At 58.0% G+C, this 57671-nt stretch carries 53 protein-coding genes and 2 pseudogenes (2 of these 55 running past the window's edge); 19 read left to right on the top strand and 36 right to left on the bottom strand.

What is annotated here, in order from left to right; all coding sequences use genetic code 11:
- The 22 genes and pseudogenes from atpG to GH656_RS01170 all read right to left on the bottom strand — a co-directional run.
- Positions 1-353, bottom strand: partial view of a F0F1 ATP synthase subunit gamma gene (gene atpG / locus GH656_RS01275; RefSeq protein ID WP_153074227.1) — the 5' portion only. The gene continues 532 nt to the left of window position 1, outside the view; the window shows 353 of its 885 coding nt (coding positions 1-353); the start codon lies at positions 351-353; the stop codon falls past the left edge of the window.
- Between the two features lie 133 nt (positions 354-486).
- Positions 487-2028 carry a F0F1 ATP synthase subunit alpha gene (gene atpA, locus GH656_RS01270; RefSeq protein ID WP_153074226.1) on the bottom strand — a complete coding sequence of 514 codons (1542 nt, stop codon included), beginning with the start codon at positions 2026-2028 and terminating at the stop codon, positions 487-489.
- A gap of 49 nt (positions 2029-2077) precedes the next feature.
- Entirely contained in the window at positions 2078-2617 is a 540-nt protein-coding gene (locus GH656_RS01265) for a F0F1 ATP synthase subunit delta (protein ID WP_153074225.1), read from the bottom strand.
- A 2-nt stretch (positions 2618-2619) separates the two neighbouring features.
- Positions 2620-3090, bottom strand: a complete 471-nt coding sequence (locus tag GH656_RS01260; RefSeq protein WP_153074224.1) for a F0F1 ATP synthase subunit B — start codon at positions 3088-3090, stop codon at positions 2620-2622.
- 139 nt (positions 3091-3229) lie between these two features.
- Positions 3230-3499 carry a F0F1 ATP synthase subunit C gene (atpE, locus tag GH656_RS01255; RefSeq protein WP_153074223.1) on the bottom strand — a complete coding sequence of 90 codons (270 nt, stop codon included), beginning with the start codon at positions 3497-3499 and terminating at the stop codon, positions 3230-3232.
- 79 nt (positions 3500-3578) lie between these two features.
- Positions 3579-4430, bottom strand: a complete 852-nt coding sequence (atpB, locus tag GH656_RS01250; RefSeq protein WP_153074222.1) for a F0F1 ATP synthase subunit A — start codon at positions 4428-4430, stop codon at positions 3579-3581.
- Between the two features lie 154 nt (positions 4431-4584).
- The gene (locus GH656_RS01245; RefSeq protein WP_425495869.1) at positions 4585-5067 is read right to left on the bottom strand and encodes an ATP synthase subunit I; all 483 of its coding nucleotides are present in this window, start codon (positions 5065-5067) and stop codon (positions 4585-4587) included.
- A gap of 352 nt (positions 5068-5419) precedes the next feature.
- Positions 5420-6550, bottom strand: a complete 1131-nt coding sequence (locus GH656_RS01240; RefSeq protein ID WP_174769668.1) for an SLC13 family permease — start codon at positions 6548-6550, stop codon at positions 5420-5422.
- A 33-nt stretch (positions 6551-6583) separates the two neighbouring features.
- Entirely contained in the window at positions 6584-7471 is an 888-nt protein-coding gene (locus GH656_RS01235; protein WP_153074219.1) for a ParB/RepB/Spo0J family partition protein, read from the bottom strand.
- Positions 7472-7505: 34 nt separating this feature from the next.
- Positions 7506-8276, bottom strand: coding sequence for a ParA family protein (locus GH656_RS01230; protein ID WP_153074218.1), 771 nt, complete (start codon positions 8274-8276; stop codon positions 7506-7508).
- Between the two features lie 56 nt (positions 8277-8332).
- Entirely contained in the window at positions 8333-9037 is a 705-nt protein-coding gene (rsmG, locus tag GH656_RS01225) for a 16S rRNA (guanine(527)-N(7))-methyltransferase RsmG (RefSeq protein WP_153074217.1), read from the bottom strand.
- Positions 9034-10980: a tRNA uridine-5-carboxymethylaminomethyl(34) synthesis enzyme MnmG gene (gene mnmG / locus GH656_RS01220; RefSeq protein ID WP_153074216.1), complete on the bottom strand. Its 1947-nt coding sequence runs from the start codon at positions 10978-10980 to the stop codon at positions 9034-9036. The genes rsmG and mnmG overlap by 4 nt, the downstream gene beginning before the upstream one ends.
- Before the next feature lie 172 nt (positions 10981-11152).
- Entirely contained in the window at positions 11153-11908 is a 756-nt protein-coding gene (locus GH656_RS01215; RefSeq protein WP_153074215.1) for an ABC transporter ATP-binding protein, read from the bottom strand.
- Between the two features lie 5 nt (positions 11909-11913).
- Positions 11914-13701, bottom strand: coding sequence for a branched-chain amino acid ABC transporter ATP-binding protein/permease (locus tag GH656_RS01210; protein ID WP_153074214.1), 1788 nt, complete (start codon positions 13699-13701; stop codon positions 11914-11916).
- Between the two features lie 4 nt (positions 13702-13705).
- Positions 13706-14761 (bottom strand): branched-chain amino acid ABC transporter permease, encoded by a 1056-nt coding sequence (locus GH656_RS01205; protein WP_153074213.1) that lies wholly within the window; start codon positions 14759-14761, stop codon positions 13706-13708.
- Positions 14762-14887: 126 nt separating this feature from the next.
- Entirely contained in the window at positions 14888-16045 is a 1158-nt protein-coding gene (locus GH656_RS01200) for an ABC transporter substrate-binding protein (protein WP_153074212.1), read from the bottom strand.
- A gap of 776 nt (positions 16046-16821) precedes the next feature.
- Positions 16822-17800 (bottom strand): annotated as a pseudogene (locus GH656_RS01195) (branched-chain amino acid ABC transporter permease).
- The gene (locus tag GH656_RS01190) at positions 17800-18684 is read right to left on the bottom strand and encodes a branched-chain amino acid ABC transporter permease (protein WP_153074211.1); all 885 of its coding nucleotides are present in this window, start codon (positions 18682-18684) and stop codon (positions 17800-17802) included. The pseudogene GH656_RS01195 and the gene GH656_RS01190 overlap by 1 nt, the downstream one beginning before the upstream one ends.
- 110 nt (positions 18685-18794) lie before the next feature.
- Positions 18795-20009: an ABC transporter substrate-binding protein gene (locus GH656_RS01185; protein WP_153074210.1), complete on the bottom strand. Its 1215-nt coding sequence runs from the start codon at positions 20007-20009 to the stop codon at positions 18795-18797.
- A gap of 63 nt (positions 20010-20072) precedes the next feature.
- The gene (locus tag GH656_RS01180) at positions 20073-20834 is read right to left on the bottom strand and encodes an ABC transporter ATP-binding protein (RefSeq protein WP_153074209.1); all 762 of its coding nucleotides are present in this window, start codon (positions 20832-20834) and stop codon (positions 20073-20075) included.
- Entirely contained in the window at positions 20831-21610 is a 780-nt protein-coding gene (locus GH656_RS01175; RefSeq protein ID WP_153074208.1) for an ABC transporter ATP-binding protein, read from the bottom strand. Before GH656_RS01175 ends, GH656_RS01180 begins: the two co-directional genes overlap by 4 nt.
- 621 nt (positions 21611-22231) lie before the next feature.
- Positions 22232-22438 (bottom strand): hypothetical protein, encoded by a 207-nt coding sequence (locus tag GH656_RS01170; protein WP_153074207.1) that lies wholly within the window; start codon positions 22436-22438, stop codon positions 22232-22234.
- A gap of 34 nt (positions 22439-22472) precedes the next feature.
- Here GH656_RS01170 and GH656_RS01165 point away from each other — a divergent pair, with 34 nt between their 5' ends.
- From GH656_RS01165 to GH656_RS01155, 3 genes are read left to right on the top strand one after another with little or no spacing between them, the layout of a single operon-like run.
- Entirely contained in the window at positions 22473-23750 is a 1278-nt protein-coding gene (locus GH656_RS01165) for a hypothetical protein (RefSeq protein WP_153074206.1), read from the top strand.
- On the top strand, positions 23743-24306 hold the full coding sequence (locus tag GH656_RS01160) for a glycine-rich domain-containing protein (RefSeq protein WP_217352209.1): 564 nt from the start codon (positions 23743-23745) through the stop codon (positions 24304-24306). The genes GH656_RS01165 and GH656_RS01160 overlap by 8 nt, the downstream gene beginning before the upstream one ends.
- An 8-nt stretch (positions 24307-24314) precedes the next feature.
- The gene (locus tag GH656_RS01155; protein WP_153074205.1) at positions 24315-25769 is read left to right on the top strand and encodes an MFS transporter; all 1455 of its coding nucleotides are present in this window, start codon (positions 24315-24317) and stop codon (positions 25767-25769) included.
- Positions 25770-25778: 9 nt separating this feature from the next.
- Here the strand turns inward: GH656_RS01155 and GH656_RS01150 are convergent, their stop codons facing one another.
- Both GH656_RS01150 and GH656_RS01145 read right to left on the bottom strand, forming a co-directional pair.
- Entirely contained in the window at positions 25779-27413 is a 1635-nt protein-coding gene (locus GH656_RS01150; RefSeq protein ID WP_153074204.1) for a GMC family oxidoreductase, read from the bottom strand.
- A 3-nt stretch (positions 27414-27416) separates the two neighbouring features.
- Positions 27417-28940, bottom strand: coding sequence for a CoA-acylating methylmalonate-semialdehyde dehydrogenase (locus GH656_RS01145; protein WP_153074203.1), 1524 nt, complete (start codon positions 28938-28940; stop codon positions 27417-27419).
- Positions 28941-29127: 187 nt separating this feature from the next.
- Here GH656_RS01145 and GH656_RS01140 point away from each other — a divergent pair, with 187 nt between their 5' ends.
- Both GH656_RS01140 and GH656_RS01135 read left to right on the top strand, forming a co-directional pair.
- Positions 29128-30027: a LysR family transcriptional regulator gene (locus GH656_RS01140; RefSeq protein ID WP_153074202.1), complete on the top strand. Its 900-nt coding sequence runs from the start codon at positions 29128-29130 to the stop codon at positions 30025-30027.
- Positions 30028-30149: 122 nt separating this feature from the next.
- Positions 30150-30680 (top strand): class IV adenylate cyclase, encoded by a 531-nt coding sequence (locus GH656_RS01135; RefSeq protein WP_153074201.1) that lies wholly within the window; start codon positions 30150-30152, stop codon positions 30678-30680.
- 43 nt (positions 30681-30723) lie between these two features.
- Here the strand turns inward: GH656_RS01135 and GH656_RS01130 are convergent, their stop codons facing one another.
- The gene (locus GH656_RS01130; protein ID WP_153074200.1) at positions 30724-31221 is read right to left on the bottom strand and encodes an Lrp/AsnC family transcriptional regulator; all 498 of its coding nucleotides are present in this window, start codon (positions 31219-31221) and stop codon (positions 30724-30726) included.
- Positions 31222-31359: 138 nt separating this feature from the next.
- Between GH656_RS01130 and phhA the strand changes: the two genes are divergently transcribed.
- Positions 31360-32256, top strand: coding sequence for a phenylalanine 4-monooxygenase (gene phhA / locus GH656_RS01125; RefSeq protein WP_153076505.1), 897 nt, complete (start codon positions 31360-31362; stop codon positions 32254-32256).
- A 61-nt stretch (positions 32257-32317) separates the two neighbouring features.
- Complete coding sequence (locus tag GH656_RS01120) at positions 32318-32623, top strand: 4a-hydroxytetrahydrobiopterin dehydratase (RefSeq protein ID WP_153074199.1); 306 nt, start codon at positions 32318-32320, stop codon at positions 32621-32623.
- Positions 32624-32767: 144 nt separating this feature from the next.
- Here GH656_RS01120 and GH656_RS01115 read toward each other — a convergent pair.
- Positions 32768-32909 (bottom strand): annotated as a pseudogene (locus GH656_RS01115) (DUF3717 domain-containing protein).
- 154 nt (positions 32910-33063) lie between these two features.
- On the opposite strand from GH656_RS01115, the gene GH656_RS01110 reads away from it, so the two are divergent.
- Together GH656_RS01110 and GH656_RS01105 are read left to right on the top strand one after the other, a co-directional pair.
- A complete protein-coding gene (locus GH656_RS01110) occupies positions 33064-33750 on the top strand; it encodes a response regulator (protein WP_153074198.1) in 687 nt (228 codons plus the stop codon).
- 199 nt (positions 33751-33949) lie between these two features.
- The gene (locus GH656_RS01105; protein ID WP_153074197.1) at positions 33950-35446 is read left to right on the top strand and encodes a sensor histidine kinase; all 1497 of its coding nucleotides are present in this window, start codon (positions 33950-33952) and stop codon (positions 35444-35446) included.
- Between the two features lie 101 nt (positions 35447-35547).
- Here GH656_RS01105 and GH656_RS01100 read toward each other — a convergent pair whose 3' ends face one another.
- From GH656_RS01100 to mnmC, 7 genes are all read right to left on the bottom strand, one after another.
- Positions 35548-36030 (bottom strand): SET domain-containing protein, encoded by a 483-nt coding sequence (locus GH656_RS01100; RefSeq protein ID WP_153074196.1) that lies wholly within the window; start codon positions 36028-36030, stop codon positions 35548-35550.
- 127 nt (positions 36031-36157) lie between these two features.
- A complete protein-coding gene (locus GH656_RS01095; protein WP_153074195.1) occupies positions 36158-36871 on the bottom strand; it encodes an MOSC domain-containing protein in 714 nt (237 codons plus the stop codon).
- Positions 36868-37584, bottom strand: a complete 717-nt coding sequence (locus GH656_RS01090) for a glutamine amidotransferase (RefSeq protein ID WP_153074194.1) — start codon at positions 37582-37584, stop codon at positions 36868-36870. The genes GH656_RS01095 and GH656_RS01090 overlap by 4 nt, the downstream gene beginning before the upstream one ends.
- 121 nt (positions 37585-37705) lie before the next feature.
- Entirely contained in the window at positions 37706-38350 is a 645-nt protein-coding gene (locus GH656_RS01085) for a MarR family winged helix-turn-helix transcriptional regulator (RefSeq protein ID WP_153074193.1), read from the bottom strand.
- A 599-nt stretch (positions 38351-38949) separates the two neighbouring features.
- Entirely contained in the window at positions 38950-40071 is a 1122-nt protein-coding gene (locus GH656_RS01080; protein ID WP_153074192.1) for a YbdK family carboxylate-amine ligase, read from the bottom strand.
- An 80-nt stretch (positions 40072-40151) separates the two neighbouring features.
- On the bottom strand, positions 40152-41354 hold the full coding sequence (locus GH656_RS01075) for a cation:proton antiporter (RefSeq protein ID WP_153074191.1): 1203 nt from the start codon (positions 41352-41354) through the stop codon (positions 40152-40154).
- Positions 41355-42132: 778 nt separating this feature from the next.
- Entirely contained in the window at positions 42133-44175 is a 2043-nt protein-coding gene (gene mnmC, locus GH656_RS01070; protein ID WP_153074190.1) for a bifunctional tRNA (5-methylaminomethyl-2-thiouridine)(34)-methyltransferase MnmC2/FAD-dependent 5-carboxymethylaminomethyl-2-thiouridine(34) oxidoreductase MnmC1, read from the bottom strand.
- 411 nt (positions 44176-44586) lie between these two features.
- On the opposite strand from mnmC, the gene GH656_RS01065 reads away from it, so the two are divergent.
- Positions 44587-44865 (top strand): HU family DNA-binding protein, encoded by a 279-nt coding sequence (locus GH656_RS01065; RefSeq protein WP_153074189.1) that lies wholly within the window; start codon positions 44587-44589, stop codon positions 44863-44865.
- Positions 44866-44967: 102 nt separating this feature from the next.
- Here GH656_RS01065 and GH656_RS01060 read toward each other — a convergent pair whose 3' ends face one another.
- Together GH656_RS01060 and GH656_RS01055 are read right to left on the bottom strand one after the other, a co-directional pair.
- The gene (locus GH656_RS01060) at positions 44968-46221 is read right to left on the bottom strand and encodes a GTP-binding protein (protein WP_153074188.1); all 1254 of its coding nucleotides are present in this window, start codon (positions 46219-46221) and stop codon (positions 44968-44970) included.
- Between the two features lie 268 nt (positions 46222-46489).
- Positions 46490-46936: a lytic transglycosylase domain-containing protein gene (locus GH656_RS01055; RefSeq protein WP_153074187.1), complete on the bottom strand. Its 447-nt coding sequence runs from the start codon at positions 46934-46936 to the stop codon at positions 46490-46492.
- A 499-nt stretch (positions 46937-47435) separates the two neighbouring features.
- Between GH656_RS01055 and gspD the strand changes: the two genes are divergently transcribed.
- The 3 genes from gspD to gspF are packed head-to-tail and all read left to right on the top strand — an operon-like array spanning position 47436 to position 52484.
- Positions 47436-49712: a type II secretion system secretin GspD gene (gene gspD, locus GH656_RS01050; protein WP_153074186.1), complete on the top strand. Its 2277-nt coding sequence runs from the start codon at positions 47436-47438 to the stop codon at positions 49710-49712.
- A complete protein-coding gene (gene gspE, locus GH656_RS01045) occupies positions 49709-51262 on the top strand; it encodes a type II secretion system ATPase GspE (RefSeq protein ID WP_153074185.1) in 1554 nt (517 codons plus the stop codon). Before gspD ends, gspE begins: the two co-directional genes overlap by 4 nt.
- A gap of 4 nt (positions 51263-51266) precedes the next feature.
- Complete coding sequence (gspF, locus tag GH656_RS01040) at positions 51267-52484, top strand: type II secretion system inner membrane protein GspF (RefSeq protein WP_153074184.1); 1218 nt, start codon at positions 51267-51269, stop codon at positions 52482-52484.
- Between the two features lie 101 nt (positions 52485-52585).
- On the opposite strand, the gene GH656_RS01035 is transcribed toward gspF, so the two are convergent.
- Positions 52586-52999, bottom strand: a complete 414-nt coding sequence (locus GH656_RS01035) for a general secretion pathway protein GspC (protein ID WP_153074183.1) — start codon at positions 52997-52999, stop codon at positions 52586-52588.
- Between the two features lie 177 nt (positions 53000-53176).
- Between GH656_RS01035 and gspG the strand changes: the two genes are divergently transcribed.
- The 6 genes from gspG to gspL all read left to right on the top strand — a co-directional run.
- On the top strand, positions 53177-53641 hold the full coding sequence (gene gspG, locus GH656_RS01030; protein WP_153074182.1) for a type II secretion system major pseudopilin GspG: 465 nt from the start codon (positions 53177-53179) through the stop codon (positions 53639-53641).
- Positions 53642-53643: 2 nt separating this feature from the next.
- On the top strand, positions 53644-54138 hold the full coding sequence (locus GH656_RS01025; RefSeq protein WP_246184175.1) for a GspH/FimT family pseudopilin: 495 nt from the start codon (positions 53644-53646) through the stop codon (positions 54136-54138).
- A 49-nt stretch (positions 54139-54187) separates the two neighbouring features.
- Positions 54188-54565, top strand: a complete 378-nt coding sequence (gspI, locus tag GH656_RS01020; RefSeq protein WP_246184174.1) for a type II secretion system minor pseudopilin GspI — start codon at positions 54188-54190, stop codon at positions 54563-54565.
- The gene (locus tag GH656_RS01015; RefSeq protein WP_153074180.1) at positions 54543-55277 is read left to right on the top strand and encodes a PulJ/GspJ family protein; all 735 of its coding nucleotides are present in this window, start codon (positions 54543-54545) and stop codon (positions 55275-55277) included. The genes gspI and GH656_RS01015 overlap by 23 nt, the downstream gene beginning before the upstream one ends.
- A 143-nt stretch (positions 55278-55420) precedes the next feature.
- Positions 55421-56539, top strand: coding sequence for a type II secretion system minor pseudopilin GspK (gene gspK / locus GH656_RS01010; protein WP_153076503.1), 1119 nt, complete (start codon positions 55421-55423; stop codon positions 56537-56539).
- Between the two features lie 54 nt (positions 56540-56593).
- Positions 56594-57671 carry the 5' portion of a type II secretion system protein GspL gene (gene gspL, locus GH656_RS01005; protein ID WP_153074179.1) on the top strand. The gene runs 365 nt beyond the window's last position, so 1078 of the gene's 1443 nt are visible here — the first part of the coding sequence; the start codon lies at positions 56594-56596; its stop codon lies beyond the right edge, outside the window.

Genomic DNA, 57671 nt, shown 5'->3' with positions numbered 1-57671 from the left:
GCCGTCGCTTCGAACGTTTTGCCCTGCGCTTCAAACTCTTTGAACTTCTGCAATGACGCACGCAAAATGTTCGTGTTCATGCCGCCGCACAAGCCCTTGTCAGTCGTGACAAGAATGATGCCGGCCATCTTCGCGCCATCATTCGACACCATAAACGGGTGGCGATACTCAGGGTTCGCATGGCTCATGTGTGCAGCGATCTCACGAACCTTGTCAGCATATGGGCGAGCAGCACGCATACGCTCCTGAGCGCGGCGCATCTTCGATGCGGCCACCATCTCCATCGCTTTCGTGATCTTGCGCGTGTTTTGCACGCTCTTGATCTTGCCGCGAATTTCCTTCATTCCAGCCATTGCTTGGCTCCTTTGTCGACTCGAGTTAGCGCGTTAGCGGTAGCTCAAGCCCCATGCAAAGCGATCGAAGCAGTGCGGCAGCATTGAGATGTGCCCGCACTACTTCAAGGCCCGTATAGTTTCGCGGATCGGATCAATAGGCCCCGGATTTCTTGAAGTCTTTGAGCGCTGCGTGGAGCAGTGCTTCATCGTCCTTCGACAAATCCTTGTTATCTTCGATACGCTTAATCAGATCGGCGTGGCTCGATTTCAGGAATTCGCGCAAGCCTTTTTCAAACGGCAGCACGTCCTTCACTTCCAGATCATCGAGGTAACCGTTATTCGCGGCGAACAGCGCGATAGCCAGTTCCCACACTTGCAGCGGCTGATACTGCGGCTGCTTGAGCAGTTCTGTCACGCGACGGCCACGCTCCAGTTGCTTGCGGGTAGCTTCATCGAGGTCCGACGCAAACTGGGCAAATGCGGCCAGTTCACGGTATTGCGCGAGGTCGGTACGAATCCCGCCCGAAAGCTTCTTCACGACCTTGGTTTGCGCTGCACCGCCCACGCGCGAAACCGATACGCCAGCGTTAATTGCCGGACGGATACCTGCGTTAAACAAGTCGGTTTCAAGGAAGATCTGGCCATCGGTAATCGAAATCACGTTCGTCGGCACGAAGGCCGTCACGTCACCCGCCTGGGTCTCAATGACCGGCAGCGCCGTCAACGAACCGCTCTTACCCTTCACCGCGCCCTTGGTGAACTTCTCAACGTATTCTTCCGACACGCGAGCCGCACGCTCCAGCAGACGCGAGTGGAGATAAAACACGTCGCCCGGATAAGCTTCACGGCCTGGCGGACGGCGCAGCAGCAATGAAATCTGACGGTATGCCCAAGCTTGCTTGGTCAAATCGTCATAAATAATTAGTGCGTCCTGACCACGATCACGGAAGTATTCGCCCATCGTGCAGCCAGAGTACGGTGCCAGGTATTGCATCGCAGCCGATTCCGAAGCCGAAGCCGCGACCACGATGGTGTATTCCATCGCGCCCGTTTCTTCAAGCTTGCGCACCACGTTCATGATCGACGAGGCTTTCTGGCCAATCGCAACGTAGATACAGAAGAGGTTCTTGCCCTTCTGATTGATGATCGTGTCAACAGCAACCGCTGTCTTGCCGCATTGGCGGTCACCAATAATCAGTTCCCGCTGACCGCGTCCAACCGGCACCATCGCATCAATCGATTTCAGACCGGTTTGCACTGGCTCTGATACCGACTTACGCCAGATCACGCCCGGCGCGATCTTTTCGATAGCATCCGATTCTTTCGCGTTGACCGGACCTTTGCCGTCGATCGGATTACCCAGCGCATCGACCACACGGCCGATCAGCTCCGGGCCCACCGGCACTTCGAGAATGCGGCCAGTGGTCTTGACCACATCGCCTTCCGAAATGTGTTCGTATTCGCCGAGAATCACGGCGCCAACCGAATCGCGCTCAAGGTTCAGCGCGAGACCAAACGTATTGCCCGGGAATTCGAGCATTTCGCCCTGCATCACTTCCGACAGTCCGTGAATACGCACGATACCGTCGGTCACGGAGATCACCGTGCCCTGATTGCGAACGTCTGTGCTCGCTTCAAGGCCCTGGATCCGACTCTTGATCAGCTCACTGATCTCAGAGGGATTGAGTTGCATTATTCGCTCCTGATAGTCAATTCTGTTGCTAGCCTGCCGCGTATGCGACTCAGGCGGACAGTGCCGTCTGCATGCTGGCAAGCCGCGCGCGGACCGAGGTATCGAGCACTTCGTCGCCTACCGTGACGCGCACACCGCCAATTAGCGATGCATCAACGGCAACGACCGGCTTCAGCTTGCGCTGAAACTTGCGTTCGAGACTGACGACGAGTTCGTTCAGCTGTGTGTCTTGAAGCGGAAATGCACTGACGATCAGCGCATCGGCCGCTCCTTCGCGGGCGTTTTTCAATGCGTCGAACTGCACACCAATTTCTGGCAGCAGTTGCAAGCGATGGTTATCCACCAGCATTTGCACGAAATTTTTCGCTTGTGCATCAGCTTTCAGCGGTGACTTCACTGCGGATAGCAGCAAATCGCACACTTGGGCACGGCTCACTTTCGGGCTTGTGGCGACCGACAGCACTTCGGGCAGACCCGCAACCTGTGCCAGCTCTTGCACGAGCGTGGACCAGGCGGCTATGTCTCCCGCTTCGGCCACGCCGAACAGCGCTTCTGCATAAGGGCGGGCGATGGTTGCAAGTTCGGCCATATTCAGAGCTCGGCTTTCAGTTGATTCAGCAGTTCGGCATGAGCCGACTGATCGACTTCGCGCTTCAGGATCTGCTCTGCGCCTTGCACTGCAAGAGCAGCTACCTGGCCGCGCAGCGCTTCGCGTGCTTTGACGATTTGCTGATCGGCATCGGCCTTCGCCTGAGCGATGATGCGCGCGGCTTCCGCTTGCGCCTGGGCCTTGATTTCGTCTGCGACCGACACGGCGCGCTTTTCTGCTTCAGCGATACGTTGCTGGCCATCATTGCGAGCCTGCGCCAGTTCCTGGTCGACACGCTTGTGCGCAGCTTCGAGTTCCGTCTTGCCCCTTTCGGCGGCCGCGAGGCCGTCAGCGATCTTTTTCGAGCGCTCGTCGAGGGCATTGATCAGCGGCGGCCACACGAACTTCATCGTGAACCACGCGAGGATCAGGAACACGACCATTTGCGCAAACAGGGTTGCGTTGAGATTCACGGTGTTTCCTTAAACATTGCTAGTTCGGACAGTGAAACGGCAAGGCGCTCATCGATTCTGTATTCGATCAGCGCCCAGGCAGCCGTTTCGCCCTGCGCCCTGGAGCCAGTGGACCCGGGCACAAACCTTCCGAGAAACCTTACTCTGCCAGCTTCGACAGCAGCGGGTTCGCAAACGCAAACAGCATGGCCACGCCAACGCCAATCAGAAACGCTGCGTCGATCAGACCAGCCAGCAGGAACATCTTGGTTTGCAGCGGGTTCATCAATTCAGGCTGGCGCGCACATGCTTCGATGTACTTGCCGCCCATCAGACCAATACCGATACAGGCGCCGATTGCACCCAGGCCGATGATGATGCCGATACCGATGGCGGTCAGACCCTGGATGTTGGCGATGAAAGCTTGCATGATCACTCCTTTGTGAAAAGTCTTTTAAAACCGGGATTTAGAAAAATACAGTTAAAGCAATTCGTATCGACGGGCCAGATTAATGGCTGTCGTGTGCCTGGCCGATATACACCAGCGTCAGCATCATGAAAATGAACGCCTGCAGCAGAACAATCAGGATGTGGAAGATAGCCCACACGCTGCCGGCAATCACATGGCCGAGGAAGCCAAGCACCGTCGTGTCCGCGCCGAAATTCCAGAGACTGCCAAGCAGGGCAATCAGCAGGAACAACAGCTCACCCGCATACATGTTGCCGAACAACCGCATGCCAAGCGAAACCGTCTTTGCGACGAACTCGATGATGTTGAGTACCAGATTCGGGATCCACAGCAGCGGATGCGCGCCGAACGGTGCCGACAGCAGCTCATGCGCAAAGCCGCCAGCACCTTTGATCTTGAAGTTGTAGTAAATCATCAGCACGAACACGCCAAGCGCGATACCAAGCGTGCCGTTGAGGTCGGTAGTCGGCACGATGCGCATATGCGGCAAGGCTTCCGACAGGCCAAGCCAGCCAATCAGCCGTGTAGGCAGATCAACTGGAACGAGATCGAGGGAGTTCATCAGCGCGACCCAGATAAACACGGTCAGCGCGAGGGGGGCGATATAGGAACGGTTGCCGTGGATCATCGACTTCGATTGATCCTCAACCATTTCTACGAGCATTTCGACGGCGCACTGGAAGCGGCCAGGAACACCGGAAGTCGACTTGCGTGCAGCGCAGTACAAAATGATGATCGTGACCAGACCACAAAAAATCGACCAGAACAGCGTGTCCAGATTCCAGACATTGATATCAAAGATCGACGTCTGGTGGGAGGTCGAGAAATTCTGCAAGTGGTGCGCGATGTACCCGGACGGATCCAGAGCGCTCTTTCCTTCGCTAGCTGCCATATCGTAATGCCACCCAAATTGTCAAAAATCTTGCCCTGCCGCCCCTGCCGCGTTGTCGCGTCGAAGAAGCCTGCTATCGCGGGCCAGATGGCCCGCGCGCTTTTGTACCGGCGCACCGTGCGCGCCAGCGTGTGTTGTGTGCAGCAATTCAGATTTAGCGCCAGACCAGTGCGATCCAGTAGGTTTTCAGCGCAACCAGGTAGGTCACAAGTAGCGGCACCCAACTGACTTCATGAAATCCAAACGCAATGGCGACAAACATCGCAATCGTCACACCCATCTTGAGTGCTTCGCCAATCACCCAGCTCATCGCGGTAGTCGCACCGCTCAACCTGGTCAACCGCGCTGCAAATAACGCCCCTGGCAACCAGCAAATCGCACCGCCCAAAAAGGCCGACAACGCAGCAATGCCAGGCGGCTGATAAAACAGCCCCCATAACAACGTTGCACCCAGGGACAAAACTATTTGCGCCGCCACCACCCGAAAAGGCGTGACACGCGATGGACGGCTTACGCCGGGACCAAATAGCTTTTCTGCTTCCGCTCTCGTCAGCGGGATGATCTCGTTATCCTGGAGCCCAGCTTCCCATGTGTCATCGTCCTGAGCCGCTGATGCGCCCGAAACAGTGTGCGTCACATGGTGTTTGCCCTGGCCCTGATTCGGCGTCTGGTTTGACACGTTCCCGGTCGCCATCACAATTGTTCTCGCAAAATGCTGTTCGGCCCGCGAGCTTACGCACCGCTTACGAGATTGCCTAGCAATTAAACCCGGGCGATTGTAAGCGATAATTACAGGCAATTCAAGACTTTAGGCGCATTAGTCAGACCAACGAAACGATACCGCGCCCTACTGCTGCAGCACCCATCCCAATTGCCGCAACACATCGCCCTGCCCAGCACAAAAAGGCTGTCAAAACAGGCTCAAAAAGCCTTAAATACCAAGCTGAAATTTCCCCATTTCAGCCAGTTCGCACCAGAAGCCTCGACGCCTATCCGCCAAGCGATAGCAACCAAGCACCCACCACTGCCGCGACAAACCAGAATGGCACCGAAAAAAGGTGAAATAACAGCCAGATACCGCGAGTTCTTGCCAGCCGCACGGCGATCAAATTAGCCAACGAGCCCGTCGCTATGCCAAAGCCCCCAACACTGACACCGAATGCAAGTGAGCGCCAGTCATTAGTCCATTCGGCCAGCAAGATAGCGGCGGGAACATTGCTGATGCCTTGGGAAAAAAGCGCACCCGCCGCGTATACGTGCAGCGGCGTCGTCAGGGCCAGGTGCTCAACGTTGCGATGAATCCAGGGCAAGGCCACCACGCTGCGCAGCACGATAAACATCAACGCGAAAATCAATAACAGGAGCCAGTCGATCTTGAACACGATCTCACGGCGCCAAAGCAAAAAGATCAGCGAGATTCCTGTCAGCGCAATTTCTGGATGCCGTGCGTCAGCTAGCCCGATAAATCCCACGAACAACAAACCCGTCACCGCCACCAGCGGACGATCTATTTGGTCCGGTAGCGTATCGCGTGACAGATCGAGTGGCTTGCCGCCAAACGTGATCGCCGTTAACAGGGACAGCAGTGCCATCAGGGCTGCGCACAACGGCGCAAGCGCCCAGATAAAAGCTGCGAGCGATACCCCGCTCCGCTGCCAGAGAAACAGATTCTGTGGATTACCTAGCGGTGTCAGCACTGATCCAGCATTCACCGCGAGGGCGATGAACACCACCAGCCGTTTCAGTGGAAGCGGCGTCAGCTTGTGGAGCGAGAGAACCAGCGGGATCACCACGAAGAGCGCGACATCGTTGGTGAGCACCGTCGATAGTCCTGCGGCAAGACCAACCAGCAGACAAGCCAAGCCTCGTTCGGTACGAACCCGGTGCACCACTTGGTGCGCAATCCAGCTCAGGAAGGCGGAAAGCTCAATGGCTTTTGCCAAGATCAGCAAACCGGCAAGGCTCGATACCGTCTGCCAGTCAACAAGGGCGGCAAGCGATGTCCAGCGTTGTGGGTAATGCCATTGCAACGCTATCAGAATCACAACCAGCGTAGCGAGCACCGGCTCTCTCGCCACCTGCTCTAACACGCTGTAGAGCAGCTTTTTTACGCTCTGCACCGCGGGCCCGAGATTCGTCACAACCGCTGGCGCTCAGACCGTCGCGTTGCCGCGCAGCCGGACCAGAATGCCCTCAAGGGCTTCAAGATCGCCAAAATCAACCAGGACCTGGCCACGCCCTTTACGGCCCAGCTTGATCTTGACCGTCGCGGCCAGCAAATCCGACAGCTCCTCTTCCAGTCGCCGGGTATCCCGGCCACCGTCGTGTTTTTCACGTGTCTTAAGTGCGGGGGCAGCCTTGGCGGTCGAAGTCACCAGCTTTTCGGTTTCACGCACCGACAGCCGTTTGTTGACCACCTGATTGGCAAGCGAGATTTGCGTCGCGGCATCAACCGCGAGTAAAGCCCGGGCGTGCCCCATGTCCAGATCACCGGCAAGCAGCATGGTTTGCACGGGTGCCGCAAGGTTCAGCAAACGCAACAGGTTCGACACAGCGCTGCGGGAACGGCCTACCGATTCAGCCGCCTGTTCATGCGTGAAATTGAAGTCGTCGAGCAAGCGCTGGATACCTTGCGCCTCTTCAAGCGGATTCAGATCTTCGCGCTGAATGTTTTCGATCAACGCCATCGCGGCAGCAACCTGATCCGGCACATCCTTTACCAGCACCGGAACATCCGTCAGTCCAGCCAGATGTGCGGCGCGAAAACGTCGTTCGCCCGCGATAATTTCATATTTATCCGCTGAAACGGGCCGCACCAGAATGGGTTGCATCACGCCTTGTGTGCGGATACTGGCGGCAAGTTCCTGCAACGCCCCTTCATCCATACGTGAACGTGGCTGATATTTGCCCGCCTGCAGTTTTTCCAGCGGCAAAACGTTAAGCGCGCCAGCGATTTTCACCGCTTCCGTAATGTCCGTGCCGCCGCCCAGCAATATGTCCAACCCTCGGCCCAAGCCCTTTTTTCGTGCGACTGCATTCATCGTATTTCCTCGGTCTGCTTTGTGTAATCGCGCATTACTGTGCGCGCAAGCGTTCAATAACTTCCGCGCCAAACTGGAGATAGGCTTGCGCGCCACGAGAGGCTTTGTCGAACACCACACCTGGCAAGCCGTAACTCGGGGCCTCTGCAAGCCGCACGTTGCGCGGGATCACGACGTCAAACACCTTCTCACCGAAATGCTCTTTAAGTTGCTCGGACACCTGCTGCTGCAACGTAATGCGAGGATCAAACATCACGCGCAGCAAACCAATCACGGTTAAATCCCGGTTTAAATTCGCATGAACCTGCTTGATCGTGTTGACCAGATCAGACAGCCCTTCAAGGGCGAAATATTCACATTGCATTGGGATCACTACGCCGTGAGCAGCGCACAAACCATTCAGCGTCAGTAGCGATAACGCCGGTGGGCAGTCGATCAGGATGAAATCGTAGTCGTCAGCCACCAGTGCCAGCGCGCTCTTTAAGCGGCGCTCACGGTTCGGCAGGCTGACCAGTTCTACCTCTGCCCCCGCCAGCTCACGGTTAGCTGGGAGCACGTCGTAGCCCACCGCTTCGGGCCTGACTCGTGCATCGGCAACTGGCATGCCGTCCACCAGCACCTCATAAATCGTGTTCTCGCATGCGGCTTTGTCGACGCCGCTCCCCATCGTCGCGTTCCCTTGTGGGTCAAGGTCAACGAGAAGAACACGCTGCCCCTGCGCTGCGAGACTGGCGGCGAGATTGACGGTTGTCGTAGTCTTGCCAACCCCGCCCTTCTGGTTCGCAACACAGAAGATTTTTGCCATCGTGATATATCCCTTTTTACTGCCTGTGGATCAATAAAAATTCGACACGGCCCCGGTTAATCAACCTGGGCGGACTCATTGACGACGACTTCAACCAAATGACGCTCCGCCTCCAGCAGCGGCACCTTGAGACGAATAACCTGGGTGGCATGCGAGCCTGCTGGCAAGCGTGCGATCTCATCATCAGGACGCACGCCTTTCATGGCCCAAATCGCACCCTGCCCAGCCACCAGATGGCGGGCAAGCGTGACGAAATCGGCTAGCTCCGCAAATGCGCGGGAAACAATCACATCGAACTTCGCTGGCACCTCTGTTCCTGGCCGTAAGGTCTCTACCCGGCCGGTGACGACAGACAGATTGCTCAGCCCCAATTCGGCTTTCGCTTGTGCCTGAAAGGCTGTTTTCTTGTGCACGATGTCGTTCAAAGTCACATGCCAGTCAGGCAATGCAACTGCGAGAACGATGCCAGGTAAGCCCCCGCCCGAACCAACATCCAGCGCCACCGAGGGCCCCCGGCCAGCGAGATGCGGCACGATCGAGAGTGAATCGAGAATGTGCTGAATCAGCATTTGCTGTGGATCGCGGATGGCCGTCAGGTTGTAGACGGCATTCCATTTAGCGAGCAATGCAACGTAATCGAGAAGCTTGCCCCGTTGCGACTCATCCAGATCAAGATTTAGCTCACTGATGCCCTCGTCTAGCAGCAGTTTCTGTGCATCCCGGCTAGTCGAGGCGTCAACCCGTTTGCCTCCCATCGTCATGACACCACCGGCGATTCATCTGGACGGACATTGCGTCGTCCTAGTCCGCCTCGTTTCAGGTGAACCATCAGCAGTGAAATGGCGGCTGGCGTAATGCCTGAAATACGCGAGGCTTGACCAATCGTCTCGGGACGGAACTCCGTCAACTTCTGGCACGCCTCAAAAGACAAGCCACGCACATCGGCGTAGTTCAACTCGTGCGGAAGACGCGTGTTTTCGTGTGATTCGTTGCGTTCAATTTCCCCGGCCTGGCGCTCGATATAACCCTGGTACTTAATGCCAATTTCAATCTGCTCTTTAATCTGCGCCAGAAGCACCTCCTCATCAGCCAGTGAAACTTCGGGTCCACAGGTGCCACCAAGCAATCCGCACACACCTTCGTATGTCACGCCAGGGCGGCGTAGCAAGTCAGCAAGGTTGTACTCATGTTCAATCGGCTTACCAAGCAGGGCGATTGCCTCATCCGCCGATAGCGTCTTGGGATTCACCCATGTGGCACGCAAGCGTGCTGTTTCACGTGAAACAGCATCGCGTTTGCGGTTGAAGCTGTCCCAGCGTAGATCGTCTACGACGCCAAGCTCACGCCCCATCTCGGTTAGGCGCATATCGGCATTGTCTTCGCGCAGGCTGAGGCGGTACTCTGCCCGGCTTGTGAACATCCGATAGGGTTCGGATACGCCCTGGGTTACGAGATCGTCGACCAACACGCCTAAATAGGCTTGATCCCGGCGAGGACACCATGCTTCTTTGCCCTGCACCTGAAGCCCTGCGTTAATCCCGGCCAGCAGTCCTTGCGCGGCGGCTTCTTCGTAGCCGGTGGTTCCATTAATCTGACCCGCGAAAAACAATCCTTGTATTACCTTGGTTTCAAGCGAAGCCTTGAGCCCACGTGGATCGAAGTAGTCGTATTCAATTGCATAACCGGGGCGAAGAATATGCGCCGATTCGAGCCCGCGCATTGAGTGCACCAGCTCTAGCTGAACATCAAACGGCAGGCTGGTCGATATCCCATTTGGATAGAACTCGTTAGTCGTTAAGCCTTCTGGTTCCAGAAAAATCTGATGAGATTCTTTCGATGCAAAGCGATGAATTTTGTCTTCGATGGAGGGGCAATACCGGGGCCCCACTCCTTCAATCACGCCGGTGTACATCGGTGAGCGATCCAAACCGCTGCGGATAATGTCATGCGTCCGCGCATTGGTGTGAGTCACCCAGCAAGGCACTTGCTGCGGATGCTGCTCTGCCCAGCCCAGAAAGGAAAACACCGGCACTGGATCAAGATCGCCAGGCTGCGCTTCCAGTTTCGAAAAATCAATGGAGCGACCGTCAATACGCGGGGGCGTGCCCGTTTTCAAACGCCCTTGTGGCAAGTTCAGCTCTTTTAATCGTGCAGATAAGGACACTGCCGCTGGATCGCCAGCCCGCCCACCTGTGTAATGGTTCAGACCGACGTGGATCTTGCCATCAAGGAATGTTCCAGCGGTCAAGACGACAGCGCGTGAACGGAACTGCACGCCCACCTGAGTCACCGCACCCACCACGCGATCACCCTCGACCATCAGATCTTCAACCGCTTGCTGGAACAACCAAAGATTGGGTTGGTTTTCGAGGCGGTATCGAATGGCTTGCTTATAAAGCAAGCGATCCGCCTGAGCGCGTGTCGCCCTGACAGCTGGGCCTTTTGAGGAATTCAGAATACGAAACTGAATGCCGCTTTCGTCGGTAGCTGCAGCCATTGCACCGCCTAGCGCATCAACCTCTTTCACCAAATGACCTTTGCCAATTCCGCCAATCGACGGATTACAGCTCATTTGGCCAAGTGTTTCGATGTTATGAGTCAGTAGCAGCGTCTTATTACCCATTCGGGCAGCAGCGAGCGCCGCCTCTGTACCAGCATGGCCGCCGCCAACGACGATTACGTCAAATTCTGTGGGATAAAGCATCGCGGATCTCGCGTAGATCGCACGCGAGCCTTTCTGAGGAAAATGTATGGGGCGAATTATAGCGGGTTCGCTTCAGGCCCCGAATCTCATCCAATCGGCCAGGCAAGAAAAACGGCATGTTTCACGTGAAACATGCCGTTGATATTTGCGGTAAAGCCGAACGCTCGCTAAATTATGCGGTTTTTTTGGCTAGCCCTAGATAGCTCTCAACCACTCGTGGATTTTGCGCAAGCTCTGACGCGGGACCTTCCAATGCCAACTCACCTGTTTCCAGCACGTAGCCGTAATTGGAAATTTGCAGTGCAGCACGGGCATTTTGCTCAACCAGCAAGATAGCCACACCTGTATTACGCAATGCGCTGATGATATGGAAGATCTCTTTCACGATCAGTGGGGCTAGGCCGAGACTTGGCTCGTCCAGCATCAGCAAGTCTGGTTTGCCCATGAGTGCCCGCCCCACTGCGAGCATCTGACGCTCTCCGCCGGACAACGTCCCCGCGAGCTGATTGCGGCGCTCCTTCAGCCGGGGGAACAGCGTGAATACGGGGTCAAGCTGGTCAAGATAATTGCGCTCTCCGGCACGCTTGCGTCGGTAGGCTCCCAGCAAGAGGTTGTCTATTACGCTCATCGTTGAGAACAACTCGCGCTTTTCCGGCACGAGGCACATTCCGCGTGCCACTCGCTGCTCGACCGGCAGCGCACTCACCTCTTCGCCGCGATACAGCACCGATCCTTTGGCTTGGCCCGAGACAGGCAAGGCACCCATGATCGCGTTTAATAACGTCGATTTGCCCGCGCCATTTGGCCCAATCACCGAGACGATCTGCCCGGGCGTCACTTCTATCCGCGTGCCGTGTAGCGCCTCGACCTTGCCGTAACGCGCAGACAACGCGTCGAGCTGCAACATCGGTGTTGCAACATTTTTCATCGTCATCACTCCACCCCACCCAGATAGGCTTCGAGCACGGCAGGGTCTTGTTGCACCTCGTGCGGCAAACCTTCGGCAATACGTGTTCCAAACTCCATCACGACGACCTTGTCAGCCAGATTCATCACGAAATCCATATCGTGCTCAACCAGCAAGATGCTCATGCCCTCTTCCTTGAGTTGTCGCAGCAACTTCGCCAACTGCTGCTTTTCCTGATAACGCAAGCCAGCCGCTGGCTCATCCAGTAGCAGCAATGTGGGGTCGCAACACAGCGCCCGTGCAATCTCAAGAATGCGCTGCTGTCCTAGCGCCAAGCTCCCCGCTTCGTCATAGCAATGTGCCGCAAGGCCCACCCGCTCAATCTGCCGGGCGGCTTCGGCCATCAGCCGGGCCTCTTCCGCGCCATTCAAGCGGGCGATGCTGCGCAACACGCCAGCATGGCCGCGCAAATGAGCGCCGATTGCCACGTTTTCGAGCACGCTCATCCCCGGTAACAACTTCACGTGTTGAAACGTCCGGCCGATGCCGCGGCTGGCAATCTCACGCGCGCTCAGCCCGTCGATCCGTTCACCGCAGAAATGAATCTCCCCGCTAGTCAGCGTCAACGCGCCGCTAACCAGGTTAAACGTCGTGGATTTACCCGCTCCATTCGGGCCGATCAAGCCCGTGATCTGGCCCGCGTCGACGTTGAAACTCACGTCATTCACCGCCACCAGGCCGCCAAACTGTTTGCGCGCCAAGTTCACACTCAGCAAGGCTGCACCGGCCACTGGCTTATCACGTTGCGGCAAGGGCTCAGTCGCGGCAGAAGGCGCATGGGCTTTCGGCTCGCGTGGAAACAGGCGTGCGACGTAAGGCCAGACGCCCTGACGCGAATACTGCAGCAACAGCACCATCAACACGCCGAAGACAACCACTTCGAAATTACCGTTCGCGCCCAGCAATCTGGGCAGCAGCGTCTGTAAATAATCCTGCAGCAGGGTCAGGATCGCTGCGCCCAGCACCGCGCCCCAGACATGCGAAATCCCCCCAACCACCGCCATGAACAAAAACTCGATGCTGTGATTCAGCCCAAACGGTGTGGGGTTCACGGAGCGCTGCAAGTGCGCATAGAGAAAGCCGGAAACAGCGGCCAACACGGCTGCGTAGACGAAGATCAGCACGCGCATCCACGCCGTGTTGATGCCCATGGCCTCAGCCATTGAGCCCGCGCCACGCAACGCGCGAATGGCCCGTCCAGGACGGCTATTCAACAGGTTCTGCACCGATACAATCGCCGCCAGCACCGCCGCCCAGATCAGGTAGTAAATCTCCCGCCCAGACTCAAGCCGAAGGCCCAGCACGCTAAGCGCCGGAATGCCGTTGATGCCGTCGTACTTGCCCAGCATGTCGAGATTGCCGAACAGGAAAAACAGTGCCAACCCCCATGCGATCGTGCCAAGCGGCAAAAAATGGCCGGATAAGCGCATCGTCACAAGGCCCAGCACCAGCGCAATCAGCGCCGTCAGCACCACCCCAACCAGCAGCGCGGCCCATGGCGATACGGCGAAATGGGTCGTCAGATACGCCGTGGTGTAAGCGCCAATCCCGACGAACGCCGCCTGCCCAAAACTGGTCATTCCGCCTATGCCGGTCAGCAGCACCAGCCCAATCGCCACAATCGAATACAGCCCAATGTAGTTAAGCAGCGTCACCCAGTACTCCGGAATGCGCAGCGGTTGCGGCAGCACCGGCAGGACAAAAATCACCAGCAGAAACAACCAGAAAAAGCGGTTTTGCATCATGCGTTTCATCGTGTCACTCCTCATCTTCTTCGACGTGCGGAGTCACAAAGCTGCGCCACAGCAACACGGGGATGATGAGCGTGAACACGATGACTTCCTTATAGGCACTGGCCCAGAACGATGAATAGGATTCCAGCAGACCAACCAGCACAGCACCTGCTGCTGCCAGCGGATAGCTAACCAGCCCGCCAATGATCGCGCCCACAAAGCCCTTCAGCCCGATTAGAAAACCCGAGTCGTAATAGATCGTGGTGAGCGGTGCCACCAGAATCCCGCACAGCGCGCCCAAACCCGCCGCCAGCGTGAATGCCAGACGTCCCGCCTGGGTCGTGCCAATCCCGACCAGCTGCGCGCCCAGGCGGTTCACCGAAGTCGCGCGTAAGGCCTTGCCCGAAATCGTCCGGTCGAAATACAGATACAGCGCGACGATCAGCACCGCCGCCATGCCGATCACCCACAGGCTTTGTCCGGAGATCGACAGCCCGCCCAGATTGAACGTCGCGTCCGAAAAGGGCGTGGTGCGCGAGCCTTCCGCACCGAACATCACCAGCCCAAGACCAACCAGGACAAAATGCACGGCAACAGCAACGATCAGCAGCAGCAAGGTGCTGGCCTCTGCGATAGGTTCGTAGGCCAGCCGGTAGACGAAGGGGCCCATCGGCACCACGATCAGCAGCGTCAGCGCGATTTGCAGGATCATCGGCAGCGGCTGCGTGAATGTGCTGCGAGTCAACGCATAGACCGCGAGCGGCAGCAGCAGATATTTGCCCGCCAGCGTGAGCAACGTGCGCGCCACGCGGTGGCGCCGCCCGGGATAGCGCAACAGCGCGGCGCATTCAGCGCAGAAACACCCGGCCCCCAATGCCAGCAGCAGCCAGCAAGTCGCAGGGAATTTTTGCGTCTGTAGTGCGGCCAGCGTCAGCGCGCCATACGCTACAAACTCCCCTTGCGGAATGAAGATCACCCGCGTGACGGAAAACACCAGCACCAGCGCAAGCGCCAGCAATGCGTAAATCGCACCCGTGGTGATGCCGTCCTGAGCGAGGATCGCCGCGATTGACAAGTCCATGGTTCCTCATCTTCGAACGTTTAAATCAAAGCGGACTCACTGCCCGCCTCCATTTGTCGCAAAAAAAACGGTGCGGCCAGAACTTGCTAGCCACACCGTTTGCACTACGCGCCTGCTGTAACAACATCAGTCGTTTTGCAGCTTCCACTTGCCGTCGACAATCTGCACGATCACCCGCGCCCGTTTGTCGAGACCGTTATGGTCGGTTGGCGTCGTATTCATGATGCCGTGCGCTACCGGCACGTCTTTCAGATTCTCCAGCGCTGCACGCAACGCCTCACGGAATGCTGGCGTACCCGGTTTAGCCTGCTTCAGCGCGACGGGAATCGCCTGCTGCAGCATCTGCCCTGCATCCCATGCATGCCCGCCAAAGGTCGATACCGAACCTGCGCCATAGGCTTTTTCATAGGCGCTCTTGTACGCCTGCGATGACTGCTTCACCGGGTTTGATGCGGGCAACTGTTCAGTAACGAGGATCGGGCCCGCAGGCAGCAGCTCACCTTCACAATCCTTGCCGCACACGCGCAGGAAATCGTTATTGGCCACGCCATGCGTCTGATAAATCTTGCCCTTGTAGCCGCGCGCTTTAAGCGCCTTTGCGGGTAATGCCGCCGGTGTGCCCGAGCCGCCGATCAGCACGGCATCCGGGTTCGCCGACATGATTTTCAGCACCTGCCCAGTCACCGAGGTGTCCGGGCGGTTGTAGCGTTCATTCGCTACCAGCTTCAGGTTGTGCGCCTTGGCCGCTGCGCTGAAAACCGTGTACCAGTTCTCACCATAAGCATCCGAGAAGCCAATAAAACCCACCGTCTTCACGCCGTGCTGCGCCATATATCCGGCAATCGCATCCGCCATCAGGCTGTCGTTCTGTGGCGTCTTGAACGCCCATGCGCGTCTTGCATCCATCGGCTCGATGATCGCCGCTGAGGCGGCCATCGAGATCATCGGTGTCTTGCTGTCCGACGCTGGCCCAAGCATGGCCAACGAATTCGGCGTCACGGTAGAGCCGATGATTGCGTCCACGTGATCTTCATCAATCAGCTTGCGGGTGTTCTGCACCGCGCGGCTAGGGTCGGTCGCATCATCCAGCACGATGTACTGCACACTCTTGCCGCCAATCTCTTTGGGCAGCAACGCAATGGTGTTTTTCTCTGGAATACCAAGCGATGCGGCAGGCCCCGTCGCCGACACGATCACCCCGATCTTGACCTGTGCCATCACGCTGCCCGCCACGCCTGCCAGCGCCAATACGATGCCCGCCTGGGCCCAGTGTTTGATTTTCATTTGCTGAAGTCTCCACGCGCCCGCCTGGCGCGTAACGGATGGTCCGGCTTAAAGGCCGGGTGAGTAAAAATGGCTGCCCCATGCCAGGGCCGCGCACAACAAAAAGGCGCGTCAAACTGCACGCGCCCTGGTTAACTACGACTACGATCGAACACTGCTTCTGCTTGCATCGCAGACTAAAGCAAGCCGCTGTCTGCCACTATCGAAAATGAAATGGGCTATCTGTACCGGCCGGCCGCAGATTGCTGCGCCCCTGCCCTGCCTGTTGATATTCACCTGCCGTGATGCCCACCTCATAAAATCTCCGTGACCCCTGCTCGCACAAACGGCGCAGTGGGTTAAATCCCCTGAGCCAATGACTGGCTAGATAGACAGGGCCTGGCGAGTTTAGCGGAGGTCTGTTGAATGCGCCAAGCATAAAACGTAAGGAAGAACGAATCTGCCTGGGCTTGTGGATGACTGCCGCCAAAGCCATACAGGCAAAGGCGATTGCCCAAATAAAAAGCGCCACCAGACATTAATCTGGTAGCGCTTTTTCGGGCACTGAATGCCTCGTTGTCTCCTCGTTCTCCACCTGCGAAATCAGCTTTTTCTGCTCAGCTTTTACCTGCTTGCGTCAGAACTGCGTGAAGGTTAAACAAGCACCCTGAAGTGAACAACTAGCATTTACCCTAGGCATATGCCGCCTTGATCGCATGAGAAAAAAATCATTCCAGCGCGATGGCAGATCATGCGATATGAGTAATTTCACCACATACATCGGAGACCAAATCATTTCATCCAGGCGAGCGTGCAAGCCGAACCCGCGCCACGATCTCACCAACAATCCCTCGGCGAAAAGCCAGCACGCACACGATAAAAATCACCCCTGTGACAATCGTCACCGATTCGCCTAACGCACGGAACCATTCAACCCCAGTCAGTGATGCCAGCGCCGCCCCCATGTCTCCCAGACGGTCTTCCAGTGTGACGATCAGAGCGGCACCCAGTAGCGGTCCAAACAGCGTCCCCATGCCGCCCACGAGGGTCATCAGCACCACGAGCCCAGACATCGTCCAGTAGGCGTCTCCGAGCGTCTCGAAGCCCAGCACCAGGACCTTCATCGACCCCGCCAGCCCCGCTAGCCCCGCCGACAGCACGAATGCCAGCAAACTTGAAGCGGCTCGTGTCGTACCCCAGCGAAACCGCGCGCGCCTCGTTCTCCTTGAGCGCTACCAGCACTTGCCCAAACGGTGAATGCACGATGCGCACAATCAGCGCAAACGCCAGCACCATCACCACCAGCACCACGTAATACAGCGTGAGATCCGACGATAGATCGAGCAGCCCTAGCAATGCACCGCGCGGCACGCCCTGCAAGCCATCCTCGCCATGTGTGAACGGTGCCTGCAAATAAACGAAGTACACCATCTGGGCGAAAGCCAGCGTCACCATCGCAAAGTAAATGCCCTGACGCCGAATCGCAAAGAAGCCAACGATCAAGCCAAGCAGCGTCGCCGCCAGCGTTCCTGCGATCACGCCCAGCTCCGGGGTCAGGCCAAGTGTCTGGATCGTATAACCGGTGACATAACCTGCGGTAGCGAGAAACATCGCGTGACCAAACGACAGCAAGCCGGTATAGCCCAGCAATAAATTAAAGGCCGCGGCAAACAGTGCGAAGCACATCACCTTCATCATGAAAAGCGGGTACGCCCCCGCCAGCGGTGCCAGCACGAGACCGAACAGCAGCAGCGCGTAGAGCATTCTTTTCTGCATTATTTTTCCTTGCCGAAGATGCCCGCTGGCCGCACCAGCAACACCAGCGCCATGATGACGAAGACCACCGTTGCCGAGGCTTCGGGATAAAACACCCGGGTCAGTCCTTCAATCACGCCTAGCATCAACCCCGTCAGAATCGCGCCAAGGATCGACCCCATCCCACCGATCACCACCACCGCGAATACCGTGATGATCATCGACTGCCCCATCAGCGGCGACACCTGAATCACCGGTGCCGCAAGCACCCCGGCGAATGCGGCGAGCGCTACGCCAAAGCCATAGGTCAGCGTAATCATTCGCGGCACGTTAACGCCAAACGCTTCGACTAGCCGAGGGTTCTCCGTCCCTGCCCGGAGATATGCGCCAAGCCGGGTTTTCTCGATCACGAACCATGTCGCAAAGCACACCACGAGCGATACCAGCACCACCCACGCGCGATAGTTCGGTAACAGCATAAAGCCCAGATCAGTCGCACCAGACAGCGCAGCAGGCACGTCATAAGCCTGGCCAGACGAGCCATATAGCGAGCGAAATACCCCTTCGATCACCAGCGTGAGGCCGAACGTCAACAGCAAGCCATAGAGATGATCGAGGCGATACAGCCAGCGCAACATGCTTCGCTCGATCAGGATGCCAAACAATCCAGCGATTAAAGGTGCCAGCACCAGCATCGCCCAGTAAGGCAGCCCGAAATAAGCCAGCCCCATCCATGCCAGCATCGCGCCGAGCATGAAGAGCGCTCCATGAGCGAAATTGATGACGTTGAGCAAGCCGAAAATCACAGCGAGGCCAAGACTCAACATCGCGTAGAACGAGCCATTCACGAGACCGAGCAGCAACTGGCTCAGCATCGCGGGCAGTGGGATGCCAAAGATATCCATCGAACCTTCAACCGGTCATCGGTCAGCAGAGAAAAGCCGGTGCACCTGGCCACGAGGCCGCCAAACTACCAAGCCATCAAGCAGCGGCGTCCGGGTGCACCTGCCCAGCGTTATTTCCACAATGCGCAGCGCGTCTCCTGCCTGGTCGTAAAGGCCTGCTCGCCTGGGATGGTGGCGATGATTCGGTAGTAATCCCATGGCTCTTTAGATTCAGCCGGGGTCTTGACCTGCATCAGGTACATGTCGTGGATCATGCTGCCGTCCTGGCGCACATAGCCTTTGGCGAAGAAGTCATCAATTTTCTGTTTCTTCAGCTGCGCCATCACCTTGTCGGCGTCAGTCGACCCCACCGCCTGCACCGCTTTCAGATAGTTCATGGTGGCGGAGTAATCGGCCGCCTGCAGGCTCGAAGGCATCTTGCGCATTTTGTCGAAGTACCGTTGCGACCATTTGCGCGTGTTTGCATCCTTGTTCCAGTACCAGCTATCTGTCAGCACCAGCCCTTGCGTCGTTTCCAGACCAAGGCTGTGGATATCGTTGATAAACACCAGCATCGCGGCGATCTTCATTGATTTGGTAATGCCAAATTCTTTCGCTGCCTTGATTGAATTAATCGTGTCACCCCCCGCGTTCGCCAGCCCAAGCACTTGCGCCTTTGAGGCCTGCGCCTGAAGCAGGAACGAGGAAAAATCAGATGCCGAAAGCGGATGCCGCACAGAGCCCAGCACCTGGCCACCACTCGCTTTCACCACCTCAGCCGTGTTCTTTTCGAGCGCCTTGCCAAAGGCGTAATCAGCGGTCAGGAAAAACCATGTCTTGCCGCCTTGCTTCGTCACGGCCGAACCCGTGCCTTTGGCCAGCGCGGTGGTGTCGTAGGCGTAATGCACCGTGTACGGCGTGCATTGTTCGTTGGTCAGCGTATCGGCCCCTGCGCCAATGCTGAAATACACCTTGTGCTTCTCGCCCGCCACCTGGTTCATTGCCAGGCCTGCGCCGGAGTTCGTGCCGCCAATCAACATGTCCACGCCTTCGCGGTCGAACCATTCACGTGCGCGTGACGCTGCGATATCGGCCTTGTTCTGATGATCGGCATACACCACTTGAATCGGCTTGCCATTAACCTTGCCGCCGAAGTCCGCCACCGCCATACGAATCGCCTCTAACCCACCTTGCCCGTCGATATCGGCGTAAAGCCCCGACATATCGGTGATAAAGCCAATCTTCACCGTATCGTTCGCCGCTCGTACCCCGCCCATCGTGAGTGCTGTCCCTACGGCGAGCGCGAAAAAAAATGCCGCCAGGCGCGTGCATGCCTTCAGTTTCATGTCTGTCTCCGGTGTGTTTTGTTCAACCTGCGTGCTTGTTATCTGAAGCGGTGATTCAGGCACTCAAACGCCGAGCAGATCGTGCAGCACCGCCATCTTGCTGCGCAGTTCAGCGGCACCAAAATGCTCAACGATACGGCCGTGCTCCATCACGTAGAAACGATCCGCCAATGGCGCAGCGAAACGAAAGTTCTGCTCAACCATCACAATCGTGTAACCCCGTTCCTTGAGCATCACGATCATGCGTGCCAGCGCCTGCACGATCACCGGTGCCAGCCCTTCCGAAATTTCATCGAGCAGCAGCAGGCGTGCGCCCGTGCGCAAAATGCGCGCTACGGCCAGCATCTGCTGCTCACCGCCGGACAGCCGCGTTCCCTGGCTCAGCCGCCGTTCCTTGAGGTTGGGAAACATCATGTAAATCTCGTCGAGCGACATCGCATACCGGCCATCGCCAACCAGCGGCGGCAATAGCAGGTTTTCTTCGCATGACAGGCTCGAAAATATGCCGCGCTCTTCAGGACAATAACCAATGCCGCAATGCGCGATTCGATGTGTCGGCATCCTGATGGTTTCGCGTGTGCCGATCCTGATTGAACCGCTGCGCCGCCCGGTCAGGCCCATGATGGCGCGCAGTGTAGAAGTGCGGCCGGCACCATTGCGGCCCAGCAAGGTCACCGCCTCACCGCGCTTCACATGCAAATCGACGCCATGCAGGATGTGCGATTCGCCATACCAGGCATGTAAATCGGCAATCTCCAGCGCCATCTCGCCACGCTCAGCGTGAGCCGCTTCGCGCAGCGGGCTGACCTCAAGCGCGGCGTTCATGCATGGGCCCCGGCAAGCATCGCATCCGTGCTGCCCATATAGGCCTCAATGACGAGAGGATTCTTCGATACCTCCGCATAACGCCCTTCCGCCAGGACTTCGCCGCGCTGCAAAACCGTGATCGTGTCGGAGATACCCGCGACCACGTTCATGTTGTGCTCGACCATCAAAACCGTGCGTCCGCTGGAAACTTTTTTGATTAACGCCGTCACGCGTTCGACATCCTCATGCCCCATCCCCTGGGTCGGCTCATCGAGCAGCATCAGTTCGGGTTCCATCGCCAGCGTGGTGGCAATTTCCAACGCTCGTTTCCGGCCATAAGAAAGCTCGACAGCGGGCACCTCAGCGAAATCAGCGAGGCCCACCTGAGTCAGCAAATCCAGCGCCCGGTCGTCAAGCTGGCGCAGCGTGCGCTCGCTGCGCCAAAAGTGAAATGCCGAACCCAGCTCCCGCTGCAAGCCGATACGAACGTTCTGCCGCGTCGTCAAATGCGGAAACACAGCTGAAATCTGAAACGAGCGGATGATTCCACGCCGTGCGATCTGAGCGGGCCGCTCAGGCGTGATGTCGATGCCGTTGAACACAATCTGGCCAGCAGAAGGCTCAAGGAATTTGGTAAGCAAATTAAAACAGGTCGTTTTGCCCGCGCCGTTCGGTCCAATCAGCGCGTGGATCGAGCCACGGCGCACGCGCAGATTCACCTCATTGACAGCAGTGAACCCTTTGAACTCTTTGGTCAGACCGCGTGTTTCCAGAATCGCGTCGCCGAGAATCATGTTCCCTTCCATACGGAGTGAGGCGATACACACGGGGGGGTCGCGCTATGAATCATCAGACGGCCATCAGACGGCCGCGGCGAAAGCCCCGGACCGGTACTGATACTGGTGTGGCGCACAAGCCAGCGCTCCCCACGCCGCGCCACACAGCACGGGCGCATTGTGGCGCTATTGGCGTGGCGCACTTATTGGGATTTGCACTTATACCGGGCGATGCCGGGTGATGCCGGGTGATAAGGCAGCGGCATTTTTAGGCTCAGGTTTCACTCTCCCATAAAAGATAAATATGCCCCGAACTCTTATTTAAATTAATTTTGCCGGGAATATTCTCTCGCCCATCTCACCATAACCAGAGCACCCAGGAATCAATCGTTGAATCCCAAAAAAACAATAGCAATAATTCCAGCATTTTCTATCTCATATTAATATTTTTACAAAACACCTTGCAGAAACGAAATTCGCCGAATAGAGTGAAACTGCCTTTGCAGATTATTTTACGCTCAGGAAGATTTAAAACAGGCGAAGGCAAAACTCAGCATGCTTTTATTCTCCGGGTACGGGTAATAAAGCGCTTTTCCACCAGCATTTTATTTATGGGCAAATCACTATGAAAAATCTCGTTCAGGCCATCGCACAAAATAACCTTTGGGCTAAATGGATAGCCGCCAACTCGGCAACAAAAACCGGCTGCGTCTGCGTCACCAGCACGGGCAAAACCGGCTGTGTCTGCATCACCAACCCGGGCAGCAGCGCCAAATCTGGCTGCATTTCATAAGCAGCAGCTAACCTGACGTGCCTGGGGCAAGTTGCTCCAGGCGCAACTTCCATTTCTGGCCCTCTATTTTTCACGCGCAAAATTTCGATGAAGCTTGATAATCAGCCATCTTCAGAAATGATTGATCTGGTAAAGCACATTCCGCTATATCAGGATGCCATTCAGAAAAAATATTTCCCTATTCTGGAGAAAGCTGAAATTGCTCGTGATTTTCCAGAAAACTGGATGACGCCGCAACTTGAAAACGCTTTAAGCACGGGCAAGGCTGAATATATTCTCTCGACCGGAACCAACCATGCTCGCATGCACCTTATCCGGCCACCGTATTTTCTGCTGCATTCTTATTACCAGCTCTGGAGTGAACATCCAGATATTGCATTCACATGGCAACAAAACTGCCAACGCGTCTCTATTACCACGGTCATGGCCACCGAACACGTTATCCGGGTTAATGCGCGCCAATCCAGCACCCGGGTAAATCCTGATGCTCACCCCGCTCTGGAACCACGCCGGCTCGACGCGCGCACGCTCTATCTAAACCAGCAAGCTGACCCGGCGTTATGGAGCAAAAGCGAAGTTGAATGCATGCTCAGCGAAATTGCGCTGATCCGGCAAACTCATCCGCAGGGCTGGTATCACCTGGATTGCTCAAGCTACTACCTGGCTCACCTGCTACGAAAAATCAGCCGCTTTGGGCTGCAACACGAGTTCCATCCGCCTGCCAGCATCATTCACGCTTACGAATACACGCCGCGCAATGTGCGGCGTTTCCTGCTGCAGCGGTTTGACTGCCCGGTCGTTGATCTCGTTGGCAGCACTGAACTTGGCTATATCTACTACAGCGACTGCCAGGGAAATTACTCGCCCTATCTAGGCCAGATGCAGGCTGAACTGCTGCCAGTCAGCGGCAACCGCTCGATTTACAGCCTGATTGTGTCCAGCGTGCGCAATCCGTATATGCCACTGATCCGCTATCGCTCGGGCGACTGCGTGCAAACCACTGATGGCTCCGCCAATCCAGAAAAAATCGCGCGCTTTTGCGGCCGCGAGAAAGAACTGCTGAGTCTGGATAGTGGCCTTTTCGCGCATGGCAATTTCGATGACTGGATCAGCGAAGCATCGGCGGAAATTTTCCTGTACCAGTTGCATCTGCTGGATGCGCCGCAAGCACAACTGCGCTACACCACCTTCGATGAGCAGCCCATCCCGGCTGACGCTGCAGCGGCGTTACAGCACCGGATCGCACAAACCACCGGGCTCGACTGCACGCTCGAACACTGCAGCCATATTCCAATCGGAAGATCCGGCAAATACGTCTGGCTCACCCGAGCCGGGCAAAACCGTGAGAAGGAAGCGCATGTCTAGCATGTCTACGCAAACGTCACCCATCCAGGATGAACGCTATCCATGGCTCGATGCACCACTGTTCGACGAAACCGTGCAGCACGTGATCCAGCAAACCGGCGTCACGCCAGCCATTGCACAGCGCCAGGTGATTGAGTGCCTGCGTTACCTGTATCTGATCTCACGCCACCGCGAGCAGCTAGGCGGCCTCTTTTTGCCCGTCGAACAGGCTATCGACGAAATCTGGCACTACCTGATCCTGCAAACCCGTGAATACCGCGAGCTCTGCGAAGAGCGTCTGCCAGGCCGCTTCTTCATCCATCACCGCAGCCTGCCGTATGACACCTATCAGCAAACACCCGAGCGAGAACAGTTGATTGCCGAATCGTTACGCTGGCTGCCGTTGTATCGGGAAGCGTTCGGGCCGTTCGATAAAGAAGCGTTGCCGCACTGGACGATGGTCCGGTTTCTGCACGAAGAAATGGGCTTGTCGCTCCAGCAAATCGCCATGCTTGATGCCGAAGCTGATGCCGGCATCGAAGCCAATGCTGATGCAAACCCTGTCACGGCTGCGTGACTTGATTGATGGCATCGTCCGCCAGCCCCGTCCCGCTCTCACCTCGCGCCAGCACCCTGGGCGTTGCCTCTGCACTGGTACTCATCTGCCAGTTGATGATTACGCTGGACTCCACCGTTCTATACGCCGCACTACCGCAGATTCACGCGAGCTTTGCGTTTTCGCTCGCCAGCCTTTCCTGGGTGCAAAACGCCTATGCGTTAGCGTTCGGCGGCTGCATGCTGCTCGGTGCGCGCCTGGGCGATGTGCTTGGCCGCCGCCGAGTGCTGCTGCTGGCTATCGCCGCCTTTACGCTCGCCTCGCTGGGTGCTGGGCTGGCTCAATCTGCCGCATGGCTGCTCAGCGCGCGTGCCGTTCAAGGACTCGCCGCTGCCTGTGCCGCCCCTGCCGCACTGGCCTTTCTGATGGATTTTTCGCCCCATGGCCCTGAACGCATCCGCGCCATCAGCTTTTACACCGCCGTGTCGGGCGCAGGCAGCGCAATCGGACTTGTGCTTGGTGGCCTGATGACCGACGCGTGGTCATGGCGTTCTGTTCTGCTGATTAACCTGCCTGTCGGGGCGATGCTGCTCTTGCTCGCGCCGCGCTATCTGCCCCAGCAGCCAGCGCACAGCGCAGGCCGTACGTGCAGCACGTTTGGCACGTTCAGCCGCTTCGACCTCAGTGGTGCGATCACCGGAACCCTGGCGATGACGACGTTGGTCTACAGCTTCATCTATGCGGCCACACCAGGCTTTCGCGGCCTGCAACTAGCGCTGCTGTTCTGTACCGGCAGTGGCCTGCTGCTTGCGTTCATCCTGATTGAACAACGCGCGGCGCAAGCTCTACTGCCGTTGCGGCTGTTCGCCTGTGGCAGACGCTCTGCTGCATATCTGTGCCGGACACTGATGATTGGCGGCATGCTAGGCACCTTCTTCTTTCTGATGCAGTACGTCCAGGCTGTGCGCGGCTATAGCGCGTTTCAGGCCGGTCTCGCCTTCGTGCCGTTAGCACTGACCCAATGCCTCACAGTGATTTTGGTGGTACCGAAACTTACGCGGCGTATCGGTTCGACAGCGCTGCTGGCTCTCGGTCTTTGCGCTGTTCTGAGTGGCATGGCGTGGTTAAGCCAGATCACTTACCAGTCGTCGTTTTTCCCGCAGATCTTTCTGCCCACGATCCTGCTCGGCCTCGGCACCGGCGCGGCACTGGTTCCGCTCACCAGTGCGGGTATGAGCGGCATCGCAGCGCAGGACACCGGTGCCGCTTCGGGCCTGATTAACGTCACCCATCATGTCGGTGGTTCATTAGGCACCGCCATCATCGTCACAATTGCCGGTCTCACCGGCAGCCCCGCTGCGGACCTCACTGTCCAGGCTGCGCTGACCCATGCGGTTGCGACCTCGGCTATGGTCTCGGCGGGGCTGATGGGGCTTGCGCTGCTTGTCACGTGCGTTTTCCTGCGTGAGCCGAGCACCGTCTGAGCCCGGCCGCTAACGCTCCGCGCGCAGCAAGTCAGCAGCGCGTTCGGCAATCATCAGCGTTGGCGCATTCGTATTGCCAGAAGTAATCACCGGCATCACCGATGCATCCACCACACGCAGGCCCGTCACCCCACGCACGCGCAAATGTGAATCGACCACCGCCAGCGGATCATCCCGATGCCCCATGCGGCAAGTGCCAACAGGATGAAAAATCGTCGTGCCAAGCTCGCTCGCCGCCTGCTGAAGTTCGGCTTCAGTCTGATACTCGATGCCGGGCCTCAACTCTTGTGGCTGATAACGCGCCAGCGCGGGAGCCGCCACGATCCGCCGCGCCAGACGCAACGCGTTAGCCGCCACCTGACGATCTTCCGCCGTGGCCAGGTAATTGGGTGCAATCAACGGCGGTGCGTAAGAATCGGGCGACGCGATATGCACGCTGCCGCGCGACGTTGGGCGCAATGGGCACACTGACGCAGTAAACGCGTTGAAGCGATGTAATGGCTCGCCGAAACGCTCCAGCGATAACGGCTGTACGTGAAACTCCAGATCAGGCCGGCCAGCCGCCGGACCCACCACGTCAGAACAGGCAAACGCACCAAGCTGCGACGGTGCCATCGACATCGCACCGCGCCGCAGCAGCGCATATTCCAGCGCAATCCGCGCCTTACCCCACCAGTGCGCCGAAACTGTATTCAGTGTTGGCACCCCGCTCACGCGAAACGCCATCCTTAATTGCAAGTGATCCTGAAGATTCTCACCGACACCTGGCAGCTCGTGAATCACCTCAATCCCAAGCGCTCGCAAACGCTCACCTGCGCCAATCCCGGACAGCTCCAGCAATTGCGGCGAATTCACCGCTCCCGCGCTAAGCAGCACCTCGCGGCGCGCGTGAACGCTCAGGTCAACCCCATCGCAGCGATACTTCACCCCACTGCACCGCCGTCCTTCGAACAACAACTGTTGAGTCTGCGCATGGGTGCGCACCGTCAGGTTCGCGCGCTTGAGCGCGGGACGTAAAAACGCTTTGGCAGCACTCCAGCGCACGCCGCGCTTCTGGTTCACCTCGAAGTAACCCACACCCGTGTTGTCGCCTCGATTGAAATCATCGGTGGCGGGCAGCCCCATTTGCTGCGCGGCCTCAGCGAAAGTCTCAAGAATCTTCCACCTCAGGCGTTGCCGTTCGACCCGCCATGGCCCGCCCGCTCCATGCCACGCGCTAGTGCCGCCGTAGTGATCCTCGCTGCGCCGGAACACCGGCAGCACCGCCTCCCACGACCAGCCCGCATCCTGCGTAATGCGCGCCCATTCGTCGTAATCCTCACGCTGGCCGCGCATGTAAATCATGCCGTTGATCGACGAACTGCCGCCCAGCACACGGCCACGCGGATAACCCAGCGAGCGCCCGTTCAAACCAGGTTGTGCCTGCGTTTGATACAGCCAGTCGGTGCGGGGATTACCGATGCAGTACAGATACCCCACCGGCACGTGAATCCATGGGTAGTTATCTTTTCCGCCCGCTTCGAGCAGCAGCACCGAAACCGTCGGGTCTTCGCTCAAGCGATTGGCCAGCACACAACCCGCCGTACCGGCACCCACTACGATGTAATCGAACATCTCGGCACTCGCGCCATGCATGTGCCGCATCACTTAACTGGCGACCGGCATGGTGAACTCAGCACCCTTGGCGATGCTGTCTGGCCAGCGCTGCATCACGCTCTTGTAACGCGTGTAAAAACGCAGACCTTCTTCGCCATAAGCATGGTGATCGCCAAACAGCGAACGCTTCCAGCCGCCAAACGAATGCCATGCCATCGGCACTGGAATCGGCACGTTGATGCCCACCATGCCAACCTGAATCTGCCGCGCAAACGCCCGCGCGATACCGCCATCCGAGGTGAAGCATGAAACCCCGTTGGCAAACTCATGCGCATTGACCAGCGCAACAGCCGCCGCGAAATCCGGCACACGCACGACGCACAGCACCGGTCCGAAAATTTCTTCCTGATAGATCGTCATTCCGGTCTGCACCTGATCGAACAGCGTGCCGCCCAGAAAAAATCCGCGCTCATGCAGCGCCACCTGATGACCCCGGCCATCCACCACCAGCCTGGCACCCTCAGTGATGCCCGCCTGGATATACCCCTCCACCTTCGCCCGATGTGCAGCGCTCACCAGCGGGCCCATTTCGGCATCGGCATCAAGGCCGTTGCGGATTTTCAGCGCTTGCACGCGAGGCGTCAGCCGTTCGACCAGTTCATCCGCAACCGGGCCCACGGCCACCGCCACTGAAATCGCCATGCAACGCTCCCCTGCCGAGCCATATGCCGCCCCCATCAACGCATCCACCACCTGATCGAGATCAGCATCCGGCATCACCACCAGATGATTCTTTGCCCCGCCCAGCGCCTGCACACGTTTGCCGCGTTTCGTGCCTTCGGTGTAGATATATTCAGCAATCGGCGTCGAGCCGACAAACGACAACGCACTGATCCCCGGATGCGCGAGCAAGGCATCGACTGCGACCTTGTCGCCATGCACCACGTTGAATACGCCATCGGGCAAGCCCGCCTCCTTGAACAGTTCAGCCAGACGGATCGCAGCCGATGGATCGCGCTCCGATGGTTTCAGCACGAAGGTATTGCCGCAGGCCAGCGCCAGCGGAAACATCCAGCACGGCACCATCATCGGAAAGTTGAATGGCGTCACGCCCGCCACGACGCCCAGTGGCTGACGCAAATTCCAGTTATCAATCCCCCCGCCGATCTGGTCGGTAAAGGCGGTTTTCAGCAGGTTGGGAATGCCACAAGCGAATTCGACGATCTCGATGCCGCGCATCACCTCGCCATGGGCATCGGAGCGCACCTTGCCATGCTCCCGTGTAATCAGCTCGGCTAGCTCATCGTGATGACGGTCCAATAGCTCCTTGAACTTGAACAACACCCGGGCTCGCTTGATTGGTGCCGTTTCGCTCCATGCCGGGAAAGCCGCTTGCGCCGCCGCCACCGCCGCATCGACCTCCGCAACATGCGCCAGCGGCACCCGCGCAGTCACATCGCCCAGCGCCGGGTTGAAAACTTCGCCGAAACGCGTGCTGGTTCCGGCTACTGCCTGACCGTTGATGAAGTGCGTCAGCGTGCGCAACTGCGTGTCGCGTTGATGGGTTTCGCTCATCGTGTCTATCCTCGTTGTATTGATCGAATGCGCTCCGGCACCAGGCATCTGCACGACATCGGCATCACCACGACATCACCAGCCAGCGCATAAAAAATCGTGTGTGCCGTGCAGCGTAAGCGGCAACACACCAGGAAATCCAATGAGTTCCGCTCAGGTGCGATATAAGCCGCGCTAATATCAAGATATGGACCTGAATCTTCTCCGGGCATTTGTCACCGTCGCACGCGAAGGCAATCTGACCCGTGCCGCCACCCATCTGCATCTGACCCAGCCAGCCGTGAGCCTGCAAATCAAGCATTTGCAAAGCGCGCTGGGCGTGATGCTTTTCACCCGCACCTCACACGGGCTGGTGCTGACACGTGATGGCCAAACGCTGCTGCCGCATGCCGAACGGGCGCTGGGGGCGGTGTACGAGGTCCAGCGGGCGGCGACCGCGCTGCACCATGAAGTGCGTGGCCGGCTGCGGATCGGCACCATCCTGGATCCGGCGTTCTTGCGGCTAGGGGGATTTTTAAAGCAGCTGGTGGAAACCTGGCCACACATTGAAACCGCACTACGCCATGGCATGTCCGGCTGGGTGCTGGACCAGATTCGCGCTGGCGAACTCGACGTCGGGTATTACATCGGCCAGCCTGGCGACGATGGGGCACGCAACGCCGAGGCCTTCCATACGCTGACACTCACGCACTTTCAGTACCGCGTGCTCGCTCCGGCAGGCTGGCGTGAGCGCGTGAAAGAAGCCCACGACTGGCGTGCACTGGCCGCACTGCCATGGATCTGGACGCCACCCGCATCAGCCCACCATCGGCTGCTCTCGCAGCGTTTCGCTGAAGCCGGTGTCACGCCAGTTAAAGTTGCGGAGGTCGATCAGGAACCCTCGATGCTAGACCTGCTCAAATCGGGCATCGGTCTAACACTGGTGCGCGATGCAACCGCGATTGCTGAAGCTCATACCCATGCCCTCACGATTGTCGAAGGCATCACGGTGCCCACCCAGCTCAGCTTCATCACCCTGGCCGCGCGCATCCAGGAGCCGCCTGTCGCAGCAGCGCTCAAACTCATCGAGCAGCAATGGGCGATATGAGCGGGGCTCATAATGGCCGCACTGTTGCCGGTATTTTTTGCCAGACCGAACGCCGGGTTGCACCTGTATCAATCAAAGTGACCACCCGATCATCCGACCACTCCTATTCAACAGGAATCCATATGGCTCGCAACATTGAAATCAAAGCGCGTGCGCGGCATTTTGAACAGCTTCGGGAGCGTGCCGCCGAACTCTCGCCGGAAGCCCCGCTTACGTTTCGCCAGCAGGATTTTTTCTATGAAGTGCCACGCGGACGCCTGAAGCTGCGCCAGTTCGATGACGGCACTCCGGCCGAGCTGATCTTCTATCAACGCGACGACCGCGATGGCCCTAAAGCGTCGTACTACACCCGCAGCCCGGTTACGAACCCCGAAGCCATGCATGCGCTGCTCGCCACCGCGCTCACCACGAGCGGTATCGTCACCAAGGAACGCCAGGTGTATCTCGCGGGACGCACACGAATTCACCTCGACCGCGTGGATGGCCTGGGCGATTTCATTGAACTGGAAGTGGTTCTGGCACAGAACGACGATGAGGCCAGCGGCCAGGCGGAAGCCCGCGCGATGTTCGACAAACTCGGCGTGGCCGAAACCGATCTGGTGGCTGTGGCCTACGTCGATTTGCTCAAACGGGGCGACACACCCGCAGCTTGATTCACACCCGGCGCAGCCTCAGCTCATGCCTCCGCATGGGATCTCATGTGCCAGAGGAGGCCGCGCCGGGAGTCAAATGCCCGAGCGGCAGCGGGCCATTGCGCTTGAAGGTGGTCAGCACGATATTCGAGCGCACGCTGTCTACGCCGGGCACACGCATCAATTTCTTCATGACGAACGCTGAAAGCGCATTCAGATCTGGCGCAACAATGCGCAGCAGGTAATCCGCATCACCCACCACCGCATGGCATTCGAGCACTTCGGGCAGCACCTCGATTTGCTGCTGAAACTGCTCGATGATTGAATCGCCGTGATGCTTGAGCTTGAGACTCGTAAACGCGGTCACACCCAGCCCCAGTTTTTCTGGCCTCAGCATCACCCGGTATCCCTCCACCACCCCCACCGCTTCCAGCCGCTGCAAGCGCCGGCCGATCTGCGACGGCGACAGCGGCACCTCTTCTCCCAGCTGTTGATGTGTCGCACGGCCAAAGCGCTGGAGCACCTCCAGAAGCGCCAGATCAAAGTGATCGAGTTCAAACATGATTTATTTCCGTATTAAAGGTGGCTTTTGTGCGTGATTGTCGCATGCACAAAAGAAAACCCGCTATCTTTGCGCCCTTCCCGCAGATACTCCGCTTTAAACTGGCGAGACTCCACGCATCCAGGGCAACGCCCCATCATCTCCATGCAACTCACCGCGAAACTCCAGGAACAATTCGCTGCCGGCCTTCAGACCCGCGCCGATTTCACCCTTGAACAACCGTTCGATCAGTACACCCCGGTAGATCACGCGGTGTGGAACCAGTTGTATACGCGCCAAACCGAGTTGCTCAAAGGCCGTGCCTGCGAGGCCTTTCTCGCGGGCGTCGAACGGCTGAATCTCGCGCCCGGAAAAGTGCCGTCATTCGCTGACGTCAATGCGCGGCTGATGCCCGTCACTGGCTGGGAGATCGTCGCGGTACCAGGACTCGTGCCCGATCAAGTGTTCTTCGAGCATCTGGCACACCGGCGCTTTCCGGTCACATGGTGGATGCGCCGCCCGGATCAGCTCGATTACCTGCAAGAGCCGGACTGCTTTCATGACCTGTTTGGTCATGTGCCATTGCTGATCGACCCGGCCTTCGCTGATTACATGCACGCCTACGGCCGTGCAGCGCTTGCCGCGAGCATCGTTGACGCGCGCTCCCTCCCCCTGCTCGCCAGGCTGTACTGGTACACCGTGGAATTCGGTCTCGTGCGCGATACCGCCAGCCCGAACGGCGTAAAAATCTACGGCGCGGGCATCGTCTCCAGTAAAGGCGAAACGGTATACAGCCAGCAAAGCGACGCGCCCAACCGGCTCGCCTTCAATCTTGCCCGCGTGATGCAAACCCGCTACAGGATCGACACTTTCCAGAAAACCTACTTCGTCATCGACGATTTCAAACAGTTGTTTGATGTCGCGCAAACCGATTTCGCCGCGCTGCTCGCCCAACTGAGTCACACGGATTCGTTTGCTGCCGGTGAGATCCGGCATGGCGACCAGGTCATCACACGCGGCACCCAGGAAGGCTGGCCCACCGACGCAGATCTTTAAACCACCACCTCAGCCCAGCGCTCACTAGCACTGATATTCAACTGCACTACGAGGCAACCCTATGACATCCAAGTTAAGCGACGAACAACGCACCCAGCTACTGACACCGTTAACCGAATGGCATCTCGTACCCGGCCGCGATGCGATCCAGCGCAATTTACGTTTTGCTGATTTCAATGAGGCGTTTGGTTTTATGACGCGCGTCGCCATCAAAGCCCAGGAAATGAATCATCACCCTGAGTGGTTCAACGTCTACAACACGCTAGACATCACACTTTCAACGCACGATGTAGATGGCCTGAGCGAACGCGATATCAAACTGGCGCGTTTTATCGATGCGTTGGCAAGCGGCACGCATAACGCATAAAAAATATGAAGCGCAGGCTAAAAGCCAGCGCTAACCAGCCGATCCAGCAGGCTGCAGCAAAAACGAAAGCTATTTGCAGGCAATCGGGCGGCGTTGCCTGCATTTCTACAAGCTGCCGTTCAACACCCCGTAAGAATTCTCTATCTACGGGCTCATCCTGGGCAAAGCTTCCAGCGGCAGTGTTGCGCGACGCTGTACAATCAGCAGCGCATATGGCTTGGAGAGCGCGCTCTTGCTCCCGGCACAGCATCAGTTCGTTACCGCATCACGGTGAACGGGCCCGCAAGAAGTTGAGCGCAGCGTCCGGTCCGTTACTTCGTTAATCGAAATATCGCACCAGCTTTTGCCATCAGCGAATCGCGGTATCGCATGCTGCGTGTCGCGCGCTTTGGCAAACCGCATTCCAGAAACTGCTAACCCCTCGTACTTGAGCGAATTCCATGCGACTCCTCCTGATCGAAGATGACCGCCCCATCGCGCGCGGCATTCAAAGCACTCTTGAACAAGCTGGTTTTACGGTCGACATGGTTCATGACGGCATTTTTGCAGAGCAAGCTCTCACGCAAAACCGCCACGAACTCGTGATTCTCGACCTAGGCTTGCCAGGCATTGACGGTATGACCTTGCTGTCGCGTTTCCGCCAAACCAACCGCCATACGCCCGTCATCATCCTCACCGCCCGTGACGAACTGAACGACCGGGTTCAGGGCCTTAACTCCGGCGCGGACGATTACCTGCTCAAACCGTTCGAACCCGCTGAACTCGAAGCCCGCATCCGCGCAGTGATGCGCCGCAGCGGCCCGCACAGCGATACGCCGCGTCCGGAAGTCACGCTGGGCGGTGTCCGCCTGTCCGGTGTCGACCGGCGCATCTTCAACGAAGACAAGCCGCTTGAACTCTCGCCACGTGAATTCGCTGTGCTCGAAATGCTGATGCTGCGCCATGGCCGCGTCGTGAGCAAAGCGCAGTTGCAAGACCATCTGACGCATTTCGGCGGCGATCTCGGCGACACCGCGATTGAGGTCTACATCCACCGCGTGCGTAAAAAGCTCGAGCAGTGCCGGATCGAAATCGTGACAGTCCGTGGCTTCGGCTACCTGCTGCAGGAAATTCGCCTCACCATCTAGATGATGCTGACGCCGGACAAGACGACCCTGATGTTTCATCATCCCGTCTCCCCGGCTGTTATTAGCAAGTTTGTGCGCCGCCGTTTGCTCTCAAACGGCGGCGCAGCCCATTCAAGGTTGCTCGCTACAAGCTCCGCACCGGCACGCTTGCCGCTGGTTCATCCGCCGTCCCCGCCACACCTCCCCACTTCATCCGTCTATGGCCTATCCCGCCGCTAATAGCTTGCGTCGCACGCTGCTACGGCGCCTTGCCGCGCCACTCTCCCTGCTTGCGCTAATGAGCGGCCTGATCGCTTACTGGCTTGCCTGGCAATACACACAAGATCTCGTCGACCGTTCCCTGGCAGATCTCGCCACGGCGGTGTCGAAGCAGATCCAGATTGCCGGGCCCGACGCGGCGCGCACTGTCCCGCCGCTCGCACAAGCGATGTTCTCCGATCCCCAGGACCAGTTGTCGTATCGCATTACAAACGGCAAAACAGAAATCGCGGGGGACCCCACGCTACCGCTGCAAGGCAACAATCTGCGGCGCAAGCATTACGCGTTTGTTTTCGAAGCAGAGCACAACGATGCCTCGGTGCGCGTCGCCCAGATCCGGGTCGAGCAGATGGATGGACCGCCAATTCTGGTGGAAGTCGCACAGCCGGTCGGGCATCGCCTGCGCATTGCTGCCGAATTTTTAGTCGCCATCATGATGCCGCTGCTATTGCTGCTGCTCGCGGGCTGGGCCATCGTCTGGCGCGTGGTGAACCAGCAGCTCAATCCGCTGACACGCCTCGCGGATCAACTCAACCGGCAAACGCATACGTCACTGGAACCGGTTGATGAAGCGCTGGTCCCGGTCGAAATCCAGCCGCTAACGCACGCGCTTAATGCGTTACTTGAACGCCTTAAAGCCGCACTCGAAGCGCAACGCAAATTTATCGCTGATGCTGCGCATCAGTTACGCACCCCACTGACGGCCGTCAAGTTGCATGCCGAACAGGCAGCCCTGGCACGCGAACCAGAACAGGTGCAGCAAGCCGTCCATGAACTACGGGCAGCAGCGAACCGGGCAGTACGGTTATCCAATCAACTCTTGTCCTTGGCACGAGCAGAACCGGCTGAGCAAGCAGCGCGTTTCGTCAACATCGACATGGCCGCGCTAGCCTTCGAAACCGGTGCGGAATGGGTTCCCCGTGCGCTGGCAACAGGCGTTGACCTGGGTTTCCAGCGCTTGGATGCCAGCGCCAGTGCTACGCCACTGATTGCACTTGGCAACCCCGTGCTGCTACACGAAGTCATCGCCAACCTGCTGGACAACGCTTTGAAATACGTGCCGCCTTCACGCTCAGGCGATGGCCGCATCACGCTGACCGTCGCCCGGACGGTAATCGACGCCCAGGCGTTTGCCGAGGTTGTCGTAGAAGACAACGGCAACGGCGTACCCGCGAATCAACTGGCGGATCTTTTCGAGCGCTTTTTCCGGGGCGATGGGCAAAACGATGGCAGTTGCGATAGCGGCGCTGGCCTTGGGCTTGCGATCGTCCGGGACATCATGGCGCTGCATCGCGGCAGCATCCATTACGAAGACGCACCCGCCGGTGGAGCACGCTTTATCGTCCGGATTCCACTGGCGACTCAACCTGCTGCGGAGGTATCCGCTTCTGCCGTTCCTGGCGATCAGAATCGCTGGGGGAATCAAGACCAGGCATAAAAAAACCGGCGTCAGTTCACACTCGCCGGTTTCTGTATTGCGTTCAATCGCGGGTGGCCCTTGCAGCAAAGCCATCCAGTCACGCGCACACATTACGTCTTCTACTGATTCTTTTTGCTGGATTTTTTACTGGGCTTGTCAGGTTCTGCCAGCATCGTGCCGCGACACTTGCTTGCGCCACAACGGCATTCGTATTCCCGTTTGAGTTTTTTCGTCTGGCGGGCGTCGATCACCAGGCCATAGTCATAAAACAGTTCTTCACCAGCGGGCACGTCGCGCAACGCATGGATATGCACCCTGCCATTAACCTCTTCCGCTTCGCAATTCGGCGCGCATGAATGGTTGATCCAGCGTGCGCTATTGCCATGGATTTTGCCGTCGATCACGTCCCCGGTATCCAGCGCAAAGTAAAACGTATGGTTCGGTTCGTCTGGATTATGGGGATGACGCCGCAGCGCTTCTTTCCATGAAATTCGCTCGCCTTTGTATTCAATCAGACGCTCACCGGCGCTCAACGGCTCAAGGGCAAATACACCTTTACCGTGTACGCCTGAACGACGCACACCGATCCTGCGTGAGCTCATGGAATGAATCCTTGTGATGAACGGGAATGATTAAATGCGCCAGCCTATGCCATTTACGGCTTAAGGTTTGCCAAACCTTAAGCGAAGGAATCGGCATCCTACACGGTAGCGCTGGCCAGATTCAACCTTAGTCCGCCGTGGGTGTATCAAGCCGGCTAGCCCATGACTCAACCTGACGGCTTGCCACGCGTTTAGCTGCAGTGGCCCGCCATGATGGCGTTAGCACCGCCAGACTCGCCATTGCGGCAAGTGAGTCATAGTCATCGCGCTCGACATACAGCACGCGTAACAGGCGTTCAATCGGCCACTCTGAATGAGGCCGCGCCAGCCGTTCGAACGAATCGCCTGCGCCAATCTCACCGGCTTCCAGCACGCGGTAATACCAGCCGGTCCGATGTGTGTCCTGTACCCGCCTGGACATGTCTGCCCGGTCAAAACGCACATTGAGTTTCCAGCATGGTTGCCGTGGCTGGGATACCTGAATCAGCGCGCCACCGATGCGGTACACGTCCCCCACGCAAACGCTCGCTTCGGTCAGGCCTGTTGTGCTGAGGTTTTCACCAAAGGCGCCAGGCTGCGTGAGTCGCACCAGTCCAGTTTCACCGGCTTGCCACTCATCGCGCCATAGCGCGTAGTGATCAAACGGGTAATGATGCAAAGCCTTTTCAAGCCCGCCATGGTGTCTTTTATCCGCTTGCTCGTCGCCGTGAAGGCCAGTTTCCGCCAGCCATAACCGCTGATTCACAGGATGTTTGTCAATCGCGCTCAGCTTGCCGGGCCCGCCGAGGGGGGCAATGACCCCGGTCAGCACCGTATCAACCATCCACCTTGCTTCGCTCATGGCTTCGCTACCGCTTGCTGATCCAGCCATTCGCCAAACATCAAACGCACGCCAGCTTCAAGCGCAGGAGCCAACTGCGCTGTCTGCGCCCGCAACTGCGGCACATTGATACCCGCGCTCGCTAGCTCGCTGGCATGACCAATTAGCCAGGGCTCGAAACGGTCCGCTCTGATTTCAGGGTGGCACTGCAGGCCAAGGACGTGATTTTTCCAGGAGAACGCCTGGTTTTCGCACACGGGTGTGGAAGCAAGATGGGTTGCGCCAGCAGGCAAATCGAAAGTATCGCCATGCCAGTGCAGCATTGAGGTTTTTGCGCCGTCTAGATGCCGGAGTGGCGATGCCCGCCCCGCATCGGTAAGTGTCAACGGTGTCCAGCCTATTTCCGTATGACCCGAGGGATAGACCCTCGCACCCAGCGCACGGGCAATTAGTTGAGCCCCGAGACAAATACCCAGTGTTGGCAAACCCGCTGCAATACGTTTTTCGATCATCAACGCTAAAGGCTTGAGGGCCGGATAGTTCGCATCGTCGCAAGCGTTGATCGGCCCGCCAAGCACCACCATCAATGATGGTGCCAACGGATCAGGTGCCTCAATCCGGGCAAATCCAACATCGAGGTAACGTACGGGCCAGCCACGCTCACCCAGCACGCGCTCAAGACTGCCCAAATCTTCGAAGTGAACATGGCGCACAGCCAGAGCTTCGTGATTCATCAGCAGTTCCCACTATTCAGGTTGACCAGGAATACGCCACCTGTGGCAGCGCAAAACGAAATCCCGGGAGATGAAACAACCATCACCCGGGACTTCAGCCTCGCAGTTTAGCGGACTCGAATCAACCTTGCTGCGCGAAGATCTTCCACGTCTTTTTCTGCGTCGCTGCATCAGCAACTTCATATGCAGGGCAATCCAGACGTAAATCGCTGTCGGCCATCGACAAGCCTAGTGACGCGCAATGATGCATCGCATTCTTCGCGCTCTTGCCTGGCTCGAAAGATGCACAGCTCAGGCACATCCGGTGCGACGGCATCGCATCGTTCACCTCAAGCTGACGAATCGTCTTGAGCAGCGTGCGATACAGCAGCGATTGCTCTTTTTCCTGCAAGGCACCAACCGCCTTGGTAAGAAAATCTGGCCACTGGGCGGCACGTTTGGCTGCTGTTTTACCCCGAGCCGTCAAGCGCACTGCCAGTGCCCGGCCATCGTCCAGCGCCCGGCGTTTTTCAACCAGCCCTTTTCCTTCCAGAGTTGTCACCGCATCGCTTGTCGTAGCTGCTGTCAGCGCCGTTTCGCGTGCGATCTCACCCAGACGCATCGGATTTTTACGCTGCATCAGCAACACCAGAATCTCGCCTTGAGTTGGTGTCAGGCTTGCGCCTTCCGCCCATTCCCATGCCTGATTCCGCATGGCTGTACTCAATCGCAAGAGGCTATGGGTCACCCGCCCGCTAGCCTTATCTCCGTAAACACCTTCGCTCATAATTTTTCGTGGGTTATAGGCAGCATATCGCTGCGTTTTCAGTCTTCAAGCGTGAACCACGCTGTCAGGCTGTGTGGGACAGCTCCGTCCGATCCCCAGACGGGCCGGCTAACCATCTCAAAATTTACCGCTTCGCACCCCTGTACCGGCGTGTCGGACTCCCCCCTCCCTGGATCATTCTGAACGTCTAGCGCGCCTTGCAACTACAACCGGATAACACCAGCCTGGACGGTATTCTATGCGAGAGATGAGAATCGTACAACTAAGTTATCCCCGGAAGCCTGTGGATAACAGCAGAACAACTCAGCAGATTCAAGGTGCACAGTTTCTGGATAACATTCAGCTTTCACTCTTTAGCACCAAAGTTATCCTCCACTCCCGTCATCTGCCAGCCAGCTGCCCTCGCCCTTATCCTTTTGCTAATCCATTGACTTTTAACGGTATTGCTCAGTTCTCCACAAGCAACAGCGATGCTTGTTAACTACTACTACAACCATATATGCAAAATCTGGAAAGACTAATGACGGCGGTAGCTGGAAGCAGTCTGAGCGAAAAAAATGACTCGGTAACAAGTCTCAAAAACACCACAAACGCCAAGATTATGACTCGCCACGCCAGCGCAAGCACTGCTGCCGGGTGGTTTCATTCAACGATGAATCGGTGGCAAACGCTCCTCGCAGCCATGTCGCGTCATTCACCTGCGAGCGTGCAATGGTGCCGATCTCCGCTAGCGCCTTGCCTGAACCCAGCGCCTCAGCATGCGGCGCGATCAAATCGAGCGTTTCAAGAATGTCTTCAGAAATGGTTTTGCGCTCACCGGTTTGCGGGTTGATGCAAGTACCTGCCAGACCAAAGCGACAGGCTTCGAAACGATTGAAGGTATAAACCAGGTAATCGTCTTCTTTAGGCATTAAAGGTTTATCCATTAATAAATGACGCGCCAGTGTCTGGATATAACAGGCAATTGCTGCAGCTCGTTCGACAGAAAGCGGCGTATCCATTACGCGAATTTCAATCGTGCCAAAACCCGGCTTCGGTCGAATATCCCAGTAAAAATCTTTCATGCTGTTCACAACGCCGGTATTCACCATCTTCGAAAAATATTCCTCGAAGCTGTCCCATGTCAGCACAAATGGCGCTCGTCCAGATAACGGAAAAGCAAAAACTGAATTTAGCCGGGCTGAATGAAATCCCGTATCAACGCCTTGTACAAAAGGTGACGACGCCGATAAAGCAATGAAATGCGGAATAAAACGCGACATCGAATGCAGTAAAAAAAGCGCGCTATTCGAATCTGGACAGCCTATGTGAACGTGCTGACCAAATACCGTGAATTGTTTCGCAAGGTAGCCGTAAAGTTCGGACAGATACTGAAACCGCGGGGTATCCACGATTTGCCGGTCACTCCATTGCTGAAAAGCATGGGTCCCACCACCGCACAGTCCGACATTCAGACGATCTGCTGCACTAACCAGGGTATCGCGGATCGTACGCAGATCAGCGACTGCCTGCTCATGCGAAGTGCAAATCCCGGTGGACAGCTCAATCATGCTCTCGGTAATTTCCGGCGTGATATTGCCGGGAATCGTTTCATGTTTAACCAGCCGCAGCAAGTCGGTTCCGGCTTTGGTCAGATCGTAATCGTAGGTATTCACGATCTGCATTTCGAGTTCAATGCCAAAGGTAAATGGCTTTGAATCAATGAAGGGTTCGAGTGACATAACGCCCCTTTTAATAAATTTTAATCAGGCCAGTTCAGTAGAAAAAACTGGCAATAGCAATGGGATTCAATTCAAAACCTTCATTCACGCCGCTCATCTACCAGTGAGAGGCTGCGATAGACCAGCCATGGACCAAGAATCTGCAGCACGACAATGGAGCACATCGCAATGGCCCGCAACTTTGGATCGAAATCTGGATAAAGCGCATAGGTATCGTCGACTAGCAAATAGGCTAACGCCGACATCGGTGATAGCGACAAGCCCAGTGCAACGCCTTGCTTCCAGTGCAGCCCGCTTGCTTTGGCGAACATCAGCACGCCCGCCAGCTTGGCCAGTAAACGGGCAAGAATCAGCCCGAGCGCAGCGACACCACCCAGTGCGATATAGCGCCATTCGAATGAAGTCAGTGTCAGCACAAACAGAATGACCGTCAGCAACCAGCCTGCCGTGCCGAAATGCTGCGGCCAAAGTTGCGGACGTGGCTCCAGATTTTTCACGATGATGCCCGCGGCAAGCAGGCTCAGAATCGTCGACAGCTTAAGCAGATGGGCAAGAGCAATCGCCAGCAACACCAGCCCAAATAACGCAACAAATGCGTGCTTGTCTTGCATGTTGAGATGGCGGTAGAAAAAATTACAGGTCCACGCCAGCCCATACGCAAGAATCAGCGAGCCCGCCAGCAGATACACCGGTTGCAAGATAGTCGCCAGCGCATTGCCGTAGATCTCCTGGTGAAGCCAGCATGAAACCAGCTTTTCAATCACGACCGCGTACATGCTGTTCAGCGCCGTCAAGGTCATCAGCCGCTGAGTTACCTGGCCCTCGGCGCGTAGTTCTGTCTTGAGCTGAATCACCATCGCTGGCGAGGTTGCCATGGCGATGGCCGAAAGCACCAGCGCGACCATCATCGGCACATTCAAAAACAGTAAAACGGGCAAGACCAGCGCGAAAGTCAACGTGGCTTCGGCAATGCTTGAAAGAATCAGCCATGGATTGCGGCGAATCCAGGTCAGATCAAGCCGGCTGCCGAGCTCAAACAGCAGCAGACCCAGTGCGACATCCAGCAGTAGACGCGCCGCAATGGCCGAATCGGCATCAATCACGCCAAATCCGGCAGAGCCTGCAATCAGGCCAATCACTGCATAGCCGGAAATGCGTGGCAAACGCCAGGCGCGATAGCACAGCTCACCGCATAGACCAGCCGCGACAAGCGCGAGACCAGCCCAAAAAATCGCGTCGGGTGACAGCGGCCAGGTGGGGAAAAATGAAAACGCTGTTTTCATCGTGATGGCTTCTCCTTTGCAGCAAGAGCAAATGGCACGGACTGGATAAATCGCCAGGGGCCTAGTGAAGACGAACCATATGCACGGTATTGATGCCAGTACCGCGTGCAGCGCATGGTGTTATTGACCCGTGACAGGCGGGTAGCTGGGGACAGGCTGAATGGGGTATCCCACGAGCAGGCCTAGCTTGAGAAGAAACCGTGCCGGTTGCTGAATTTGATCCAGGGAACGTGGCAACTGTTCCATTGAAGCGTTCGCATCGTTTGATCGCGCAACGCAAAAAGTAGGGCCATTCTGCCACATATTTTTGAGATTGGATTAAAACACGCGAAATTTCCGTTAAAACGGTAAAAACTGACGCTATCTTGACTTCATCAGGGAATTTCATCTCTGTTAAGGACGAATTTTGGTGATATCTGCTCGGCGATTTGAATGATTTTTGACGTGGTTTTTTGCCTGATGTGGTTCGTTCAGCGCTCGGTTTTTAGGTTTACTTGTTTACCCATATGTATACGTAGTAATAGTTAACAATGACGCTGCTTTTCTGTGGATAACTTTGTTTTCTATCAATAAATCAATGGGTTAAGAGATATATAACCCGGTGTGCGCAGATACCGGTTAGAGCGGGCTTCGTGGGGTAACTTTGGCGCGGATCTGAAGATGCTGAAGTTATCCCGTTTACGTCCACATCGAGTCCACACGAAATTTTCTGCTTGTTCTGCAAGTTATCCACAGCCTGGAGAGGAGGAATGCTGGAGCAGCAGAAAGAGGAAGGGAATTAACTCGCAAGCGGATGGCGTAATGCGCGCAGCAGAAAACGGGCGGGATCGAGGGCGTCAGCCAGTTCACGTTCGAGCGGCAGTGGCTCGCCTTCGATTTGTGCCGCAATCAATTCAGCGCTCAGCGCTGCCCAGACCAGCCCACGCGAACCAAACGCGAATGAGCCATATAAACCGCTGGCGCGTGGCAGGTCTGCCAGATGGCCGCCAGCCAATTGCTGGGCATGAAGGAGCGCGAGGGTTTCGTCCGCAAGACTGCCGCTCATGGGTAGGCGGTCGCTTGTGACGCAGCGAAACGCGACGCGTCCAGTGAGGTTTTGCAGCGAAGGGTTGAGTGCTATCCCGGGCAGCATCTGCGAGAGGCGTTCGAGGTTTTCGCTGTGGCCCGCTAGCCGCAACGTGGGATCGGGGTCGTCGATATCGTAGGTCGCACCTGTCAACGTGACTTCGCCAGCGAGCGGAACCGCATAACCCGTACCAATCACGGGTAAGCGGAGACGGGATAAACCAGCGGTAGCGGGTAATAGCGTCAGTTGGCCTCGTACACTTTGCGTGGCGGCGAAACGTAATCCGGCAATGCGGGCCGCATCGTGCGCATTGGCGACAATCACGACGGGCGCGCACGCCACGGCTTGCCCCGACGTATCAAATACTTGCCACTGGTCACCAAGCCAGGAGAGGCGGCTGACTTCGATGCCAAAGCGCCGTTCCAGCCGGGCGCCTGCCGCTGCGTATTGCGCGGCGCATAACGCGGCCGGGTCAATCCAGCCGCCGTGCGGATAAAACCAGCCGCCATGCGCGAGCGGCATACCGGCGAGGTGTTGTGCTTCGGTTGACGAGACGGATTGAGCGTAGCGAGTGGGGTAGGCCAGTGCAGCGACGGTGTCGGCCATCGCCTGAGCTTCATCGGAGCTAGCCGCGATTTGCAACAAACCTTCCGGACCACGCAACGGCGGGTAGCCCATGGCGCTGAGTGCAGTCCAGCGTTGAAGGGCGTAGAGAAAGCCGGCGCGGGTCAGACGTGCGGCGAGATTGTCATCGCGCGACATCATCGGATGAAACACGCCAGCGGGATTGCCCGAGGCTTCCTGGGCTACGCGCGCATGCCGTTCCAGCGAGGTGATGTGCCAGCCACGGGCGGTGAGCCGCTCGATCAACGCGCAACCCGCGAGGCCTGCGCCAATCACGATGGCATGCCGTTCATGCGGATTCAATGGCATGGGGGGCTCGTGCCGCCTTACCTGCCAGCGGGGGGCGAAGTGCCCGGTTAGCACCAGACGTGGCGTTTGAGCTGAAATTTGATCTGAATTAGCGGTGGGCTGGGATGGGCTCGATTCGGTGCAAGCGAAACCGCTTTGTGTCAGCAATGACCGTAGCGCCGGGGCATGGTCTGCGTCGCAGAGGGCAGCAAACGTCGCGTTTTCGCCAGCGAAGCGCGTCAGCGTTTTGAAAAAGGCGGGCGCGGGAGGAGCCGTCAGAAAACCCAGATCCAGATACAGCGCATCGGCACGCAACACCAGTGTGGACAACGCATGAGTGCCGGGGTGGATCTCAGCGTGACGAGAGTGATGGCGCGGGCTAAATAACAGCGTCAGCGTGACCTGGCCATGGTCGAATTCCAGCCGGTGGACGCCGGGAACGGGCACTGGCCAGGCATCAGCGAGGGTCTTTGCGAGGTGTGCCAGCGCGCTATCAGGATCAGGTGCCAGCACACGAAGGGCGGCGCGCAGATCGGCTTCATTTAATGGCTGAATTTGCGCAGCAACCAGATGTAGCCGCTCGCAACGCGCGGGATCGGCCCGCCAGGCGGCCCAAGTCACTAGAAAACGGAGCACTGCGCCGAAGTCAAAGTGGAAGCTGGCTTCAATAATCGTGAAAACACGGCGCTGGTGCCAACGGCCGGGCAAGCCATTGCCATTTAAAAACACTTGCCGGGCTTCAATCAGTTGAGCCGGATCGTATTGTCCGCGTTGTTCGGCAAAAGATTGTGCGGGATTCGCTTGTTGAAATGCGCTGGAAGGGGGATGTCGCGGCTCAGTCATGCGCAGCTAAAAGCGCCTGGAAAAAAGAGGGAGCAGGAGTAAACAGCGTTGCCGGCGTAAAAACGATGCGGCGAACGTTGGCAAAAACCAACGTAAACCCCGATGAAATAAGGCTCGCGGCGGATAGAAGAGGCATTCATGAGGAAAAACGACACTTTTCAGTGAAAATTCCGCTGCCTTCGTGGAATTCTTTGAAACCCTTATCCTGCTTGGGTTTCCGCTGAGCTATCATAGCAACCGCCGCAAAGCTGGAGCGGCTGCACAGAAGTGTTGCAGTATGCTCCCGTCACGCGTTTATGAGTGCTTGTCCGGGATACTCCCGAGCCGCCAGCGCTAGACGGCGCAAGCCGCGCACGTATAATCGGCGCGTTCGCGCTGTCCGTGTCAACCCAAACCTAGAAAGGAACCTTAATGAACAAACAGGAACTGATCGACGCCGTTGCAACTCAGACTGGCGCCAGCAAGGCTCAAACCGGCGAAACGCTGGACACATTGCTCGAAGTCATCAAAAAGACCGTGTCGAAGGGTGACGCGGTCCAGTTGATTGGTTTTGGCAGCTTTGGTTCGGGCAAGCGCGCTGCGCGCACTGGCCGTAACCCAAAGACTGGCGAATCCATCAAGATTCCAGCTGCCAAGACCGTTAAGTTTACGGCTGGCAAAGCGTTTAAAGACGCAGTCAACAAGCGCTAGGCATTTCAACGCCTGGTTGTTGATACCCGCCAATCGGCGGGTTTTTTTATGCGCTCGCTTGGCCACTACCGGCCAGGCGGTGCAATCAACAATTAGCCGTATTTAATGGAGATACCCATGGGGCCCACGATCATGATCGTGATGATGGTGCTCATGGTTGTGTTCTTCTTCCGTAGCGAAATCCCAGGATGGAAATGAGTCAGGCCCTGGCTGCGATGCCGCGCGGAACACGGATAGTTCTTCATCGCTAACCAGACAGGCATCGAAGCGGGCTTGCCATACCGCTGGATCAATGCCGATGTCGAAAATCATCACTAATTCCTGGCGGCGGTCACCAATGGTGGCGTCGTTGAAATCACCTTGCCAGTCAGAGGCAATTTCTGCCATTTGCTCGGCATCGCCATCGGGCCATTCGTTGCGTGGCTGTGCCGCCCACCACATACCTGCCGGACCATGACGGCACACGCTGCCCACTTGCGATAGCGAACCGGCCATGTCGTTACGCGTGGCGAGCCAGAACAATCCTTTGCTGCGCAATATGCCTGTCCATTCCTGATGGATAAGCGTCCAGAAGCGGTCGGGATGAAAAGGCCGGCGGGCACGATAGACAAAGTGGCCTTTGTCGAAATCGCTGGGAGTTTTATCCGTGGACTGGATTTGATCAAGGGCCACAACCCAGCCGGGCGCGTTGGCAGTTTTTTCGAATTCGAAGCGCCGGGTGTTCACAATCTGTTCGGGTAACACTGCACCAAAACGACTAATGATTTGTTCGGCCCGTGGATTGAGCCGTGCAAGGACGCGTTGCAAATGGGCCAGCTCGTCGGTGCTGACCAGATCGGTCTTGTTGATCACCAGCACATCGCAAAACTCGATTTGTTCGATTAGTAACTCGATGACAGTCCGGTCATCGTCTTTAGCGACAGAGAACCCACGTTCAACAAGGCCATCGGTGCTGGCGTAATCGCGCAGAAAGGTGGCGGCATTGACCACCGTCACCATGGTGTCCAGCCGTGTGGCGCCGTCGCGTTCGGGTGGGCGAACACCGATGTTGTCGTCGTCGGTGTTCAGCGCATCGGCAAACATCATGGGCTCGATGTTGCTTGTCCCTTCGATCACGATGGCATCAAAGCGTTGTTGTGTTGCCAGACGGTGGACAAAATCGGGCAGATCGTCGAACAGCGTGCAATGGGTGCAGTTATCTGGCATATCGGCAGGGGCCGCTTGCCTGGTGAAGTCATTCATGATGACGGCAATCCGCAGATCTCCGCAGTTCGCCAGAAGATGGTTCAGGAGCGTGGTTTTACCCGCGCCAGGAACACCAGAGAGCACAGTGACAGGCAGTGGCAGCTGATTCATCGGAGTGTTGAATATCACAAGGAGGGAAGGGTGCACCGCAGACACTGTCTTGCATGTGGACCAGCGGCAGCAGGAAGCCGCCATTGTGCATCAAGCGGCAACAGGAATGGGTGACGGGGATGATGAGCGGTATTTATTTGAATCAGATGGGTATCACGGGCTTTTCTGCTTTTTGTTACCGGCAGGAGTGAGATGAATTAGCGTGAAGGCACGCTATTTAGTTAGTGCCTTCGTGCCAGAAGTTATTCAGCGCTCAATGCCTCAATGCTTAACGCTCAGCATCCAGCAAATTCCACTTGCGCAAGATGGCGGCGATCTGCGCAGCGTATTTATCTCTTAACGCGGGGGTTTCCGAGTGGTAGGCCCCAACAGCTTCCCAGCTATTGCCGTGACGGTTCATCTTCTGGCGTAAATGCCACGCGGCGATATAGACGTTCTTGCATGGCTCCATCAGCGTGCCGGATGAAATTCCATACTGGGATAGCCTGGGCAAATGAATTGAATTGATTTGCATCACGCCGTAATCGGTCGAGCCATTCGTATTTTTATGCAGGGCATCAGGCCGGTTGCGTGATTCCTGCCATGCAATGGCACGCAGGATCAATGGATTGACGCTTTGGTAGCGAGCGGCTTCATCGAAACAGTCAGCGCGTACTGGTCCAGCACTTAATAGCGCGGAGAATGCGATGGCGGTAGTGAATAAAGCCCGCGTCATTAATGAAGTATTCCTGTTAAGGCAAAACATGGATGCCTGGACGGCCGTGCAGGTTTGAAGGAGAGCTTGGCCTGGGCGTCGAGGGTATCGAGGGTGTCGAACCGCTGCGTATGATACCGGCGGCTGGGTCTCAGTCAAGCTGGACGAACGATCTAACGTTGCGCAATCCGAAATGGTTTCGAGGCTGGAAAAATCTTCCCCAGTAGGGCCCAGGAGCCCAGTGCACAAGGAATGTGTGCAATCGGAGAGCGCATGACGTTCGTTGTTTTTTGTGACAGATTTACCAAGAAAAGCTGGTATTGTTCACTGTTTTTTGGCAGAGGGTTGCGAGCACCCACGGTCACTGCTTACAAAACGTTGGGTACGCGCTTGCCGCGTGCAACAAGCGTTGAGTTATGGCGGATCTGAGGCCGCGTCTTGCCCGCATGTCCGCTCATGACATTTCGGCGGCATTTAGCCGTTGGCTCCGACATCACATTCCATGAGAAGAAGAAACCGTATGGCATTGCGTCGCATTGCAACGGCGCTGCTAGTTGCCGGATTACTCACCACACAGGCGGCCTACGCCCAGGTGACATTAAATTTCGTCAACGCCGATATCGACCAGGTTGCCAAGGCAATTGGCGTCGCAACGGGCAAAACGATCATTGTTGATCCACGCGTAAAGGGCCAGATAAATCTGGTGTCCGAGAAGCCTGTGCCGGAGGCTCAGGCGCTAAAAATCCTGCAGTCCGCGTTGCGTATGCAGGGCTTTAGCCTGGTTCAGGATTTCGGCCTGCTCAAAGTCGTGCCGGAAGCGGATGCAAAACTCCAGGGGGTGCCGACGCATGTCGGTAACAATCCGGCGGCCAGTGGCGATCAGGTTGTCACCCAGATATTCCAGCTCAAAAACGAATCGGCCAACAACCTGCTGCCGGTGCTGCGTCCGCTTATTTCGCCGAACAATACCGTGGCGGCTTATCCGGCCAACAACACGATTGTCGTCACGGATTACGCCGATAACGTGCGCCGCATTGCACGCATCATCGCGGGTGTTGATACCGCAGCGGGCCAGCAAGTCGAAGTCGTTCCACTGAAAAATGCCAATGCGCTCGATGTCGCCGCGCAACTGTCGAAGATGCTGGATCCGGGTGCGGTCGGTAGCACCGATGCCACGCTGAAAGTGTCAGTAACGGCCGATGCGCGCATTAATGCGCTGCTGTTGCGGGCGTCGAGTGGCGCGCGTCTGTCAGCCGCCAAGGCGCTGGCGAAACAACTCGATGCGCCCACGGCACAGCTCGGCAACATGCACGTCGTGACGCTGCGTAATGCCGATGCCGTGCGTCTCGCCAAAACTTTGCGCGGCATGCTGGGCAAAGGCAGCGGTAACGATAATTCGTCCGGCAACGCCAATACCTTTAACCAGAACAGCAATAGCAACGGCGGTGGCATTGGCGGTAGCAACTCAACTGGAACGCCTGGCTTGCCGCCCCTGCCGTCGGGTTCTGGCAGTGGCTCATCAAGCAACCCGATGTCGGGCGGCAGCAATAGCGATAACGGCGGGTTCTCCAGCAACGACAGCAACAGCAGCAACGATAACCAGCCGGGCGGCATGATCCAGGCCGATCCGGCAACCAATTCGCTGATCATTACCGCGTCCGATCCGGTGTATCGCAATCTGCGGGCGGTGATCGACCAGCTCGATGCGCGCCGGCCTCAGGTGTATATCGAAGCGCTGATCGTCGAACTGTCTGCCACAACGGGTTCGAATCTTGGAATTCAATGGCAAGGTGCGCTGTTGTCACAAGGGGGCAATAACGCATTGTTCGGCGGTTCGAACTTTGGCACCAACGGCAGCCAGAGCATCGTCAACCTGACGGCGACAGGGAACGTGATCGCGGCTAATCCGGCTGCTGGGTTAGCCGCGGCGGGTAGCAACTTGCTGAACAACGGCCTGAATGTCGGGTTGCTGCACAAGTTCGGTAACGTGTTTGGCTTGGGTGGGTTGTTGCAGGCGCTATCGCAATCGAGTGACGCGAACATTCTGTCGACACCTAACCTGATTACGCTGGATAACGAAGAAGCGAAGATTGTCGTTGGCCAGAACGTGCCAGTGGTGACCGGCTCCTATGCCACGCCAACCGCTAACTCGGCTACTTCAGTCACCGCCTTTAATACCTTCGACCGGCAAGATGTGGGCGTGACCTTGCATATCAAGCCGCAGATCACCGAAGGCGGCGTGCTGAAGCTCCAGCTCTATCAGGAAGATTCTTCCGTTGCAGCCAATACCGCTGCCAATCCGGGCGGCGTCACCATCAACAAGCGCTCAATCCGTTCCACCGTGCTGGCCGATGATGGCGAAATCATCGTGCTTGGCGGCTTGATGCAGGATCAGTACAACAACGGCGCATCGAAAATCCCGTTGCTCGGTGATATTCCCTGGCTGGGCCAACTATTCCGTTCAGAAAACAAGAGCCGCACGAAAACCAATTTGATGGTGTTTCTGCGGCCGGTGATCGTGCGGGATCAGGCGACGATTTCGTCGATTACTTCGAGCCGTTACGATTATTTGCGCGATACGCAGGGTGGTTATCAGACGGATAACCGCTTGATCCGCGACAACGATATTCCGCAGTTGCCGCCGTTGCCGCCAGGTCCGAGCCAGGGCGCTGTCCCCGCTGAGAACTTGTTCGACCTGACCCGGATGACCCGCCAGCCTGCGCCGAAGCCGCTTGAGCCGCAAGCGGCACCCGCGGGCACGCAAGGCGCGACGCCCTGGTCTGGGGATCATCCATGAACACGCCGTCTTCCGCTGCAGGGGCTGCAACGGGGCCTGGGCAGATGCCACTGAACGATCATGCCGCGCCTGCCGAAGAGAGCGAGCGCGAAGCACCTTCGCCGCTTGCCGCTCGCCTGGTGCCTTATGGCTTTGCGAAGAACGGCCAGATTCTGGTGGCGCAGCAGCGTGCGGAGGGTCTTGAAGTCTGGATTAGCGAACGCACCAGCGATGCCGCATTAGCTGAAATCGCGCGCAATTTCGGTGCGTTATCGGTGTTGCGTGTGCCCGCAGCGGATCTGGCCCAGGCGATCAATCAGGCCTATGCGCGCCAGGATGGCAGCGCCGCGCAAGTGGTGGGCGAGGTGGAAGGTGAAGTTGACCTGTCGCGCTTGATGCAGGACATCCCCGAAGTAGAAGATCTGCTGGAATCGGAGGACGACGCACCGATCATCCGGATGATTAATGCGTTGCTCACCCAGGCCGCGCGCGAACAGGCGTCGGATATCCATATCGAGCCGTTTGAAAATGCCTCGGTGGTGCGTTTCCGTGTCGATGGCACGCTGCGCGATGTGGTTCGGCCCAAAAAGGCGCTGCATGGCGCGCTGATTTCGCGCATCAAGATCATGGCGCAGCTCGATATCGCTGAAAAACGCCTGCCTCAGGATGGCCGGATCACGCTGCGCGTGGGTGGCCGCCCGGTGGACGTGCGGGTTTCGACACTGCCCACCGGGCATGGCGAGCGCGCGGTCTTGCGGCTGCTCGAAAAAGATGCGGCGCGGCTCAATCTCGAAGCCCTCGGCATGGCGGCAGATACCCTGGTCAAATTCGACAGGCTGATTGCGCGTCCGCACGGCATCGTGCTGGTGACGGGCCCGACGGGCTCGGGTAAAACCACCACGCTGTATGCGTCGATGTCACGGCTCGAAACCGCGACCACCAACATCATGACGGTCGAAGATCCGATCGAATACGACTTGTCTGGCATTGGCCAGACTCAGGTCAACGAGCGGATCGGGATGAATTTTGCGCGGGCCTTGCGCTCGATCCTGCGGCAAGACCCGGACGTCATCATGATTGGCGAAATCCGCGATCTCGAAACCGCGCAGATTGCCGTTCAGGCATCGCTCACGGGCCACCTGGTGCTGGCCACGCTGCATACCAACGATGCCGCTTCCGCCGTGACACGTTTGACCGATATGGGCGTTGAGCCTTATCTGCTGGCGTCGTCTTTGCTGGGTGTGCTGGCGCAACGGCTGGTGCGGCGTTTGTGCCCGGTGTGCAAGGAAGAGCGCAGCGAAACCGGCGAGGATGGCGTGCAACGCACCCAGTGGCACCCGGTTGGTTGTGAGCGTTGCGGTCATTCGGGCTATGCCGGGCGGCGCGGGGTGTATGAACTGCTGCTGATCGACGAGCCTATTCGCGCGCTGATTCATCGCAATGCGGCTGATTCAGAGATTCTGGCGGCAGGCCGCGCGCAAGGCATGCGCACCCTGCGTGAGGATGGCGATCGCTGGCTCGAATCCGGCCTGACGTCGCGGGAAGAAGTGATTCGCGTAACGGGAGCCTGAACGGATGCCTGCATTCCGTTACGAAGCGATTGATGCTGCGGGCAAGGCGCAAAAAGGCGTGCTGGATGCCGATAGCGCTCGCAGCGCCCGTACCCAGCTTCGCACTCAAGGGCTGACGCCGCTGGTGGTCGAGCCCGCCGCGACCCGCACCCGGGGCGAGCGTAGTCAGCGGCTGTCGCTTGGGCGGCGGTTGTCGCAACGCGAGCAAGCCATCCTGACGCGGCAAATCGCCAGCCTGCTGATCGCCGGGCTGCCCCTGGACGAAACCCTCGCAGTGCTTACCGAGCAGTCAGAGCGTGATTACATCCGCGAGCTCATGGCGTCGATTCGTGCCGAAGTGCTGGGCGGCCATTCGTTTGCTAGCGCACTGGCACAGCATCCCCGTGATTTCCCCGAAATTTATCGCGCGCTGGTTGCCGCAGGTGAGCACACCGGCAAGCTGGGACTGGTGCTGTCGCGTCTCGCTGACTACATCGAACAGCGCAATGCGCTTAAACAAAAAATCGTGCTGGCGTTCACCTATCCGATGATCGTCACGCTGATTGCGTTTGGCATCGTGACGTTTTTGCTGAGCTACGTCGTGCCTCAGGTGGTCAATGTGTTTGCCAGTACCAAACAGCAACTGCCCTTTCTGACGCTGATGATGATGGCGCTTTCGGATTTCGTGCGGCACTGGTGGTGGGCGCTGCTGCTGGGGCTGGCGCTGCTGGTGTATGTGGTGCGCTCGGTGCTGGCGCAGCCCGGGCCGCGCTTTGCGTTTGATCGCTGGGTTCTGGGCGCGCCGCTCTTTGGCAAGCTGGTGCGGGGCTATAACACGGTGCGTTTTGCCAGCACGCTGGCCATTTTGACGGCCGCAGGCGTGCCGATTCTGCGTGCGTTGCAGGCCGCTAGCGAAACCCTTAGCAATCGCGCGATGCGCGGCAATATCGACGACGCCATCGTGCGGGTGCGTGAAGGCACGTCGCTGTCACGGGCGCTGGGCAATACCAAGACGTTTCCGCCAGTGCTAGTGCATTTGATTCGTTCGGGTGAAGCCACCGGCGATGTGACGACCATGCTTGACCGCGCCGCCGAAGGCGAGGCGCGTGAGCTGGAGCGGCGCACGATGTTCCTGACGAGCTTGCTGGAGCCGTTGCTGATTCTGGCGATGGGCGGGGTGGTGCTGGTGATCGTGCTGGCGGTGATGCTGCCGATCATCGAATTGAACAATCTGGTGCAGTAAGCGGCTATGTCCGCTGTGCGGTGAGGTGCTGTATGGGTTGGGCCCGCGGCACCTGCAGCGCACCGCACGCAACCGGATAGCGGCAATGCACGTGTGACGCGCTAGCGTACGTAAATGGCCGGGCCAGAAACGTTGGTGGGCAGGAAAACTTCGGAGTGGACGCCGTTGTGGTCGACGACGATTGAGCGGCTGCGAATTTCGGCTAGCGTTGCGCCTTGCATGATCGTGCTGCCCAGCGACACTGCCCGCGAAGGCTCACCGCCTGTGCTGATGATTGCCGCCGCGCCTTCGCGCAGCGCCAGCACACCGAACAAACGCACATCCTGGTTGATGCTGCGCGTAAGCTGGCCGCCAAAGAGCGTGGCGGTTTGTTCGACTGAAACCGGGGCGCGGACAGCCGCGGCAGGCAACGGCGCACCGTTGTGTGACGTGAGCGTAATGGCCCAGTAAGTGAGGGTTGCGCAGAAAACCGCGAACAGCGCGAGCGCAAGAAGTCGTATCTGGAGAGCGTTCATGCGCGCCATTGTACGGATTTGTGAAATCTGCGAAAGCCCTGAGCTGCGTCGCTTTGCCCTCTCGGGAGCCGTCCCGGATGACATTAGAATGACGCGCCGGTCACAGCGGCATGCTTTATCTGTGATGTAACGGCTTTATCTGACCGACCCCTATTTTTTTGAAAAAGGACGCTAGCTATGCAACTGTGGACCAATCGCCGCACCGCACTCGCCGGAGTGCGCACCCGCCGTCAACGAGGGTTCACGCTAATCGAAATCATGGTCGTGATCGCCATCCTTGGCATTTTGGCCGCGCTAATCGTGCCAAAAATCATGAGCCGTCCGGACGAAGCACGCCGGGTCGCGGCCAAGCAGGACATCGGCACGATGATGCAGGCGCTGAAACTGTATCGCCTCGATAACGGTCGTTATCCCACTCAGGATCAAGGGCTGCGCGCGTTGATCGAAAAGCCCGGCACTGATCCAGTGCCAAACAACTGGAAAGACGGTGGCTATCTTGAGCGTCTGCCGAATGACCCATGGGGCAACACTTACCAGTATCTGAATCCAGGCGTGCATGGCGAGATCGACGTCTTTAGCTATGGCGCGGATGGCAAGGCCGGCGGCGATGGTAACGACGCCGATGTAGGCTCGTGGCAATAGTCTTGCCGCCAGCTGTCGCATTACGTGAAACCCGCCGCATCAGGCCTGGTGCGGCGGGTTTCACGCTGCTTGAAATGCTGGTGGTGCTGGTGATCGCTGGTTTGCTGATTTCGCTGGCTTCGCTGACGCTCACGCGTAACCCTCGTACTGATCTCAACGAAGAAGCGCAGCGTCTCGCGTTGTTGTTCGAATCTGCTGGCGATGAGGCTCAGGTGCGCGCCCGTCCGGTGGCGTGGCAGCCGGTTGATGGCGGCTTTCGTTTTGATATCCGTACCAGCGATGGCTGGCGTCCGCTGCGCGATGACCTGCTTGGGCCGCGCCGCTGGGAAGGGGGCGTGACGAGCGTCTCGATTAACTATCCGGGCTCGGACACCAGCGCCCAACGCGTGGTGTTTGGCACCGAAAGCATTGATGTGCCGGTGCAGGTCACGCTGTTCGCCGCAGTTGGGCACGCGACGATCACCGGTACGGGAAATGGCCGTTATGAAGTCCGCTGAGATACCGCGCCTTGGGCGCGTTTTTTCTTTGGCTCGCGGCGCTGGCCGGATGCGGGCCGCACGTGGCTTCACGATGATCGAAGTGCTGGTGGCGCTGGCGATTGTCGCGGTGGCGCTGGCGGCTTCGTTGCGGGCGGTGGGTAGTCTCGCCAGCGCTCAGACCGAATTGCATCAACGTCTTCTGGCGGGCTGGAGCGCGGATAACACGCTGGCTCAGATGCGGCTCACGCACGCCTGGCCAGAGGTGGGCGAGCAAAGTTTTGACTGCTCCCAGGGCAGCCTGACGCTGATGTGCACGGCGCGCGTGACGGCGACGCCTAATCCAGTTTTTCGCCGTGTCGAGGTGTCGGTGACGATGCCTGGACGCGGGGGTAATCTCGCCCAGATGGTGGCGGTCGTTCCCAATGAAACCAGCCGTTCACTCTGAGCGTTCTGAGCGCTCCGGCCTCTGTCCGCTTGTGCGGCAGCGCGCGGTGTCGCGCGGGGCACCGCGCCGGTTGCGCATGGGTGGCTTCACGCTGATCGAACTGCTGGTGGCGATTGCCATTCTGGCGGTGGTGGCTGTGCTGTCCTGGCGCGGGCTTGACCAGATCATCCGGGGCCGCCAGATCATCACGCATTCGATGGAAGATGAACGGGTGTTCGCCCAGTTATTCGACCAACTGCGCATTGATGCGCGCAAGGCAAGTTCCGATGATGAAGCGGGCCAGCCAGCGGTATCGCTGAGCGGTAATGTGGTGCAGATCGTGCGCGAGATGGATTTGCCCGGTGTGGCACCGCGCTTGCAAGTGGTGCGCTATCGCATCAGCGAGGGCCGGATCGTGCGCTATGCGTCGGTGCCGCTGGCCAATGTCGGTGAGTTGCGGCGCACGCTGGCGGCGGGCGAAAACGATACCTGGAGCGCAGTGCCGTTAATGGGCGGCGTGGGTGCGATTCAGGTGCGGGTGTATGTGCCGAAAACCGGTTGGACCACGACGATGAAATCCGTGGAAAACGCGCTGACGACGAACAACAACAATCTGAAAGTGCCGCAGCTGGGCAACGCGCCGTTGCCGCGCTCGGTCACGGGGCTTGAGGTTCGTATCAGCGCGCCTTCGCTGCAGTACCCGGTGACGCGGATGTTTCTGGTGGGGGAGTGACGATGCAAGAACCGCGTTCGCATGGGGCTCGTTCAGGTTCGGGTGTTGTTATTGGCTTGGGCTCAAGCTCAAGCTCCGCAAAGGCCATCGCCACTGCCACCACCGGCCTGGCAAAAACCAAGGGCTCGACCAAGGGCTCGGCCATGGCGGCCACCACCACGGCCACCACCATCACATTCCGCCCAAACCCGCGCCGCTCGCGTGGCGTGGCGATTATCAGCGCGCTGCTGGTGGTGGCGCTGTCCGCCATTCTCGTGTCGGGGATGTTGTGGCGGCAGCAGGTGCAGATTCGCCGGATCGAGAATCAGCGGTTGCTGGCCCAGGCGCAGTGGGTGGCGCGCGGTGCGTTGGACTGGACCCGGTTGATCCTGCGCTCGGAAGGCGATACCTCGGCAGGCATCACTTACCTCGGTGGCGTGTGGGGTGTGCCGATTGCGAAAACCCGTCTGTCGGATTTTCTCGGGCAGATTGGCGATGTGCGGGCCGAGCAAGGCGCGGCGACGTATTTATCCGGCTCGATTGAAGATGCCCAAGCCAAGTTCAATTTGCGCAATCTGGTGTCGAATGCCGGGCCAGGCATGCTGCAGCTCAATATGGAGCAGGTGCTGGCGTTTCAGCGTTTGCTGGGCTTGCTCGGGATTGATGGTCAGTTAGCGAAGAAAACCGCGCTGCAACTGCGGGCGGGCCTTGCGCAGTCGGCGACGCGGTTTCAGACGCAAACTTCTCCGTCTGGCACGCCAACGGCTGTGACGCCGCCGCAAGAGGGCGGAGTGATCGGCGGGAGTAATTTCACCGACGCGCCTGGTTTGTCCGATAGCGATGACAACGCGAGCGTCGCGCCGTTGCAAATGACCAGCGTGGATTCGCTGCTGGATGTGCCGGGCTTCACGGTGGAGGAGGTGGCGCGTTTGCGCGCATTCGTCACGGTGCTGCCCACACCAACGGCGCTCAACATGAATACCGCCAAGCCCGAGGTGATCGCCGCCGTGGTGCCGGGCATGAACTTGTCGAGCGCACAGGCCTTTACCGCACGCCGCGAGACGGTGTTTTTTCATAACATCAGCGACGTGCAACTGGCATTGCGCGGTGCGGGCGTGCAGCAGCCCACCGTGGCGCTTGATCTGCTTGACGTCAATACGTCTTACTTTCTGATCCACGGGGATGTGCAGCACGAACGGGCGCAAGTAAGCCGGACCACGCTGCTGTACCGCGATGCGCAAACCCACACCACGCGCATCGTGTGGGTGCGTGACCAGACCTGAATCTGAACCTGAACCTGAATGTTCGAATAACGCTTTATCTGGAGAGAGTGGCCCTTGAGCACGCTGATCGTTCTATTGCCGCCGCGTGATCCGGCGGTGCCCTCACAGGAATGGCAACTGCCGGACCTGCCGTTTTTGTTGCTCGACAAAGCGGGCCGCACGCAGCGTGCGGGCCGCTCGTCGCTGGCTTTGCTGCCGCGTGCTTCCACGACGATCTTGATGATCGCGGCACGTGACCTGCTGATGCTGGCGGCGACGGTGCCGCCGCTGAAAGGCCCCCGGTTGCGCCAGGCGCTGCCGAACATTGTCGAAGACCAACTGATCCAGGACCCGCAAACCTGCCACATCGCGCTAGACCCCGAGCCATTAGGCGGCGGGCGCAAGCTGCTGGCGGTGATTGACCGGGGCTGGTTCCGCTTTATCTGCGAGAGCTTCGCCGCGGCAGGCCAGCGCAATCTGCGGGCCGTGCCGGTGATGCGCTGTTTGCCGCAAGCGACGGCTGTGCTGGCTGAAGCGCAGGCGCTGGCCGCGCAGGCGGAAGCCGCAAACGCCGCGCTGGCAGCGGCCAAGGTTGATGCAGAGGTAAACGTAGAGACAAACGCAAACGCTGATGCCGATCCGGCCGCAACCAGCAGCGCGCTGCCCGCTGTCGCTCCAGCGACGCCGATGGTGGCGGCGGTGCTGGGCATGGTGGTGCCCACTGCACCTGCGTTGCTGGGCGAAGCGGTGCCAGAGGCCAGCGTGCCGTGCGTTGAACTGGCGCTGGTGCGCGGGCTGTATGGCGAAGGCCTGGCGCTGCCTGCGGCGGCGGTCGCGCCGACGCTGCGCACGCTCGCGGGCGAAGCCCCAGTCAAGCTCTACCGGCTGAGTGACATGCCTGGCGAGACGCAGCGGGCGTCATCGACGGCTCGTCCTACGGTTGCGGCATTGTTCCCCGGCGCGCAGCCGCTGACCTTCGAAACTCTCGCGCGGCGTGCCTGTGATTGCCGCTTCGATCTGTGCCAGTTTGAGTTTTCGGTGCAGCCATGGCGGCTGGATCGCGCGCTGTTGCGGCGCTTGCGCGTGCCGGTGATGCTGGCGGTGGCGAGCGTGGTGATCGCGCTGATCGGGGCGAACGTGCAATGGCTGATGC

It is taken from the genome of Paraburkholderia bonniea, from assembly GCF_009455625.1.
Classification (GTDB): domain Bacteria; phylum Pseudomonadota; class Gammaproteobacteria; order Burkholderiales; family Burkholderiaceae; genus Paraburkholderia; species Paraburkholderia bonniea.
This window is presented reverse-complemented; position numbering and strand designations above follow the sequence as displayed.

What these genes read in the sequence shown, in the direction of transcription:
- atpA (WP_153074226.1), bottom strand. Translation starts at nt 2,028, where the DNA reads ATGCAACTCAATCCCTCTGAGATCAGTGAGCTGATCAAGAGTCGGATC.
- GH656_RS01265 (WP_153074225.1), bottom strand. Translation starts at nt 2,617, where the DNA reads ATGGCCGAACTTGCAACCATCGCCCGCCCTTATGCAGAAGCGCTGTTC.
- atpE (WP_153074223.1), bottom strand. Translation starts at nt 3,499, where the DNA reads ATGCAAGCTTTCATCGCCAACATCCAGGGTCTGACCGCCATCGGTATC.
- atpB (WP_153074222.1), bottom strand. Translation starts at nt 4,430, where the DNA reads ATGGCAGCTAGCGAAGGAAAGAGCGCTCTGGATCCGTCCGGGTACATC.
- GH656_RS01235 (WP_153074219.1), bottom strand. Translation starts at nt 7,471, where the DNA reads ATGAATGCAGTCGCACGAAAAAAGGGCTTGGGCCGAGGGTTGGACATA.
- GH656_RS01230 (WP_153074218.1), bottom strand. Translation starts at nt 8,276, where the DNA reads ATGGCAAAAATCTTCTGTGTTGCGAACCAGAAGGGCGGGGTTGGCAAG.
- rsmG (WP_153074217.1), bottom strand. Translation starts at nt 9,037, where the DNA reads ATGACGATGGGAGGCAAACGGGTTGACGCCTCGACTAGCCGGGATGCA.
- mnmG (WP_153074216.1), bottom strand. Translation starts at nt 10,980, where the DNA reads ATGCTTTATCCCACAGAATTTGACGTAATCGTCGTTGGCGGCGGCCAT.
- GH656_RS01215 (WP_153074215.1), bottom strand. Translation starts at nt 11,908, where the DNA reads ATGAAAAATGTTGCAACACCGATGTTGCAGCTCGACGCGTTGTCTGCG.
- GH656_RS01210 (WP_153074214.1), bottom strand. Translation starts at nt 13,701, where the DNA reads ATGAAACGCATGATGCAAAACCGCTTTTTCTGGTTGTTTCTGCTGGTG.
- GH656_RS01205 (WP_153074213.1), bottom strand. Translation starts at nt 14,761, where the DNA reads ATGGACTTGTCAATCGCGGCGATCCTCGCTCAGGACGGCATCACCACG.
- GH656_RS01200 (WP_153074212.1), bottom strand. Translation starts at nt 16,045, where the DNA reads ATGAAAATCAAACACTGGGCCCAGGCGGGCATCGTATTGGCGCTGGCA.
- GH656_RS01190 (WP_153074211.1), bottom strand. Translation starts at nt 18,684, where the DNA reads ATGGATATCTTTGGCATCCCACTGCCCGCGATGCTGAGCCAGTTGCTG.
- GH656_RS01185 (WP_153074210.1), bottom strand. Translation starts at nt 20,009, where the DNA reads ATGAAACTGAAGGCATGCACGCGCCTGGCGGCATTTTTTTTCGCGCTC.
- GH656_RS01180 (WP_153074209.1), bottom strand. Translation starts at nt 20,834, where the DNA reads ATGAACGCCGCGCTTGAGGTCAGCCCGCTGCGCGAAGCGGCTCACGCT.
- GH656_RS01175 (WP_153074208.1), bottom strand. Translation starts at nt 21,610, where the DNA reads ATGATTCTCGGCGACGCGATTCTGGAAACACGCGGTCTGACCAAAGAG.
- GH656_RS01170 (WP_153074207.1), bottom strand. Translation starts at nt 22,438, where the DNA reads ATGGAAGTTGCGCCTGGAGCAACTTGCCCCAGGCACGTCAGGTTAGCT.
- GH656_RS01165 (WP_153074206.1), top strand. Translation starts at nt 22,473, where the DNA reads ATGAAGCTTGATAATCAGCCATCTTCAGAAATGATTGATCTGGTAAAG.
- GH656_RS01160 (WP_217352209.1), top strand. Translation starts at nt 23,743, where the DNA reads ATGTCTAGCATGTCTACGCAAACGTCACCCATCCAGGATGAACGCTAT.
- GH656_RS01155 (WP_153074205.1), top strand. Translation starts at nt 24,315, where the DNA reads ATGGCATCGTCCGCCAGCCCCGTCCCGCTCTCACCTCGCGCCAGCACC.
- GH656_RS01150 (WP_153074204.1), bottom strand. Translation starts at nt 27,413, where the DNA reads ATGCGGCACATGCATGGCGCGAGTGCCGAGATGTTCGATTACATCGTA.
- GH656_RS01145 (WP_153074203.1), bottom strand. Translation starts at nt 28,940, where the DNA reads ATGAGCGAAACCCATCAACGCGACACGCAGTTGCGCACGCTGACGCAC.
- GH656_RS01140 (WP_153074202.1), top strand. Translation starts at nt 29,128, where the DNA reads ATGGACCTGAATCTTCTCCGGGCATTTGTCACCGTCGCACGCGAAGGC.
- GH656_RS01135 (WP_153074201.1), top strand. Translation starts at nt 30,150, where the DNA reads ATGGCTCGCAACATTGAAATCAAAGCGCGTGCGCGGCATTTTGAACAG.
- GH656_RS01130 (WP_153074200.1), bottom strand. Translation starts at nt 31,221, where the DNA reads ATGTTTGAACTCGATCACTTTGATCTGGCGCTTCTGGAGGTGCTCCAG.
- GH656_RS01120 (WP_153074199.1), top strand. Translation starts at nt 32,318, where the DNA reads ATGACATCCAAGTTAAGCGACGAACAACGCACCCAGCTACTGACACCG.
- GH656_RS01110 (WP_153074198.1), top strand. Translation starts at nt 33,064, where the DNA reads ATGCGACTCCTCCTGATCGAAGATGACCGCCCCATCGCGCGCGGCATT.
- GH656_RS01105 (WP_153074197.1), top strand. Translation starts at nt 33,950, where the DNA reads ATGGCCTATCCCGCCGCTAATAGCTTGCGTCGCACGCTGCTACGGCGC.
- GH656_RS01100 (WP_153074196.1), bottom strand. Translation starts at nt 36,030, where the DNA reads ATGAGCTCACGCAGGATCGGTGTGCGTCGTTCAGGCGTACACGGTAAA.
- GH656_RS01095 (WP_153074195.1), bottom strand. Translation starts at nt 36,871, where the DNA reads ATGAGCGAAGCAAGGTGGATGGTTGATACGGTGCTGACCGGGGTCATT.
- GH656_RS01090 (WP_153074194.1), bottom strand. Translation starts at nt 37,584, where the DNA reads ATGAATCACGAAGCTCTGGCTGTGCGCCATGTTCACTTCGAAGATTTG.
- GH656_RS01085 (WP_153074193.1), bottom strand. Translation starts at nt 38,350, where the DNA reads ATGAGCGAAGGTGTTTACGGAGATAAGGCTAGCGGGCGGGTGACCCAT.
- GH656_RS01080 (WP_153074192.1), bottom strand. Translation starts at nt 40,071, where the DNA reads ATGTCACTCGAACCCTTCATTGATTCAAAGCCATTTACCTTTGGCATT.
- GH656_RS01075 (WP_153074191.1), bottom strand. Translation starts at nt 41,354, where the DNA reads ATGAAAACAGCGTTTTCATTTTTCCCCACCTGGCCGCTGTCACCCGAC.
- mnmC (WP_153074190.1), bottom strand. Translation starts at nt 44,175, where the DNA reads ATGACTGAGCCGCGACATCCCCCTTCCAGCGCATTTCAACAAGCGAAT.
- GH656_RS01065 (WP_153074189.1), top strand. Translation starts at nt 44,587, where the DNA reads ATGAACAAACAGGAACTGATCGACGCCGTTGCAACTCAGACTGGCGCC.
- GH656_RS01060 (WP_153074188.1), bottom strand. Translation starts at nt 46,221, where the DNA reads ATGAATCAGCTGCCACTGCCTGTCACTGTGCTCTCTGGTGTTCCTGGC.
- GH656_RS01055 (WP_153074187.1), bottom strand. Translation starts at nt 46,936, where the DNA reads ATGACGCGGGCTTTATTCACTACCGCCATCGCATTCTCCGCGCTATTA.
- gspD (WP_153074186.1), top strand. Translation starts at nt 47,436, where the DNA reads ATGGCATTGCGTCGCATTGCAACGGCGCTGCTAGTTGCCGGATTACTC.
- gspE (WP_153074185.1), top strand. Translation starts at nt 49,709, where the DNA reads ATGAACACGCCGTCTTCCGCTGCAGGGGCTGCAACGGGGCCTGGGCAG.
- gspF (WP_153074184.1), top strand. Translation starts at nt 51,267, where the DNA reads ATGCCTGCATTCCGTTACGAAGCGATTGATGCTGCGGGCAAGGCGCAA.
- GH656_RS01035 (WP_153074183.1), bottom strand. Translation starts at nt 52,999, where the DNA reads ATGAACGCTCTCCAGATACGACTTCTTGCGCTCGCGCTGTTCGCGGTT.
- gspG (WP_153074182.1), top strand. Translation starts at nt 53,177, where the DNA reads ATGCAACTGTGGACCAATCGCCGCACCGCACTCGCCGGAGTGCGCACC.
- gspI (WP_246184174.1), top strand. Translation starts at nt 54,188, where the DNA reads ATGCGGGCCGCACGTGGCTTCACGATGATCGAAGTGCTGGTGGCGCTG.
- GH656_RS01015 (WP_153074180.1), top strand. Translation starts at nt 54,543, where the DNA reads ATGAAACCAGCCGTTCACTCTGAGCGTTCTGAGCGCTCCGGCCTCTGT.
- gspK (WP_153076503.1), top strand. Translation starts at nt 55,421, where the DNA reads ATGGCGGCCACCACCACGGCCACCACCATCACATTCCGCCCAAACCCG.